Here is a 48,863-nt window from a genome sequence, read left to right on the forward strand (position 1 = left end):
CGCCCCGCCTCATCATCGCCGACGAACCGACCACCGCCCTGGACGTGATGATCCAGGCGCAGATCCTGCGGCTGATCGAGCAGCTGGTCGCCGAGCAGGACCTGGGCCTGATCATGATCAGTCACGATCTGACAGTGCTCTCCGACACCTGCGACCGGCTCGCGGTGATGTACGCGGGCCGGGTCGTCGAGGAGGGCCCGGCCACGCAGGTCCACGAGGACGCCCGGCACCCGTACGCGAAGGCCCTGTCGGCCGCCTTCCCCCGCATCGGCGACCCATCCTCCCGGTTCGCCCCGCGCGGCCTGCCCGGCGACCCGCCCGACCCGGCCGCCCTGCCCGCCGGCTGCACCTTCCACCCGCGCTGCCCGGTCGCGCTGGACTCCTGCGCGGTGGACGACCAGGAGCTGAGGGACGCGGGCACGGGGCGGAGAGCGGCGTGTGTGCACGTGGCGGCGGCGCCGCCGGGGACCGCGGTCACTGCCGAGGACGCGAGGAGCGGCACATGACGTTGATCAGCGCTGAAGGACTCCACGTCACCTACCCCGGACGGCACCGCGACCCACCGGCCCGCGCGGTGGACGGCGTCGAACTCGACATCCGGCCCGGCGAGATCGTCGCCCTGGTCGGCGAGTCCGGCTGCGGCAAGACGACCCTGGCCCGGGCCCTGCTGGGCCTGGTCCGGCCGACGGAGGGCCGGGTCCGCTTCGGCGGGCAGCCGCTGGAGTACTCCTCCCGGTCCCTGAAGGCGTACCGCAAACGCGTCCAGCTGGTCCTCCAGGACCCGACCGGATCACTGAACCCACGGCACACGGTCTACGACGCGGTGGCCGAGGGCCTGCGGATCCACGGGTACGGCGGCGACGAGCGGGCAGCGGTCGCCGATGCCCTGTCCCGGGCGGGCCTGCGTCCCCCCGAGCGCTTCTTCCTGCGTTACCCGCACGAACTCTCCGGCGGCCAGCGCCAACGGGTCGTCATCGCGGGCGCGCTGGTCCTCGAACCCGAACTCCTCGTCGCCGACGAGCCGGTGGCCTCCCTTGACGCCTCGGTGCGCGGCGAGATCCTCGCCCTCCTGCTGCGGCTGCGCGCCGAACTCGGCCTGTCCGCGCTGGTGGTGACCCACGACCTGGGCCTGGCGTGGAACATCGCCGACCGGGTCGCGGTGATGTACCTGGGCCGGATCGTGGAGACGGGAGACGTCGAGCAGGTCCTGACGGCTCCCCGCCACCCGTACACCCAGGCCCTGTTGTCGGTCCTGCCGGACGCACCCGGAAACCCCGTCGTCCTCACGGGCGAGCCCCCCGACCCGTCCCGCATCCCCTCCGGCTGCCGTTTCCACGCCCGCTGCCAGATCCTGGCGAACGGGGAGGCGGACCGCGCGGGCGTCGCGGGGGCGTGCCGGGGGGAGGATCCCGGGGTGCTGGGCGGGGGCGGGGAGGGGCAGGTGGCGTGTCACTGGGCGCGGGCGGCGATCAGGGCGTGAGGCCGCCCCGGACGGAGGCTCGTCGGCGGCGCTTTGGCTCAGCGTAGTACGAGGGCGAACGGGACCGACGCGTGAGCCGTCCACATGCTCAGCCCGCACCGCAGCCTCACGGGTACGCTGTCGGCCAGCGGGCAGACCGCCGTACCGCTCCAAGGAGACCGCCCATGAGCACCGCCGCACACCCCGGCTCCGGCGACTCTGTCACGCCCCAGCCGGCCAGCACCCCCGAAGACCTGCGCGCCGCCCTCGCGCAGCTGGCGCCCGACGCCCTGCCCACGTTCGACGCCGAACGCTCCGCAGCACTCCAGCAGGCACGCGAGCTGGTCAGCGCCGCTCCGATGCGTCGCTTCGTGGGGCAGTGGGCGGTCTACGTGGCACTGGAGCGGCATCCTGAGCGCGCAGCCAGGCTGCGTTCCCTCGAAGCCCGTGCCGCCACCACCGAGAGTCTTGACGACGCCCGGGCCATCGCGGCCGAGATCGGCCGAATCCTCGACGAGGCGTGCGTGGAAGCCGGGGTCGAGCGGGCCGGGAGTATGTGACGACATGGGGGACGAAGAAACCTGGCGCTGGGAGTACGACCCTGACGCCGAACATGTCGCAGCCGGATTTCCACCGCACATCGTCAACGAGGTCGAGCGTCTGGCCGCGGAACTGGTCGCGCTGGCCGAAGTCGGCGTCGATGTGACGGACATCGGTGAGGGGCCCCGGCGCGGAGTTCCAGGCGGCGTCCGCCGCATTCCGCTCCTGTCCGACGGCTGGTTCTACGCGCTGCCGCTGCCCCGACTCCGTCTCATCGCTGTCACGCGGATCATTCCGCCGTTCGACTCTCTCTGAGTACGGACGGCATTCTCCTGTCCGGCTGAGGGGCAGAACGGCATGCGGGGCGCCAGGAGCCCTCGGCTCTCGGCACCCCGCACAGCGTGTGGCTCTACGTCCTCAGGCCGCGTGCACGACGTCCTTCTCCTCGGCGAAGTGGCACGCCGACTCGTGGGCCGCCGGGGTGTCCGCGCCCTTGAAGCGCTCCGGGATCGCCAGCAGCGGCTCCTGCTCGGCGCACTTGTCCTGGGCCTTCCAGCAACGGGTGCGGAAACGGCACCCGGAGGGCGGGTTGGCCGGGGACGGCACGTCGCCGGTCAGGATGATCCGGTCACGACCCTCACGGGCCTCCGGGTCCGGAACCGGGACCGCCGACAGCAGCGCCTGGGTGTAGGGGTGCGTCGGGTGGTCGTAGATCTGCTCGTCGCTGCCGATCTCCGCCATCTTGCCGAGGTACATGACGCCGACCCGGTCGGAGATGTGCCGGACGATCGACAGGTCGTGCGCGATGAAGATGTAGGACAGGTTGAACTCGTCCTGCAGTCGCTCCATCAGGTTGATGACCTGCGCCTGCACCGACACGTCGAGCGCCGACACCGGCTCGTCGCAGATGATGACCTCCGGGTTGAGCGCCAGGCCGCGCGCGATGCCGATGCGCTGGCGCTGGCCGCCGGAGAACTGGTGCGGGTACCGGTTGATGTACTCCGGGTTGAGACCGACGACGTCGAGGAGTTCCTGCACCTTGCGGCGCCGGTCGCCCTTGGGAGCCACCTCGGGGTGGATGTCGTACGGCTCCCCGATGATGTCGCCGACCGTCATCCTCGGGTTGAGCGAGGTGTACGGGTCCTGGAACACCATCTGGATGTTGCGCCGCACGGCCTTCAGCGCCCGCCCGGACAGCCGGGTGATGTCCTGGCCCTTGTAGAAGACCTCGCCGGCGGTCGCCCGCTCCAGGTTCATCAGGAGCTTGGCCACCGTGGACTTGCCGCAGCCGGACTCGCCCACGATGCCCAGGGTCTCGCCCTGGTACAGGTCGAAGGAGACACCGTCGACGGCCTTGACGGCGCCGATCTGCTTCTTGAACAGGATGCCCTGGGTGAGCGGGAAGTGCTTCACCAGGTTGCGCACCTGCAGGATCGGCTCGCCCCGCTCGACGGGCGCCTCGATCGCGGCGACCGCCTCCGACTCGGAGGTGACGTCCACGACCTCGACGTCGGAGACGTTCGGCGTGGCGTCCTGCGGCTCGTCGTTCTTGCTGAGCTCAGCCATGGATCGTCTCCTTCCAGAAGTGGCATGCCGAGGCACGGCCGGGCAGTTCGGCGCCGTCCTGCTCGGTGACCGGGAACAGGTCCGGGACGTCCGTACGGCAGATGTCCTGGGCCTTGGGGCAGCGCGGGTTGAAGGCGCAACCGGTCGGGACGTGCAGCAGGTTGGGCGGCAGGCCCTTGATCGCGTACAGCTCCTGGCCCTTCTGGTCCAGGCGCGGGATCGAGTCCAGCAGACCCCGCGTGTACGGGTGCGCCGGACGCTTGTACAGCTCGTGGATCGGGGCGCGCTCCACGATCCGGCCCGCGTACATCACCGCGATCTTGTCCGCGACGTCGGCGACCACACCGAGGTCGTGGGTGATCAGGATGAGGCCCATGTTGTACTCGCGCTGCAACTCCGCGAGCAGGTCCATGACCTGAGCCTGGACCGTCACGTCGAGGGCCGTGGTGGGCTCGTCGGCGATGATCAGGTCCGGCTCAAGGGCCAGCGCCATGGCGATCATGATGCGCTGGCGCATACCGCCGGAGAACTGGTGCGGGTAGTCGCCCACCCGCGCCGCGGCGGCCGGGATCTTCACCCGGTCCATCAGCTCGATCGCCTTGGCCTTGGCGTCCTTCTTGGACAGGCCCTGGTGGACGCGGAACATCTCGCCGAGCTGGTAGCCCACGCTGAGCACCGGGTTGAGCGAGCTGAGCGCGTCCTGGAAGATCATGGCGATCCGACGGCCACGGATCTTGCGGCGGTCCTCGCCGGACATCGTCAGCATGTCCTGGCCCCGGAAGAGGATCTCCCCCTGCGGGATCTTCGCCGGCGGCATGTCGAGGATGCCCATGATCGCCTGCGCGGTGACGGACTTGCCGGAGCCGGACTCACCGAGCACGGCGAGCGTCTCGCCCGCGTCCACGCTGTAGTTGACGCCGTTGACGGCCTTGATCACACCCTCGCGGGTGTGGAACTCGACGTGCAGGTCGCGCACTTCGAGCAGCGGTCCGCCGTCGCCCTCACGCGGCGAGGGCACGGATACTTCTTCGATGACGGTCACGTACGCCTCCCTCAGCGCATCTTCGGGTCGAGGGCGTTGCGTACGGCCTCACCGAGCATGATGAACGCCAGCACCGTGATGCTGAGCATGATCGACGGGTAGAGCATGATCCACTTGGCCACGCGGATCGAGTTGCCGCCGCCGGAGATATCGTTGCCCCACGACACGCCACTGAGGCCGAGGCCCAGATAGGACAGCGTCGCCTCGGCGGCGATGTAGACGCCGAGCGAGATGGTGGCCACGACGATCACCGGGGCGAGGGTGTTCGGCAGGATGTGCCGGAACATGATCCGCGGGGTGCTGGCGCCGAGAGCCTTGGCGGCCTGCACGTAGTCGGACTGCTTGGTGGTGATGACCGCGCCGCGCATCACGCGGGAGATCTGGGTCCAGCCGAAGAAGCCCAGCGCGCCGATGACGATCCAGGCCGTGCGCTCCGGGAAGGAGTTGAGCACGACCATGGTGCCGAGCAGGAACGGGATGCCGAAGAACACGTCCGTCAGCCGGGACAGGATCGAGTCGACGATGCCGCCGAAGTACCCGGAGATCATGCCGACCAGGCTGCCCACGAGCGTGACCAGGACGGTGGTGCCGAAGCCGACCGCGATGGAGGCCCGGGTGCCGTAGATGACACGGGCGTACACGCTGCGGCCCTGCTGGTCGTAGCCGAGCCAGTCGGCCGAGCCGACGTCACCCAGCTTGGGCTTCTGCAGGTAGTGCTTGGACAGGTCGCCGAGGATCGGATCCGCGCTGGTGAACCAGCCCGGGAAGAAGGTGATCAGCAGCAGGAAGAAGATCAGCACGCTGGAGATGATGAAGATCCAGCTGCGGCGCAGATCGGCCCACGCGTCGCCCCACAGGCTGCGCGTTTTCTCGGACTTGGACTCGGCGGGCGTCACCGCGGCCGGCGCGCCGCCCACCGGGTCCACCGCGCCGGTCTTGACATCGGTCTTGGTCACATCAGGCATAGCGAATCCTCGGGTCAAGGACCGCGTAAAGCAGGTCGACGAGGAGGTTGGCGAGGAGGTAGATGAGGACGAGGATCGTCACCAGACCGACCAGGGTGGTGCCCTCGCGGCGGGCAAGGGACTGGTAGATCAGGCCTCCCACACCCTGGATGTTGAACAGGCCCTCGGTGACGACGGCGCCGCCCATCAACGCACCGATGTCGGTGCCCAGGTAGGTGATCACGGGGATCATCGAGTTGCGCATGAGGTGGACGCCCACGACACGCTTCCTGGGCAGACCCTTGGCGATCGCGGTACGGATGTAGTCCGCGCGCCGGTTCTCGGCGATCGAGGTGCGGGTCAGCCGGGTCACATAGGCCAGTGACGCGGTCGCCAGGACGATGGCCGGCATCAGCAACTGACCGTAGTCCGTCGCGTCGTTGACATTCGGGTCCAGCCAGTGGAGCTGCTCGGCGAAGACCAGCTTGGCGATGAAGCCGAGGACGAAGACCGGGACCGAGATGAACAGCAGCGTCATCACGAGGACCACGTTGTCGGTGAGCCGGCCGGCGCGCAGGCCCGCCACCACGCCGAGCGCGATGCCCAGGACTACCTCGATGGCGAAGGCAAGCGAGGCGAGACGCAGGGTCACCGGGAAGGCGTCGCCCAACACAGCCGTGACGGGACGGCCGCTTGCGATCTGCGTGCCGAAGTCGCCATGGAGGATCATGTCCTTCATGTAGTTGTAGTACTGCACAAAGATGTTCTGATCCAGGCCGTACTCATGTCTCAGCGCCGCGATGACCTGCGGGCTGCCGGCCTTGTCGCCGAAGAGCCCGCGCACGGGGTCGCCGGGCAGGGCATAGACCATGAGAAAGATCAGCAAAGTCGTCCCGAAGAACACCGGGATCATCTGGAGCAGTCGCCGTGCGACGTAGCGCCCCATCGTGCCTCCATGTCAGTCACAGCGGCAGCCGACGGGCCCTTTCCCCGCGCATCACCTGAAGATGCGGGTGGAAAGGGCCCCCCGGCCGCTGCCGCCCCCGGACGCGGACTCACCGCGCCCGGCTCAACGGGCTGTTGCGGTTACTTCTTCTTGACCTGAACGCCGGTCAGGATCGGGTCGCCGTCCTGGGCGTACTTGACGCCGCTGACCTTCTCCGAGAAGCCCGCGTTGACCTTGTAGTACCAGAGCGGAATGCTCGGCATGTACTCAGGCAGCTTCTTCTCCATCGCCTGGTACGACTTCTCCGACTCCTCCAGCGTCTTGGCGCTGTCGGCCTGCTTGATCAGGGCGTCGATCTCCTTGTTGGAGAAGCCGCTCTGGTTGCCGTCCGAGTGCGTACCGAACAGGTCGCGGAGGAAGTTCGCGTTGAACGGGTAGTCGAGCACCCAGCCGGAGCGGTACATCGACTTGACCTCCTTGGCGTCACGCGCCTGAAGGTCGGCCTGGAAGTCGGCCTTGGAGTCGCCGGTGCAGGCGACGCCGACCGTCTTGGTGATGGAGTTGCAGACCGCCTCCACCCACTCCTTGTGACCGCCGTCCGCGTTGTACTGGATGGAGATCTTGTTGCCCGGGACGCCGCCGCCGTCCTTGATGAGCTGCTTGGCCTTGGCCGGGTCGTACTTGAAGATGTCGGTGCCCAGGCTCGGCTGGTAGCCGAGGACGCCCTTGGCGACCCAGCCGGTGGCCGGCTCACGGGTGCCCTGGAGGACGGTCTTGGTGATGGTGGGCCGGTCGATCGCCATGGACAGGCCCTGCAGGACCTTCGGGTCGATGCCCTTCCACTGCTTGGTGTAGAAGGCCGGAGCGATCGTCTGGACCGCGGAGTAGGACTGGTCCACCGCGCGGTCGCCGAGGTCCTGCTTGTAGACGGGCAGGTCACGCGGGGCGAGCTGGCGCAGGACGTCGACGTTGCCGGACTTCAGGTCCTCGTAGGCCGTCTCCAGGTTGGTGTAGTTCTTGAAGATCACACCACCGTTCTTGGCCTTGTTCGGACCCTGGTAGTCGTCGTTGCGGGCGACCTCGATCGACTTCTTGTGGTTCCAGCTGACGAACTTGTAGGGGCCGTTGCCGACCGGCTTCTCGCCCGCGGCCTTCGGGTCCTTGTAGAAGGACTCCGGCAGCGGCGAGAACACCTCGTAGCCCAGCTTGTACACGAAGTACGGGATCGGGCTGCTGAGCGTGATCGTGAAGGTGTTGTCGTCGACGACCTTCAGGCCGGACATCTCGGTGGCCTTCGGCTTGCCCTTCTCGGGGGCGACGTCGGCGTAGCCCTTGATGTCCGAGAACCAGAAGCTGTTGGTCTGCTTGTTCGCCGGGGCGGCGGCCCAGTTCCACGCCTTGACGTAGGACTCGGCCGTGACCGGGGTGCCGTCGTGGAACTTCCAGCCCGGCTTCAGCTTGACCGTGAAGGTCTTGTTGTCCGTGCTGTCGACCGACTGCGCGTTCATCATGACGATCTTGCCGCTGGAGTCATAGTCGACGAGCCCGGTGAACAGGGCCTTCGTCACGATGCTGCCGTTGGACTCCATGGTGTTCGCCGGCTGCAGCGGGTTCTGCGGCTCGCCGACCTCGATCGAGAACTTTCCGTTCGGGTCGATCGCGGCCTTGCTGTCGTCGCCGCTGTCACTGCCACCACCACAGGCGGTCGCGCCCAGGGCCACAGCCGCGGCTATCGCGACCCACTTGGCGCTCTTGGCACCGCGCATGGGTTCCTCCTCATGAGTCCATTGGTTCACCGCAAAGGGGTGCACATGACACGCATCCGCCACCTCGCCGGTGCCAGAAAAAGTCAGATGCCCCCGCGCTCGTGAGTCGGCGCAGTGTGCAGCGCGTGACCCGTTGATCCGAGCTCTACGCGCCTAACTATCTGCCATGCGCCATGACCGAACCACATCCCTAAGGTCTCGGTTCGATCACACCTGCCACCTACTTCTTCCAAAATCCGGACAAACGGTTTGCCGAAAGATCCCTGCGAAACGGACTTGTTACACATCTATCGGGGGCAGGTGTCCGTATTCCGGACGTGCGGCAGCGAAAAATGAGTTGCGTCTACCGAGGTGGCCGTGCCGGCTTCCCCTCCGGGTGCCCCGCGAACCGGGGCGCGAACGGGACGCTGTGTGACGCACTGTCAACACGCCGCCGTGCCAGAGTAGTTCCGCGTCGTCCCGTACGGGAGAGCACGCGTGCCGACGACGGCACAGCGCGTCCAGAGGCTCATGCCCCGCGGACGGCGGACGGGTCACTCCATATCAGCAGAGTAGTGGGGACGGCCTGCCCATGAGGTCCTCCCTGTGCAAATCGAGGGTTTTCCCTATGGGCCCCCGGGACGAGGCCGGGCACCCCCGCTGTGAAGCGAGGGTGCCCGGCGGGGTCGTGCAGACCGTGCGTCAGCCGTGCTTGGCACGGCTCGCGGAGCGACCACGCTCCTTCTGGTCGAGGACGACCTTGCGGATACGAACGGCCTCCGGGGTCACCTCGACGCACTCGTCGTCGCGGCAGAACTCCAGGGACTGCTCCAGGGAGAGCTTGCGCGGCGGGACGATCGCCTCGAACGAGTCGGCGGCGGCCGAGCGCATGTTGGTGAGCTTCTTCTCCTTGGTGATGTTCACGTCCATGTCGTCGGCGCGGGAGTTCTCGCCGACGATCATGCCCTCGTACACCTCGGTGCCGGGCTCGGTGAACAGCACACCGCGCTCCTGGAGGTTCGTCATGGCGAAGGCGGTGACTGCACCGGCCCGGTCGGCGACCAGCGAACCGTTGTTACGGGTCGTCAGGGTGCCGAACCACGGCTCGTGGCCCTCGTGGATGGAGTGGGCGATGCCCGTGCCGCGGGTACCGGTGAGGAACTCGGTCCGGAACCCGATGAGGCCGCGGGAGGGAACGACGAACTCCAGGCGGACCCAGCCCGAGCCGTGGTTCGACATGTTGTCCATCCGGCCCTTGCGGACGCCCATGAGCTGTGTGACCGCGCCCATGTGCTCCTCGGGCACGTCGATCGTCATGCGCTCGACCGGCTCGTACGTCTTGCCGTCGACCTGCTGGGTGACCACCTGGGGCTTGCCGATGGTCAGCTCGAAGCCCTCGCGGCGCATCTGCTCGACCAGGATGGCGAGCGCCAGCTCACCACGGCCCTGGACCTCCCACGCGTCCGGACGCTCGGTGTCGAGCACCCGGAGCGAGACGTTACCGATCAGCTCGCGGTCCAGACGGTCCTTGACCTGACGGGCGGTGACCTTGCGGTCCTTGACCGCGGCCTTCGCGGAGGCGCCCTTGCCGGTGCCGCCGCGGCCGACCAGCGGCGAGGTGTTGGTACCGATCGTCATCGAGATCGCGGGCTCGTCGACCGTGATCAGCGGGAGCGGGATCGGGTTCTCGGGGTCGGCGAGGGTCTCGCCGATCATGATGTCCGGGATACCGGCGACGGCGCAGATGTCACCGGGGCCGGCCTTCTCGGCGGGCTTGCGGGTGAGCGCCTCGGTCATCAGCAGCTCGGTGATGCGCACGTTGGACATCGTGCCGTCGCGCTTGATCCAGGTGACGGTCTGGCCCTTGCGCAGCTCGCCCTGCTCGACGCGGAGCAGCGCGATACGGCCGAGGAAGTTGTCGGCGTCCAGGTTCGTGACGTGCGCCTGGAGCGGGGCGGCCTCGTCGTACTCCGGAGCCGGGACGTGCGACAGGATCGTGGAGAAGAACGGCTCCAGGCTGTCGCTGTCGGCCGGGACGGTGCCGTCCTCCGGCTTGGTCAGCGAGGCCACGCCGTCACGCGCACAGGCGTAGACGATGGGGAACTCGATCTGGTCCTCGTCGGCGTCCAGGTCGAGGAAGAGGTCGTAGGTCTCGTTGACGACCTCGTCGATGCGCGAGTCCGCGCGGTCCGTCTTGTTGATGCACAGGATGACGGGCAGGCGCTGCTGGAGCGCCTTGCGCAGCACGAAACGGGTCTGCGGCAGCGGGCCCTCGGACGCGTCGACGAGCAGGACCACCGCGTCGACCATCGACAGACCACGCTCGACCTCGCCGCCGAAGTCGGCGTGGCCGGGGGTGTCGATGATGTTGATGGTGATGACGTCGCCGCCATCCTTCGGGTGGTACTTGACGGCCGTGTTCTTGGCCAGGATCGTGATGCCCTTCTCACGCTCCAGGTCGTTCGAGTCCATCATGCGGTCGTCGAGCGATTCGGCGGCGTGCGCGGCGAAGGCACCGGCCTGCTTCAGCATGGCGTCGACGAGGGTCGTCTTGCCGTGGTCGACGTGGGCGACGATGGCGACGTTGCGGATGTCGTGGCGCGTGGCCATATTGCGGCGTACTCCCGGAATTGAGGATGGCCCTGCTGCGTACACCTGTGTTACGCGGGCCCTGCCGGGCGGAACATGCCACGGCCTCACCCCATGGTACGGGCCCGCGGCCACTGAGAGCGGCCGGGCCGTTTCGATGCGTCGGGGATCACGTCGCCGCCTTCGCCGCGAGGGATCCGTCGGGGCATGTTTCGCGGGCGGCGGCGCGCGCTGCCTCGCCCTCCGGGGGACTCGTGCAGGACATGAAGCCCGAGCCGGTTCCTTCCCAGGTCAGCACATGCCCTGTCGTCGGCTTCACGCTCCCGCAGGGGTTCTGGGAGCGGTTCAGGCGCTCTTGGCCTGGAGTGCCAGCTCCACTCTCAGCTCGAGTCCCAGGGCTCGGGCGAGGCGGTCGAGGACGGGGATCGTCGGTACGGTGCCGCCGGCCTCGAGGCGCGCCACGGCCGACTGGGTCATGCCGGCCCGGCGGCCGAGTTCACGCTGCGACAGCGAGAGGTCCAGCCGCCGCCCGCGCACGGCCTCACCGAGGGCGAAGCGCAGGTGGGCGGCCGCGTACTCCTCCTCGATCTCGGGAGTCAGGGGCCGGGCCCGACGGGCCTCGGCAAGGCTGGTTCGACCGGTCTCCGTCACAGCTCCTCCTCGTCCGCGGTGTGACCTTCGGCCTGACACCGCTTCATGGCTTGGCGCGCCCGCTCCACCTCGGCGAACTCACGCATCCGCGTCTTGGCGAACACGGTGAGCATGATGATGCGGCGCCCCGTCGCGGTCCAGTACGTGATCCGTACTCGTTCGGCGCCGCAGTAGAACCGCAGTTCCCTGAGTTTGCCGTCGAGCTGGCGCGTGTACGGCTCACCGAGATGGACTCCCCGCTGCTCCAACAGGTCAAGGTGCATGAGCGCCTGCGCCCAGCGTTTGTCGTCCAGTCCGGCCAGCCACTCCGCGACCTCCGGCTCCAGTTCGACGGTACCCCATGTCATAGCATCAACGCTATGACCGCAGGTGGTCAGCGCGCAGCTGACCGATCCTGTGTTCACCCGATCGTGCGGCCGGCCGCCGCCCCACGTCATCGCGGGGCGGCGGCCGGCCTTCGTGAACCTGCGGGCCCTACTTCTTCGACGGGCTCGCCGCCCCCTTCGCCCCCTTCGCCAGGAACCCCATGTCCTCGTAGACCGGGGTCTGGAAGCCGAAGGCGCCGGCGTTGGCGACGGTCTTGCGGGCGGCCGTCAGTTGGGGGCGCTGGTAGAGGGGGATGGAGCCGGCGGCCGCCCAGATGCGGGAGTCCGCCTTGCGGATCAGGCCCCGGCTCTCGTCCTCGTCCAGCGTGCCGACGGCCTGGTCGAAGAGCTGGTCGACCTGGTCGGTGCCGACGCGAGTGTAGTTCTGCTCGACGTTCAGGGAGCCGTCGGCGGCCGGGACCGGCTTGGCGAAGATGGGGCGTGCGTCGGTGGCGGGGAAGGCGGACGCGGGCCAGGAGTAGAGGGCGAGGTCGTACTGGCCGGACGCGATGTGGTCCTTGAAGTAGCTCTCGTCCGTGACCTTGGAGATCTCGGTGCGGATGCCGACCTCCTCCAGCATGTCGGTGATGCGGTCGGCGACCGTGCGCAGGACCTCCGAGCCGGGTCCCGTGGGGAGGACGAAGCGGAGGGTGAGCGGCTTGCCGTCCTTGGCGAGGGGTCGGCCCGCGGCGTCCGCGGGGGCGGCGGTGCCCTTGGGGGCGTAGGCGCCGGGCGCGCCGCCCTGCTCCGGCTTGTCGGCGTACTGCTTGCCGTCCTGGTGCGGCGAGCCTTCCCCGCCCCGGTCGTTCCGCTGGTGGTCCTTCTCCCGGTCCGCCTCGCCCCGAGTCCGGTCGTCCGCGCTGTGGCCCCCGTCGGACTCGTTGCCCTCTTCGACGACGTACGTGCCGCCGTCCGCGCCCTTCGTCCCCTTCTCGGTCTTCTCGGTCTTCTCGCTCTTCTCGGTGTTGCCGGAGTTTCCGGAGTTACCAGTGTTGTCGGAGGTGTCGCTCGACTTCTTCTCCGACTTGTCCGACTTCTCGGCCTTCTCTCCCGCGTGTCCCTCCGCCCCGGCCGCCTTGTCGCCCTTCTTCTTCTCCTCGATCGGGCCGCCGGGCACCCACCCGGCGTCCGCGAGCAGCGCCTGCGCCCGCTCCTTGTCCTGGCCGCCGAGCGCGCCGCTGTTGTCGGCGTACGCGGCCTGCCCGGCGAGCGCGAGGTGGCTGCCGACGGGTACCGCGGGCAGACCGAGCGGCTTGAGGACGGCCTTCGCGATGTCCGTCCGGTCGAGGGCGCGGGCCACTGCCCGGCGGACCCGCTCGTCGGCGAGCGGACCACCGGCACCGTTGAGGGCGAGCTGGGTGTAGGCGGGCTCCAGGGACTTGCGGACCTCGTAGCCCTTCAGGGCCTTCTGCTGCCGCTGGTACTTCACGCTCGGCTCGCTCCGGGCGTTGCCGCCCGGCCCCTGGAGCGGAGCGGCCGTGCTCTTGCCCAGGGCGCGGGCGGCGAGGGTGATGCGTCCGGCCTCGGCGGGGTCGATGTCGGCCAGGTCGAGTCTTCCGTCGGCCAGTGCGGCGGCCCGCTCGGAGCGCGGTACGGCCGACAGCACGATCTCGGACAGCTTGGCGCGGTTCCCCCACCACCGTGCGTTACGGGTGAGGGTGACCTCGCCCTCCTTGCGGTTCACGCTCTTGAGGTCGAACGGACCGGCGGTGACCTTCAGCTTCCGCCGGGCCCCGTCGTTGAAGGAGTCCGGGGTGCCCATGACGTCCTTCGGGTACAGCGGCGAGAACAGCGACTGCCAGTCGGCGTAGGTCCGCGCGAAGGTGACCTTGACCTCCAGGTCGTTCGCCCCGCGTTCGATCTTCTCGATGCGGTCGTAGCCGGCGTTGCGGGCGGTCCAGTACGCGGAGTCCTTGCCGGACAGGGCACGCCACTGGGCGGCGAAGTCGGCGGCGCCGATCTCCCGTCCGTCGCTCCAGACGGCCTGCTGGTTGAGCTTGTAGACCACGACCTGCTTCGGCTCGGTGTCGACGACCTTCGCGGACTCCAGGAAGTCGGCGTCCCGCTGCGGCCGGCCGTTGACGTCCATCCGGTACATCGACGGCAGCACGGCCTGCGCGACCCGGGTGGTGGCCGCGTCCGCGTCCGACTGGTACGTGTTCAGCGTCTCCGGTACGGCGTCCACCGCCCAGCGCAGGGTGCCCCCCTCGGCGATCTGGGCGCGGGCGGCCGGCGCGATGTCCTGGCCTGCGAGGGGTTTGCCCGCCGGGTCCTCGGAGCTGCAGCCGGTGAGCACGGAGACCGCGAGGGCGCCCGCGGTGAGGAAGGCGGCCGAGCGCATCACCGCGCGCAGACCGACGCCGTCGTGGGACATCTCTGTGTACCTCCGGGAGCCGCGGGCGTTATGATCACTTTTGCCGGGATATATGGATCTGATCACATGTATGCGGCTACTGAAGAGGAAAGGGTTCAGCAACGGAGAGCGACACGGCGACGACAACCGGGAAACCCACCCGGGCGGCGCAGCGCACCACGGGATGCACCCGTACGCCTCGGCCAATCGGTGCACGTCCCTTCCCACCGACCGGTGTGACGCGCAACACTCGCAGGCGCATGAACGTTGCCGCTCAGGGCACACCCGCCCACGGAAGTGAGGTCACGTCATGTCCGTGAACGACGAACTGACGTCAGTCCAGCGCAGCCTCGACGAGCTGTCCCGGTCCGTGAAACGCCTGGAACAGCAGCTCGGCAGCGGCGGTCTGGAGATGCGCCGCGTCCGGGCCGACGCGGACCGCCTGCGCGAGAGTGTCGCGCTGCTGCGGGACGCCTCCCCCGGGCCGGCCAAAAACCGGCGCCCGGAACTCGTCCCGATGTCCGACGCCCCCTACGACAACAGCCTGTGGACGGACACGGACGACGAGGGACTCGGCGCCCGCGACCGCCGCGCCCCCTGAGACCTGTCCCGCCCGCAGGCAAGAACAGACCTCGACCGTCCGACTCCCGACCCGACCGGAGTCCTGAATTGGCCACTGGCACGGAACCCCCGGTAACCGAAGGCTCCCCCCGCCCAGGCGGCGGCGTACGCACCGGTACGCGCGCCTCGATCGACGCCCCGCACCTGCGTACCGACCGCTGGTGGCTGGCGCCTGCCATCACGGCCGCGGGTCTGCTCGCGTTCATCGCGTACTCGACCTGGCGGGCGTTCGCGAACGCCGACTACTACGCGGCGCCGTATGTCTCGCCCTTCTACTCCCCCTGTCTGGCGGAGAACTGCGAAACGATGCGGCACGGCCCCAACGCCGACCTCTTCGGCAGCTGGTGGGGCATCTCCCCCGCGATCCTCATCCTGATCTTCCCGCTCGGCTTCCGCCTGACCTGCTACTACTACCGCAAGGCCTACTACCGGGGTTTCTGGGCGTCCCCGCCGGCCTGCGCGGTGGCCGAGCCGCACAAGAAGTACACCGGCGAGACCCGCTTCCCGCTGGTGCTGCAGAACATCCACCGGTACTTCTTCTACGCCGCGATCATCGTCGCCGGGATCCTGACCTACGACACCGTGCTCTCTTTCCGCGACGAGCACTACGCGTGGGGCCACATGGGCCTCGGCACCCTGGTCTTCCTGGCCAACATCGCGCTGATCTGGGCGTACACCATCTCCTGCCACTCCTGCCGGCACATCGTCGGCGGCAAGCTCAAGCACTTCTCCAAACATCCGGTGCGCTACAAGGCGTGGCAGGTCGTGGGGAAGCTGAACGCCCGCCACATGCAGCTGGCGTGGGCGTCCCTGGTGAGTGTGGCACTCGCCGACTTCTACGTGTACCTGGTCGCGTCCGGCGTCTTCGACGATCCGCGCTTCTTCTAGATGGGTGAGGACTTCTGATGTCCGTGGTCGACCGGCAGGAGTGGGACGTCGTCGTGGTCGGCGCCGGCGGCGCGGGACTGCGCGCCGCCATCGAGGCACGTGAGCGGGGCGCCCGTACCGCCGTGATCTGCAAGTCACTGTTCGGCAAGGCGCACACGGTGATGGCCGAGGGCGGCATCGCGGCGGCGATGGGCAACGTCAACTCCGGTGACAACTGGCAGGTCCACTTCCGCGACACCATGCGCGGCGGCAAGTTCCTCAACCAGTGGCGGATGGCCGAGCTGCACGCGCAGGAGGCGCCGCAGCGGGTGTGGGAGCTGGAGACCTGGGGCGCGCTCTTCGACCGTACGAAGGACGGGCGGATCTCCCAGCGCAACTTCGGCGGCCACGAGTACCCGCGCCTCGCGCACGTCGGGGACCGGACCGGCCTGGAACTGATCCGCACCCTCCAGCAGAAGATCGTCGCCCTCCAGCAGGAGGACTACCGGGAGACCGGGGACTACGAGTCCCGGCTGAAGGTGTTCCAAGAGTGCACGGTCACCCGGGTCCTGAAAGAGGGCTCGAACGTGAGCGGCGTCTTCGGCTACGAGCGCGAGACGGGCCGTTTCTTCGTCCTGGAAGCCCCGGCCGTGGTGATCGCGACCGGCGGCATCGGCAAGTCCTTCAAGGTCACGTCGAACTCGTGGGAGTACACGGGGGACGGCCACGCGCTGGCGCTGCTCGCGGGGGCGCCCCTGCTGAACATGGAGTTCGTGCAGTTCCACCCGACGGGCATGGTCTGGCCGCCGTCGGTGAAGGGCATCCTCGTCACCGAGTCGGTGCGCGGCGACGGCGGGGTGCTGCGGAACTCCGAGGGCAAGCGGTTCATGTTCGACTACATCCCCGACGTGTTCAAGGAGAAGTACGCCCAGTCGGAGGAGGAGGGCGACCGCTGGTACGAGGACCCGGACCACAACCGGCGCCCACCGGAGCTGCTGCCCCGCGACGAGGTGGCCCGCGCGATCAACTCCGAGGTGAAGGCGGGCCGCGGCTCCCCGCACGGCGGAGTGTTCCTGGACGTGTCGACGCGGATGCCCGCCGAAGTGATCCGGCGCCGGCTGCCGTCCATGTACCACCAGTTCAAGGAGCTGGCGGACGTCGACATCACGGCGGAGCCGATGGAGGTCGGGCCCACCTGTCACTACGTGATGGGCGGTATCGCGGTCGACTCCGACACGGCCGCCGCGCGCGGGGTGCCGGGGCTGTTCGCGGCCGGTGAGGTGGCCGGCGGTATGCACGGCTCGAACCGGCTCGGCGGCAACTCGCTGTCCGACCTGCTGGTGTTCGGTCGGCGGGCGGGTCTGCACGCGGCCGAGTACGCGGCCGGGCGGGGCCCGGAGCGCCCGCCCGTGGACGAGACCCAGATCGACACGGCCGCGGCCGAGGCCCTGCGCCCCTTCTCCGCCGAGGGACCCGCACAGGGCGAGGAGGCCGGACGGCCACCGGAGAACCCGTACACCCTTCACCAGGAACTCCAGCAGACCATGAACGACCTGGTGGGGATCATCCGCCGCGAGGAGGAGATGGAGCAGGCGCTGGAGAAACTGGGGGAGCTGCGGGTACGGGCCCGCCGGGCCGGTGTCGAGGGCCACCGGCAGTTCAACCCCGGCTGGCACCTCGCCCTGGACCTGCGCAACATGCTGCTGGTCAGCGAGTGCGTGGCCCGGGCCGCGCTGGAGCGCACCGAGTCGCGCGGCGGCCACACCCGCGAGGACCACCCGACGATGGACCGCGCCTGGCGTCGCCTCAACCTGTTGTGCCGGCTCACGGATCCGACCGGCGGGCTCGCGGCCACCGACCCGGTGCACGGCCAGATCGACCTCACCCGGGAGACCACCGAACCCGTCCGCGCCGACCTGCTCGCCCTCTTCGACAAGGAGGAGCTGGTCAAGTACCTCGCCGAAGAGGAGCTGTACGAATGAGCGGCTACGACGCCCACTTCAAGGTGTGGCGGGGGGATATCGAGGGCGGCGGCCTGGAGGACTTCGAGGTCGCGGTGAACGAGGGCGAGGTCATCCTCGACATCATCCACCGCCTCCAGGCCACCCAGGCCCCCGATCTCGCCGTCCGCTGGAACTGCAAGGCGGGCAAGTGCGGTTCGTGTTCCGCCGAGATCAACGGGCGGCCCCGTCTGATGTGCATGACCCGGATGTCGGTGTTCACCCCGGAGGAGACGATCACCGTCACTCCCCTGCGGGCCTTCCCCGTCGTCCGGGATCTGGTCACGGACGTCGGCTTCAACTACACGAAGGCACGCGAGGTCCCGTCCTTCGCGCCGCCCGCCGGACTCGCTCCCGGCGAGTACCGGATGATGCAGGAGGACGTGGACCGCTCCCAGGAGTTCCGCAAGTGCATCGAGTGCTTCCTGTGCCAGGACACCTGCCATGTGGTCCGTGACCACGAGGAGAACAAGCCGGCGTTCGCGGGCCCCCGTTTCCTGATGCGGGTCGCGGAACTGGACATGCACCCCCTGGACGCGGCCGCCGAGTCCGGCCTGGACCGCAAGCGCACCGCGCAGGAGGAGCACGGACTCGGCTACTGCAACATCACCAAGTGCTGCACGGAGGTCTGCCCCGAGGGCATCAAGATCACGGACAACGCGCTGATCCCGCTGAAGGAGCGGGCCGTCGACCGCAAGTACGACCCGCTCGTCTGGCTCGGGAACAAGATCCGCCGCAGGCCCTCGTCAAGCTGAGGGGTCCTCGTCAGGCTGAGGGGCCCTCGTCAGGCTGAGGGGCCCTCGTCAGGCTGAGGCCCGCAGATACCCCGAGTGGGCCACCTGGCCGAGGAAGGTGAACCGGGTGTCGGTGGTCATGTGCTTCTCGAAGGCCTCCTTGATACCCGGCCACTTGGGGTGTCCGAAGTCGTCCAGGACGACGATGCCGCCGGGCGCGACGATCTGCTCGGCCCACTCCAGGTCCGCCGCGACCCCGGCCGCGGAGTGGTCGCCGTCCACGATGATCACGCCGTAGGTGCGGTCGGAGACCAGGACACGCACCGCGGGGTCCTCGGAGAAGCCCTGCTGGATCCGGGTCGCGGCACCGGCCGCGCCCGCCAGCGCCAGGTTGACGCGCACCGCGGCTCCGTTCACCGGGGTGCCGGAGGCGTCGTCGCCGATGCTGGTGCCGGGCTGCAACTGCGTGCCCGCGAGCGGGTCCACGATCGTCAGCTTCGGCTCACGCCCGGCCCGCTCCATCATCCGGATCAGGGACGCGCCGAACATTCCGTACAGGGTGCCGATCTCCAGCATGTCGTCGTTCGGCGGGTCGAGCAGCGGTACGGCCGACAGCTTGCCGACGATGTTCATGGTGCCGCCGGCGATCCGGCCGACCCCGAGCGCCTCCATCGCGATGAGCAGCCTGAACGCCTGGGCGACGTTGCGCTCGGCGCCGTCCTTGTCCCCGGTGACCTGCGCCAGCTCGGCGATCGTGCGGTCGAGATGGGGCGCGGACGGCAGCCGGGACGCGCCGCGGCCGGTGCCGTCGAAGAACAGCTCCAGGGGGCGCTGCCGACTGCGCAGCTTCTTGAGTTCCTCCCGCAGCGCGGCGTCCGGTGGACTTCCGGCGGCCGCGGTGCTCCCGGCCGCCGGGGTGTTCCCGACGGCACGGCGGACATGGCGCTCGATGCGCTGATCGATGAGGTCGGCCACCGGGCGCAGAGCACGCCGGGCGGCCTTGCTGGTGAGAAACGCTCGCATCCGTGGACGGTAGGGCGCCCACAGTCCGCCCACAACTAACGGAAGGATCCGCGCGGGCGAAGCACACATGACGTCTGGGCCACGGGAGGTTTACACCGCCCGCGCACCCCCCCTACCCCCGCACCCAGTCGTCCCGGTACGCCGCCCAGTCCTGCTCCTCCGCGGCGAAGTCCACGTACAGCGCGACGCCGAAGTTGGCGCGGTCCGCGTCCGTGCGGGACAGGCCGAGGCGGACGCCACGGACCGCGCCCGGGACGGTCTCCGCGTGATTCCAGTGACCGAACCGGTTCTCGTGGTAGAAGGGCAGGCCCATGAGCAGGTCGGTGGAGTCCGGGGTGACCTCCAGGGCCAGCGAGGTCTGCTGGGCGACGTAGCCGCCGTAGGTGCTCTCCAGCGGCTGCATCGTGTCGTACGACATCACCGCGATCTGGTCGACCCGGCGCGCGACCTGCCCGAAGAAGTTCTGCGACCACCACTTGGGGTGCCCGGCGACCGTGCCCCAGAAGGAGTGGAAGCCGGGGACCGGGTCGATCTGGTGGGCGGCGACGGACAGCTGGGCGTTGTGGGCGCGGGTGACGCGGCGCAGGGAGTCGAGGAGGGTGAGGTAGTCGCCGTCGTCCGAGTGCAGCGGCTCCAGGTCGAAGTGGACGCCGTCGAAACCGGCGGTCAGGATCTGGCGGGTGGAGGCGACCACGGCCGCCCTGGTCGCCGGGCGCTCCAGTCGCATGCCGTCCGGGCTCTCGGTCGCGAGGACGTCACCGAGCCAGGCCTGGACACGGATGCCCGGCGCCGCCCGGTGCATGGCGTCGACGAACCAGCGTGCCTTGGGATACAGCGACGTCGGCAGCGTGCCGTCGTGCTCCAGAGGACCCGAGTGGACGTACAGGTCCCGGATGCCGGTGCTCTCCAGATCGCGGGCCAGCGCGGTGACGTCGGCGTCCTTCTTCCGCCCGTCGACCCAGGCGTGACCCAGCCAGATCGCGTCCTTGTTCCTGGTGTACGTCCCGTCGGCGGGGTCACCGGTGTAGTTCACGCGGAGGGCGATCTCGGCGCCGAGCAGCGGCAGGAGAAGCGCCAGCACGAGACCGAGGGCGGTACGACGGGCCCAGCGGACCCAGGGTCTGCGCCGTCTCTCCGGCTCGGGCCGCTTCTCGGGCTCGGGCCGCTCCTCGGCTTCTGTCCCTGTCCCTGTCCCTGTCCCTGTCCCCCCAGAACCTTCCGAAGAACTTTCCGATGAACCTTCCAGCATGCGTTCCCTCTCCCCTCGGCCGTCTCGGCGTACCCCACCCACCCCACCTCGGGTCGCGCTCCCGTATTCCTCCCCATACGCTCCGAAATGTGACGTCATCGTTCCGGGGCCGCCCACGGTGCGCCCGTTCCCACATATCCGCGCGGGTGGCCTATGCCGTGGTGGGCGGTGCGGTCGGCGTCGGGTGGCTGGTGTTGCCAGCCATGACGATCAACACGGACGGTCCGGTTGCGATCAGTGCCGACGCTCCGGCGGTCGCCGCCGCGCCCGAGGACGAGGAGAGCTCGGCCGTGGACCTGGTCGTGCCGCTGGTGGCGGCGGGCGCGGTGGGCGCGGTGGCCGGGTACGCGTACGTACGACGGACCCGACGGGCCCGCACCCGTACGACGCCCGGCGGCAACGGTGACCGCGGCGGCGCCCACATCGCGTTCCCCGCCCCGTCGCCCCTCACCGATCTGGACCAGCAGCCCCGGGCCATGCTCACCGAGGCCGACGACTGGGTCCGCACCAGCCGCGCGGAACTCGGTTTCGCCGAGGCGAGGTTCGGGTCCGAGGCCGTCGCCCCCTTCGCGCGGGCCGTGCGGGACGCGGAGGCCGAACTGTCCGCCGCTTTCCGGATACGCGGGCGGTACGACGACGGTGTCCCGGCGGACGAGGCCTCGCGGCGGCATGTGCTCGCGGGGATCATGGGCCGCTGCCAGGAGGCCGGGCGGCTGCTGGACGCGGAGGCGGCCGGGTTCGACCGACTCCGCGCGCTGGAAGGGGAGTTGGAAGAGGCCCTGACGGTCGCGGAGACCCGGTTCCGGGAACTCGCGGCACGCACCGGGACCACGGAGGCCGCCCTCAGGGATCTCGCCGAGCGGTACCCGCCCTCCGCGACCGCCCCGGTCACCGGGTACGTCGAACAGGCCAAGGACCGCCTGGTGTTCGCCACCACTCGCCTCAACCAGGCCCGTCAGGCGTCCGACTGGACCGACCCCGGGCCCGCGGCCCACCATCTGCGGGCCGCCGAGGGCGCCGTGGCTCAGGCCGACGTCCTGCTCACCGCCGTGGACCGACTCGCCGCCGAACTCGGCACGGCGACCGCCCTGCTACCGGCGGCGCTGACTGGAGCGGAGGCAGAGCTGTCAGGGATACGGGGACAAGCAACCGGCGTGGGCGCACCGGTGGGCGCGCTGTCCGCACAGCTCCGTCATGCCGACACCGTTCTGGCCCTCGTACGGAACCATGCCACTGGTGGGCCGTACGACCCCCTCGACGCCCTGCGGCAGATCGTGGAGGCGACCGAGCCGCTCACGTCGGGACGGACCACCGGGGTGCTGTCGGTGGCCGGGCTGCTGGTTGCCCGGAGTGCGACCGGACTGGCGGACGGCTTCATCGAGACGCACCGGGGTGCCGTGGGCAGCGGGGCCCGGCTCCGGCTCGCGGAGGCCCGCCGGGCACTCACCGTCGACCCGCCCGATCCCCTCACGGCCGACACTCTGGCCCGGGAGTCCCGCGAACTCGCCGAGCGGGACGTACGCCTGCACGGCAATCCGGTCGCCGGAGCACCGGAGCACATGAGCCGAGTCAGCGGGGCCGTCCTCGGCGGGATCCTGCTCACCGGCGCTCCCGGCGGCGACCCGCCCCCGAGCTTCGGCGGCCCACGCACCCGAGCGCGCCGCGCCTCCCCTTCACCGTAGAAAGGCAACGGCAGCAGGTCAGGCAGCCCCCCACGCCGACTGAGCCCGCCCGGCAGGGCCCGCGCTCGTGTGGGTGCGCTCCGCGATCCAGCCCGCCATCGCCCGCACACCGACGCCGATGGCACGCTCGTCCGGGGAGAAGTCGGGGTAGTGCGGATAGCTCGTCGTGATGGGGGCGCCCGGTGAACGGACACCGAGGAAGGTGTACGTGCCGGGGAGCCGGTTCAGGAAGAGGGCGAAGTCCTCGCCGCTGAAGGGCGGGAAGGCGGCACGGAGCTCGGTGACGTGGTCCTTGCCGAGGGTGCAGCGCAGGTGGCGGCCGAGCCGGCGCGCGTCGCGTTCCGGGCAGACCATGGCCGGGAACGGCTCAGCGGGAAAGCGCACCCCGGCCCCCGCGTACGGCATGGCCAGCCGACGGATGTTCTCGCGCACCTCGACGTACCGTTCCTGCGGCCAGCAGCGGTAGGACACAGTCACCTTGGCCTCCTGCGCTGTTGCCCGGAGGGCTACGAACCGGGTCAGCGGCCCGTCGGGAGTCTGCGCCTCGGCGACGATCCGCTCCAGGTCCGCGGGGGTCTGCGGCAGAGCCACGGTTGCGAGCGCGCCGATGTCGACGGCCAGGCGCCGCGCGGCATCTTGTGCGTCCGGTCCGGAGAAGGTCACCTCCGCCTTGTCCTGGCCCGGCATCCCATAGCCCCCAGTCACGGCGAACTGACCGACAGGGAAGGGCCCGCAGTGCAGCGCGTGGATTTCCTCCACGTGCTCACGCTCCAGCACGCCCGAGTCGATCAGTGCGCGGGCGCCGGACAGGCTCTCCTCGGCAGGCTGGAAAAGGAAGACCGCCGTTCCGCTCAACTGCTGCCGGAGCCGCGCCAGGACCCGCGCGACGCCGATGCTCACCGTGGTGTGGATGTCGTGTCCGCAGAGATGAGCCGGCGCGGGACCTCCGCCGACGATGTCCTTGGGCGGAACCGCGTCCATGTCCGCCCGGTAGGCGACGGTCCGGCCCGGACGCGAGCCCTTGAGGACCGCGACGACTCCATTGCCGCCCACCGCGGTGGTGACGGTCAGCCCCGCCGCCCGCAGCTCGCGGGCCACCACGGCGGCGGTGCGCTGTTCCTGCCCCGGGGCCTCGGGGTGCTGGTGGATGTCCCGCCGCAGCTGAATCAGCACGCGGTCCAGACGCTCCGCCTCGGCGTCCACCGCCGCCTGCTTCACCGGCCCTCTCCACCCACCCGCTGCGGCCGTTCCCCCGCCTCCCCACACCAGTCCCGCACCGACTGCCGCCGTACCGGCCAATAACGTGCGACGGTCGAGTGCACGCTCCGTGTGACGCTCCACTGGTTTCCCCTTTGATTCACGTCGTCTTCCTGGGCATACGATCGCCGTCCACCGATGTCATTGCCCATCCGGTGGGCCACCTCTCGACGGTGGGGACAGCCACACCATGGGACAGAAGCGGACTCACACCGCGGCCAACTCGCACCACACGAACTTCCCCCGATTCCCCTGCCTGGCCAGCGGATGCCACCCCCACAGATCGGAACAGGCCCGCACCAACGCCAGCCCCCGCCCCTCCTCCAGATCGACCCCCTGCTCCCATGCCCTCGGCGGCTCCGGCGGCTCCGGGTCGGCATCCCACGCCCCGATCCGCAGCACCCCTGCCGCCCACCGCACCCTGAGGGCGGCGGGCCCCTTCGTGTGACGTACGGCGTTGGACACCAACTCCGCCGCGAGCAGCTCCGCGACGTCCACCAGGCCGATCAGCCCATGCATCGTGAGGATCAGACGGAGAGTGCGCCGACTGACGGTGACGGCTCTGAGGTCGTTCGGGATGTAGAGGGAGTACTCCCAGGGTTCGGCTTCGTTTTCGGGCATGCGTGAACTCCGTTCGGTGGTGGGGGTTTGCGCGGTCGGCCGGCGGTGGCATTGCCGCGCCGTCATGGCAGGACGGGGCGGTGCGCTTCCGGTACCCCGGCGTTTCCGCAGCGTGTACGTCGCGTCACCGACGGTAGATCTAAATCTAGAGATTCAGCAAGCCGATCGCGTAATCTGGCGCCGAACGAGTCGTGCCTTCGGGCGCGTTGAGCCGAGGAGCGATCGAGAACCTTGAGGCGTGAACCAACGGCCCGCCAGATGCGCCTGGCGACCGAACTGCGCAGACTGCGCGAAGCGGCAGGCCTCAACGCTCGCCAGGCGGCCGCACTGCTCGGAGTGAGTCCCGCCCAGATCACTCATATCGAGTCCGGACTCGCGGGCGTGAGCGAGAAGCGGCTTCGCCGCCTCGCGTCCCATTACGCCTGCACGGACGACGAGTTGGTCGATGCCCTGGTCGCGATGGCCACCTACCGGACAAACGGCTGGTGGGAGGAGTACCGGGGGCTGCTGCCCACGTCGTTCCTGGATCTGTCGGAGCTCGATCACCACGCCTCGTTCCGGCGCGACGTAGGCATCCTGTACGTACCCGGACTGCTCCAGACTGAGCAGTACGCACGGGCAGTCTTCTCCTCCAGGGTGCCCGAACTCACGACCGAAGAGCTTGAGTTGCGCGTCGCTCACCGAATGGCACGCCAGGAGGTCACCTTCCCGTACGAGGCGGTGATCCACGAAGCGGCGCTACGTATCAGGGTCAGCGACCGCCCGGCCTCGCGGACTCAGCTCACCCGACTCCTGGAGCTTTCCGAAACGGACCGCATCACCCTGCGGGTCATCCCCTTCGACCTGGACGGCTTCTCCAGAGCCTCAAGCACCATGACGTATGTGGGCGGCCCTCTGCCCAAGCTGGACACGGTGGTGCGTGACGCGCCGCACGGCTCCGTGTTCATCGATTCCGAAGCCCAGCTCAACGCGTACCGAACACGCTTCCGTAAAGTGGAGGCTGTATCACTTGAGCCCGAACGGTCGCGCGACTTCATCCACGAGCTGGCCAAGGAGCTGTGAGGCACCCCATGAAGACTCCCGACAACTGGCGGAAGTCGTCCTACTCCGGCGAGGGCGATGGGAACGACTGCGTCGAGATCGCCAACTTCCCCACCCACGTCGCCATCCGCGACACCAAGACCCCGACAAGGGCAACCCTCACCGTCCCCGCCGAAGCGTTCACGACCTTCGTCGAAGCCCTGAAGACACCCCCGGCCGCCTAGAACAAACTCAACAACGCCTCCGCCGGATCCGCCAGCGTGTGCTCCCCGTCCGGCAGCGGGAGTTCGAACCACACCGTCTTGCCGCGGGGGGTACGTCGGGAACCCCACGCCGCGCTGAGGAGGCCGACGAGTTGGAGGCCCCGGCCGCCCTCGTCGGTGTCGCGGGCGCGGCGGCGGCGCGGCTGGACCAGGCCGGAGTCCCAGACCTCGCAGACCAAGGTGCGGTCCAGCAGGAGGCGCAAGCGGATCTCACCCTCGCCGTACCGCAGGGCGTTCGTCACCAGCTCGCTGACCAACAACTCCGTCGTGTCGACCAGGGGTTCCATGTCCCAGCTGATCAACTGGTTGCGGGCGTACTCACGGGCCTTGCCCACGCTGCGTGGCTCGCGCGGCAGGGTCCAGTCGCCGACCGAGTTGGCGGGCAGGCCCTGGACGCGGGCCATCAGCAGGGCGATGTCGTCCTCGCCATGGTGGGTGTCGAGGGTGTTGAGGACGTGGTCGCAGACATCCTCCAGCGGGGCGGAGGGATCGGTGAGCGTGCCGACGAACGCCTGGAGGCCCTCGTCGAGGGGATGGTCGCGGCTTTCGACCAGTCCGTCCGTGTAGAGCGCGAGGAGGGCGCCCTCGGGGAGATCGACCTCGACCTCCTCGAAGGGCTCGCCGCCGACGCCGAGCGGCATGCCCGGCGGCACGTCGAGCATGAGGGCCGCCTCGCCGGGCTCGACCAGTACGGGAGGCAGATGGCCCGCGTTGGCGAAGGTGCACCGACGGGTCACCGAGTCGTAGACCGCGTAGACGCAGGTCGCTAGGTACACCTCGGACAGGTCGGCCTCGCGGGGGCGGCGGGCGGCGCGGGTGGCCTGCTGGACGCCACCGGGCGCCCCGAGACCGCGCGCGATCTCGTCCAACGCGGAGAGCACCTCCGCCGGTTCCAGGTCCAGCAGGGCCAGCGTCCGGACGGCGGAGCGCAGTTCGCCCATCGCGACCGCCGCCCGCAGCCCGCGGCCCATCACGTCGCCCACCACCAGGGCCGTACGGTGGCCCGGCAGTTCGATGACGTCGAACCAGTCGCCGCCTACCTCGCTCGGCCGGTCGGAGGAGGAGTTGCCGGGCAGATAGCGGCAGGCGATGTCGAGACCGGAGGCGACCGGGTCGCCGGGAGGCAGCAACGACCGCTGCAGCATCAAAGCCCGTTCGTGCTCGCGCCGGTACAGGCGCGCGTTGTCGATGCAGACGGCCGCGCGGGCCGCCAGCTCCACCGCCAGGTCACGGTCCCGGTCGCCGAACGGTTCGCTGCCCTTGGTCCGCGAGAACTGCGCCAGGCCCACCACCGTGTCGTGGGCGACCATCGGCACGGCGAGCGTCGACTGGACCAGGCCGCCCTCCTCGGCGGGGATGTACTGCGGCTTGGCCGTGCGCAGGGCGTCCGCGCAGGGCGAGTTGAAGGGGTAGTGGTGGACCGCGCCGAGCGAGACGGGCTTGCCGGAGCCGACGAAGGGCGCGTCGGAGACGGCACTGGCGAAGGCGACCCGGCGCAGTTCGGCGCTGCCGTCGGCGAGACCGGGCGGGGTCTCGTCGCCGGCCAGCAGCCCTTGGTACAGGTCGACGGTGGCGAGGTCGCAGAACCCGGGGACGACGACGTCGAGGAGTTCGCGGGCGGTGGTCTCCAGGTCGAGGGAGTTCCCTATGCGGGCGCCCGCCTCGTTCAGCAGGGCGAGGTTGCGTCGGGCGGCGGCGGCCTCCCGGGCGGCGGCACGGCGGGCGGTGATGTCGAGTCCGAGCCAGGCGATGCCGATGGGCCGGCCGGAACCGCTGTGCACGCGGTACAGGTTGATGGACCAGTGGCGGCGCTCGTCGTGGCCCGGCACGAAGCCCGTGACGTGCATGTCCGTAATGGAGTTGCCGGTTTCCAGCACCCGGCGCAGGGTCGCGGCGACCCGCTCGGCCTCGGAGCGCTGGAGGTAGTCGTGGACTCCGCGGCCATGGTGGTCGTCGGGGCTGCCGCCGAAGGTGTTGGCGAACTGCTGGTTGGCGCGGCGTACCCGCAGGTCGGTGTCGATGAGCAGGAAACCGAAAGGAGATTGGCCGAATATTGACTGCGAGGCGGCAAGGTCGGTCTCGATGCTGCGCAACGTGCGCACGTCCACGACGATGCAGACGGCGGCCTTCTCACCGTCCTCGGTGCGCGTCGGCATGACGTAGACCTCGGCGAGGCCCTGCCGCCCGGGCTCCCCTGCGTCCGTGTCCGGCACCCGGAAGGGGACCACTCCGGTCCACTCCCGGCCGTCGAGGATCTCCGCCATCTTGCGCTGGCCCCGCTCACGCAGATCGGGGTCGATGAACGCCTCGATGGGATCCATGCCCACGGCCCGCTGGGCCGGGATGCCGAAAAGCTGCTCGGCGCGCAGGCTCCACTGGTCGACCAGCCCGCCGGGACCGATGGAGAACGAGGCGACCTTGATGTAGTCGTAGATCGAGCCGGGTGGGCTGCTCTGCCACATGGCGTCACCGGGCGGCACCTCGCCCGGCACGGTCTCCGCCGCGGCGTCAGCCGCAGCCCCGACCCCCGCGCGGTCCGCCGGGTCCTCGGACCCCGTGGCCTTCGCTGGTATCTCGCTCACGCGAACCGTCCCCTCCAGCTCACCGTGTCCGGCACCGGTCACCGGCAGCGGCTGCCCGCAGTATCCAGCACTACGTCGCCGCACAACACGGTGTTCACGATCACAGCACGGTCCCGATGGTTTTCGGTCCGGACCGCGCCAACACCAACAGTCTTCTAACCAGCGGACACCTCGTCGAATCACTCCTGCCGACAACCGCCACCGGCTGAACCCGTCCGTGGACAGCGCGGGCCCGGACGTACACCCCGGATCACCCCGGTACGGCGAGTTCGAACCACACCGTCTTACCCGATTCGCCGGGCCGGGTACCCCAGCGGCTGGAGGAGCGCGCGAGCAGGAGCAGCCCCCGGCCGCTCTCGTCATCGGGGCGGGCGATCCGCTCGCGGGGCGGGTCCGGGAGCGGGTCGGAGACCTCCACCAGCAGGACACCACCCAAGTGGGCGGGCCGCACCAGCCGTACCCCGATGGGGCCGGTGGCGTGCCGCAGGGAGTTGGTGACCAGTTCGCTGACGAGCAGGGCGGCCAGGTCGGTGAGGCTGTCGAGGTCCCACTCGCGCAGCAGGCCGCGGACGGCGTCGCGGGCCGCTCGCACGGCGTCCGGTCGCGCGGGGAAGGTCCACTCGGCACAGTCGCCTTCGGTGTCGATCACGCCGATCACATCCCAAGGCCGACCAGCTCACCCATGTCCGGTTTCATGGGGTTAATGGGCACATACCCGATATAGAGAGGGCAGTACCGCACTCGGCGGCGCACTGTGGCACGAACGGCGTACGGGCGATCAGCGCGCGCGGCTGTCGAGCAGCGCGACCGTCGCGCGTACGGCGGGTACGTCCTGCTCCAGCCAGTCCACGTCCCACAGTTCCTCGGGCGTGAGCCAGCGCAGTTCGTCGTGGTCCTGGAGGGGCCGGGGCCCGTCGGAGCCCGGGAGTAGCCGGGCGGTCCACACCTGGAGGACGTACGGCGCTCTCAGGGGCCACTCCCCCGGCACCCGTTCGCCATGCTCGGCGGCGATGCCGAGTTCCTCGCGCAGTTCGCGCACGAGGGCCGCCTCGGGCGTCTCGCCCCGTTCCACCTTGCCGCCGGGCAGCTCCCAGCGACCGGCCAGTTCGGGGGGCGCGCTGCGGCGCGCGGCGAGGAGGCGGCCGCCGTCGAAGAGGGCGGCCCCCACCACCACGATCCGTTCCGTCATGCGCCGGAGCCTACGGGAGGGCGGGCGGGCCGGCGCGGGGCGGGATCAGTCCGCCGAGCTCGTTCCGTTCGGGCCGATGCGCTCGACCCAGTAGAGCTGCTTGTGGCCGCGCCCGTCGAGACTGTCCGCGATCTTCTGGGCCTCGGCCCGGGTCGCGTACCGGCCCACGCGATAGCGATTGCCGCTGTCGTCCTGCCGTATGACGAGCCAGGGAAGAGTGATCGTGCTGTCGTTCATCGCGCCCCTCCGCTTCCCGTCCGCTGCCTGCGCCGCGCCCCACCCGATAAGGAAACCGCATTCCGCATATGCCCGAGCCTACGCCCAACCTTTACGCAGCGAACACGGCTTTTCACAAAGAGGTACGCAACCAGCCATGACGGACCGACCGCCCCCGGGGCGCACTCCGCCGAACGCGCCCCTGGTCCCTCCCGCTGTCTCGGGGCGGCGGCATGACCGACGCGCACTCGCCGACCTGCGAGAACGGCTGGATACCAACCTCCCGCGCAGCGGCGTCGGTTGGGTACTCGCCCGAGGCAACTGCCCGGAGGGCGTGCGCCGTTCACACCGGAAACGTGCGCGACGTCACTTCCGGATGGCGTGCGGGGCGCGTTCGGTGCGCTGGGCGCGTTCGGTGCGCTGGGCGCTTTCGGTGTGCGGGGCGCGTTCGGTGTGCGGGGTGCGCTACTTCACCGGCAGGTGGTACGCGACCTGGTAGCGGTCGGCGGGGATGACCAGGTCGGCCGTCTCCACCGGGCGGCCCGAGGCGTAGTACGTGCGCTGGACGACCAGGACGACATGGCCGGGGACGCCGCCGAGGGCGAGCAGTTCCTCCGCGAGGCCGGGGCGGGCGCCGACCTCCTCGGTGACGTTGTCCACGACGACGTCGATGGCGGCCATGCGTTCGACCACGCCCATGCCGCCGACGGGCCCCTCCTCGGGCAGCATTACGGGTGTGCGGCCGGTGAGGGCGAGGGGCTCCCAGGAGGTGGAGAGCATCATCGCCTCGCCGGCCTCCCGGAAGACGTAGTGCGTGCGCATCACGCGGTCGCCGGGCGCGAGGGCGAGCCGCTCGGCGACGGCGTCGCTCGCTTCGGCCTGCTCACTGCTGGACTCCCAGGTGCCGTGCGCCTCACCGTCGGCCTGCTCCTGGCGGAAGGGGGTGGCGCTGTCGGCCGGGCGGTATCCGGAGCGGACGATACGGCGGGGAACGAGGTGCTCGCGCACATACGTCCCGGAGCCCGAGCGGCCCTCGACCAGCCCCTCGGCCATCAGCACCTTGCGCGCTTCGAGCGCGACGGTGTCCGAGACGCCGTACTCCTCGCGGATTCTGGCCTGGGACGGGAGGCGGGTGTGCGGTGGCAGCGAACCGTCGACGATCTTCTGGCGGAGATCCCCCGCGACGCGCAGATACGCCGGCTGCTCACCGATTGTCACTGGCCGCTCCCATCAGGTTGTACAGACAGCAACAGCGTGGCAACCGTAGGTTCCCCGACGCAAGCAAAGGCCAGAGAATCACTCGATGTGATGACATGCGCCCGTGACAGGCTTTACGCAGGCACTTTCTCCCCGCTATGGGCACCGTCACACATCGAGACCGGAGTCACCTCCGCCGTCGCCCTTGCCGTCCCCGTCGCCGTTCCCCTTGCCGCCGCCGTCTCCGTCGGACGAGGGCGGGGTGGTGGCGAGTCCGAGGGCCTTGCGCGTGCTGACGGACCTGTCGGGGTCGTCGAGGCGGATCGCGTCGTCGTAGTGCTGGTAGAACGCGTCCACGTCCTGGGCGTCGGCCGCCTCGGCCCACGGCTTCTCCAGGGCCTCCAGGTCCCTCACCAGGGTGTCGACCGGCTCCCGCACGTCGGCGGGCCACGTGTGGTCACGCAGCAGTCCGACCTCCTCGGTGAGCGCGTCCGACACCTCGCCGGCCCACTCGGTGTGGGCGGCCAGGTCGTCCTCAGGGGCATCCACGGGCGCCGAATCCAGGGCGGCGTCCAGGAGGTTGGCCGCCTTCAGGTAGGCGATCTGGTCGGCGTCGAAGGCCGCTTGGTCCTTGTGCAGCGAGCCGCCGGGCAGGCTGCCCCGCTCGTCGGTGTTGCCGAACGCGCAGGTGATGTCGCGGTCGCCGGTATGCCAGCTGTCGGCGGACGGGACGATGAAGTACACGTCCACGTCGGCCGGCAGGGCCCAGGTGTCCATGGCGTACGACGACCGGAGCGGGTAGCACTTCTCCCCGGCCATGTCGCTGACCTCGTCGTCGCCGGGGAACCGGCCGCCCGGCACCTTGACGACGGCGAACACCTCCCCGTCGTGACGGTCGGCGCAGGGCACCTCGTCGAGGTCGTAGAACGCGCCCTGCAATCCGTCGGGCGCGTCGAAGCACTCGCCGCGCGAGAGCGAACCGTTGCCCCGCGCCCCCTCCTTGAAGCCCTCCCAGGCGTCGGAGAGCGCTCCGGTGGCCAGCGCCACGATCCACAGCGCGAGCCCGAGGGAGGACAGCACGGATCCGGTGATGGCCATGCTCCGCCCGCGCTCCCCCTTCCGCCGGATCTGACCGAGCGCCACCAGCCCCAGCACCAGCCCGACCGCCGGCACACAGCACAGGATGCCGAGCACCAGCGAGGCGACGGCGAGGGCGTTGACGGGCGCCGGCCGCGCGTACGGGCTGTAACCCTGGCCCCAGGTCTGGTACGGCGGCGGCCCATAGGGTCCGTACGGCCCCGGACCCGGCCCCGGCGGGTACTGGCCCTGGGGGTACGGCCCTTGGGGTTCCTGTGGCTGCGGGGCCCCAGGGGGCGGGGGTATGGACACGGGTACCGTGCTCCTGGTCCGGGCGGAGTGCCGGGACGGCGACCGTACGGGTCGGGCGTCCCGGATCGACGAACAACAGAGCGCATCGTAAGGGCGAGCGCAGACGAGTGGCCGGCCGGGCCCGGACTGAGGTTGCCGAGCGTATCGACGTGCGGATGTCACGGGTTTACCGGACATGCTCTCGACGGGGGGCGCGGACCTTGATCTGCGCCCCTGTTGGTTCAGCCGTAGGTCGGGGCCAGGTCGGGGTTCTTCGTGATCTGCTGGGCCAGCTTGGGGCGTTCCAGGATCAGGTCATGGGCGATGGGATCGTGGAAGTACTTCCTGTAGAGCTTGATGTAGGTGCCGTCTTCGATCATCGCGTCGATCTGGGCGTCGATGTCCTTCAGCAGATTCGGGTCGCCGTCCTTCGGGAGCGGGAACGCGCTGCCCTGCAGGCTGTCGAACTCCACGGCGATGCGTACCGGTTGCTTCCGGGCGTACTCGTCGGCGTCGGCGCCGCCGAGTACGACGCCCTTGACGCCGCCTGAGAGGAGTTGGGTGATGAGCGCTGTCTGGTCCTTGAACTTGACCAGGTGGGCTCCGGGCATCTCGCGGGTGACGAACGTCTCCTGTACGGATCCGCTGACCGCGCCGACCCGCTGGCCGTCGAAGTCGGGCACCTTGTTCTGCTTGCCGCTCTTGAGGGTGACGATGTCGGTGAAGCCCCAGTAGTAGGGCGTCGTGAAAGCGACTTGCCTCTTGCGTTCGGGGGTGGCGCCGACGCCTGCGACGCCGATGTCGTACTGCCCGGCAGAGAGGCCGGCGAGGATGCCCTGCAAGTTGGTGCTCTTGTACTGGACCTTCACGCCGAGGCGCTTCGCGGCCTGGTTCATCAGGTCGACGGCGAAGCCGCTCGGCTTGCCGGAGGCGTCTACGACTGCGAAGGGCGGCTGTTCGGCCTGGGTGGCGGCGGTGATCACTCCGGGCTGGACCAACTTGTACTTGGCGGACGCGGAGTCCGCGACCTCGCTGCCTCCGCCACAGGCGGTGAGCGCGGGCAGCAAGGCGGCGGCCGCGGTGGCGGCGAGCAGGGATCTGCGAGTACACGAGATGTGCATGGTCTGGGCTTTCTGCTGAGGAGGGGCGTTCACAGGACCTGGTTGAGGAACTGGCGCAACCTGGGGTGCTGGGCGCCTTCGAAGATCCGGTCGGGGGTGTCGATCTCGGCGAGGCGGCCGTCGCACATGAAGGCGACGCGGTCGGCGGCCTCCTGCGCGAAGCCCATTTCGTGGGTGACGACGGCCATGGTCATGCCGCCCTGAGCGAGGTCACGCATCACGGCGAGCACGTCCTTGACCAGTTCGGGGTCGAGCGCGGAGGTGGCCTCGTCGAAGAGCATGAGCTCCGGTTCCATGGCGAGGGCGCGAGCGATGGCAACGCGCTGCTGCTGCCCGCCGGAGAGCCGACTGGGCCGCTGTTGGGCGAATGCCGCGAGACCCACCTCGTCCAGATGACGTCGCGCGGTGGTGCGTGCCTGTTCACGCGTCATGCCTTTGACGGAGGTCAGCGCGAGGGTGACGTTGCGTTCGACGCTCATGTGCGGGAAGAGGTTGAAGTGCTGGAAGACCATGCCGACGCGGGCGCGGGCGGCGTCGACGTCGGCGCCCGGCGCCGTCAGGCAGGTCTCGCCGAGCCAGATCTCACCCGCGTCGGGCCGCTCCAGCAGGTTGAGACACTTGAGGAGCGTGGACTTGCCGGAGCCGGACGGCCCGATCAGGCAGAGGGTCTCTCCCCGCTGGATGTCCAGGGTGATGTCCCGCAGGACGGTGGTGTGGCCATAGCTCTTACGGAGGGCGGTGACCCGCAGGGCGGCGGAGGCGGCGGGTGCCTTGGCTGCGGAGGGCATCGGTTCCTCACCGGTGGTCGTGGGGCTCATCAGCTCTCTCCTCCCGCGGCCTGGACCGGGGTCTTGGGCAGGTCGGGTTCGGCGGGTGCGGGAGCGCTGCCGGAGTGCGGGCCTTCGCGCAGTCGCCTGTCGAGGTAGTTCACGAAGTACGTCAGGGGGATGGTGAGGGCGAGATAGCAGATGCCGGCCGCGATCAGGGGCGAGGAGTTGTACGTCCGCGCGACCTCTTCCTGGGCGATGAAGTACAGCTCGCGCTGCCCGACGGCCAGACCGAGGAGATAGACCAGAGAGCTTTCCTTGATGTCCTTGACGAACTGACCGGCCATGGCGGGCAGCACCCGTCGGATGCCCTGGGGCACGACGACCAGGCGCATGGCCTTGAGGTAACCCATGCCCAGGCTGCGGGCGGCCTGCAGCTGACCGGGGTCGACGCTCTGGATACCGGAGCGGAAGATCTCTGCGGTGTAGGCACCGGAGATGATCCCGATCGCGAGGATCGCGTACCCGAACGGGTCGGTGCCGAAGGGACGGATGCCTGCGGCGGGCAGACCCACGCCCACCAGCATCACCGTGATGATCACGGGCAGGCCCCGGAAGACGTCGACGTAGATCCGTGCGGGCAGGCGTACCCACCAGCGTTTCGACAACAGCAGCATGGCGGCCAGCAGTGCGACGGCGACGCCCAGGACGATGGCTCCAGCGGCGATGGTCAGGGTGTTGAGAAGCCCCTCGGTGATCAGCCGGGGAAAAGTCTGGGCGATCAGGTCCCACTTGAAGAACGTGTTGATCAGGGCGTCGGACGCAAGGGGTACAGGGGACGAGGAGGTCATCGCGGTTCCTGACCATGAGCGGGGACGGAGGTGGATGCCTGGAACTCGGCGCGGACCTCGTCAAGAAGGCGTGGATCCTCGAGTAGGTCCAGGACCAGTGCGGCCAGCGCGGCGGACATGGTCTCGACCGCGTCGTGGGCGCGTTGGCTGCGGGCGGCCTCGCGCATCCGGACGGAGTGCCCGGGGGTCTCGCGCGGGCAGATCTGGACGTAGGGATGGATCACCGGCAGCGCCAGCGAGACATTGCCGATGTCGGAGGAACCGGCCGGATGCTGCGGAGACGGCGGCTCCAGTTCGAGACCGAGGCCGACAGTGTAGGCAGCGAGCCGGTCGGCCATCACCATGTTGTTGTTGCGTTCGGTGTACCGGGGCGCGGTCTCGACGTGGTCGACGGTGGTGCCGGTGGCCAGCGCGGCTCCGTCCGCTGCGGCGAGCACCCGGGGCAACAGGGCGTCCAGGGCCGTGGAGGTGGCCTCACGGACGAAGATGTCCACCTCCGTGTGGTCGGGGACCACGTTGGGGGCGGCACCTCCACGAGCGATGATGCCGTGCACCCGGGCGGTCGGAGGCATGAACTGCCGCAGGGAGTCGACCGCCGCGAGGAACAGCTGTGCTCCGGCGGCGGCCGAGCGGCCGTCCCAGGGCGCCTTCGCGGCGTGCGCCGCGACCCCGTGGAAGTTGATCCGGAGGTGACTGGCGGCGAGCGCATGCCGGGCGCGAAGGCTGCGGTCCGCCGGATGGAACATGACCGCCGCGTCGACTCCCCGGAACACACCGCGCTCCAGCATCAGGATCTTGCCACCGCCGCCTTCCTCACCTGGCGTGCCGATCACCTTGAGGGTGCCGCGGTGGCCGGGACGCACGGCGGCCGCGGCGACGGCGGCGGTCAGCCCGCCTGCCGCGATGAGGTTGTGGCCGCAACCGTGGCCTATGCCCGGCAGCGCGTCGTACTCCAGGAGAACCGCGATCGTGGGGCCGTCCGAGGACCCCTGGTGCGTCGCGGTGAACGCTGTCGGCAGATCCGCCACTCCCTTGTCCACCTCGAAGCCCGCCACGGACAGCCGGGCGGCGAGCTGCTCGACCGCGTAGTGCTCCTCGAACCGGGTCTCCGGTGTGCCGTGGAGGTCGAGACTTAGCTGATCGAGCGCGGTCCGGCGCTCGTGCACTGCGGCACGAAGGTCGGCGGGGACATGAGGGGTCATGGCAACTCCGGGCTGGTCCGTCGGGGTTGCCGGAACCGTAGGCGGAGTGGAAGGCCGTACCTACAATGGTTGACGAGGGTGCGGTAACCAACGTGCTCGACGGGTCGGAGGTGGCCATGAGCGTCGTCCTCTCACTCGCCGGAGCAGGCCCCGCACACGTCCTGGCGGGCGCGTCGCAGCTCGCGGAGCTGACCGCCGCGCTGCACGCCTACACGGAGGCCGAGCACCACCCCTGGGCGATGCGCTGGGCTCGCGGCCTCGAGGCAGACCCGGACCGCGGTGACACATCGGTGCAGGGCACGGCATCCGCCTCCACGCTCACTCCGAAACTGCGCCGTCGCATCAGGGAATGGGCGCCCCTGTGGGCCTCGTACCGGGCCCGCTATCTCCTCCCGCTGAATGCGGCAGGAGACCGTGTGCTCACCGAGGAGCTCGCGGACATCGAGAGCCTGCCGCTCCCGCTCTTCGCGGAGCTGACCGGCTACGCGATCCGAGGCGGCAACTCCGGCGCCCCGCTGAACCGGGTTCTCCGCGATGAAGGGCAGCGTGCGGGGTTGCTGGCGGCGACGGAGCGCCGTTCCACCGCCAGAGCCGAGCTCGCGCGCAGGCTTCTGGACGCCCCGGACGCGCTGCGCGCGGATCTGCTCGACCTTCTGACCGGAGCTGCCCTGGCCCTGGAGCCGGACCTGACCCGGGCCGAGCGTGCGATCGCCGCCCAGCTGACGAGACTGCGCATGTCGATCGAGCATGACGGGCCGGGCAGGACTCTGGCCGGTCTGGATCCCTCGGCGTCGTACCGCGACGAACCGCCACGTGTCGTCTTCGACAAGTTCCACCACGGAATCGTGAACGTCGCCACCACCCCGGTGCTTGTGGTGCCGTCGGCCTTCGGTCGCCCGCACCTGCTGGTGAAGCACGAGCCGGGTTTCGCGGCAGTGGTCCAGTACCCCGTGCTCGTGGAGGGCGACGACCAGCCCGGCTACGCGGTCGTGCACCGTCGCCTTGAGGTGCTGTGCGATCCGGGCCGCCAACGCATCGTGCGTGCCATCGCGCGGGAACCACTCACCCCGTCCGATCTGGCCGACCGCGGCGGCATGTCCCTGCCCCAGGTGTCCCGCCACCTGGCGCGGTTGCGTGAGGCCGGCCTCGTCACGGTCGAACGCGACGGACGCCGCGCCTACTACCAGCTGAATCTCGAACGGGTGCGCCGCATGGGCGACGACCTCCTGACCGCTTTGTTCCACTGACCGCGCAGCGGTCATCGCGCGGTGATCGCGGGGTCATGGAGAAGAGAGGCCGAGACTTGCCTGCACCGCGGCAAGTCTCGCCGTAGTCGTCGGCAGGATTCGTAGCGTGGCTGTCCCCGGGGGCTGTCCGCCTCCCGGACCAGCGAAGGAGCCCGAGCGCCGTGAACGCCGAGTACCGCAGGACCCGGTCCATCCAGGTTCCCGTCCATGCCGACGAAGTCCCTCTCGTCCGCGGATCCGTCCTCGTCATCCTCCGGGAATGGGGGATACCGGACGCCGACGATGCCGCCCAGGCCGTACGCCTGATCGTCTCGGAGCTGCTGACGAACGTCGTACTCCACGCGTCCGCGGCCACGGTCGAAGCCCGCGTCACCGTAGAACTGCTCAACGGTGACCGGATACGTCTGGGAGTGCACGACAGTCATCCCGCCTGGCCGTCGCTCAGGCGGAGCGACGCCAACACGCCTCACGGCCGTGGCCTGTTGATCGTGCACGCGCTGCTCGAGGAGCTGAGCGGGGTCATGTTCGTCGAGCGAACAAGCGACGGAGGCAAGACCGTATGGGCAGTCCTGCCCCACAGCGGCCACGCACGGATCGCGGAGCCCGGGTCTGGCGGGGCGGCGGGGATGCCGCTGCCCGTGTTTCAGGCCGAGTCGTCAGCGGCGTAGCGGTGTCGGGCTCATGGTGCTGGACAGACCCTCACCTGGTGAACAGTCGAGGCCGCCGCACTGGACGATGCGCCTGGCGACGTCCGGCGCGGCGGCATTGGCCCCCCGTTGAGAGGCGCAGGTGCGTCGCACGACACGGCGACGGACATCGGTCCGCGCCGGCTCCGCCTACTCGGGTTCCGGGAGACGGACCTTCGTACGGCGCCGCAGCAGCACGGGTCCCACCAGCGCGACCAGAGCCAGCGACAGGATCGCTGCCGAGGCGGGTCGGGTGAGGAAGACCGCCGGGTCCCCTTCGCTGAAGGCCAGGGCCCGTCGGAACTGAGCCTCCATGAGCGGTCCCAGCACCGCACCGAGGATGAGCGGTGCGATGGGGTAGCCGGCGCGGCGCATGCACAGACCGAGGACCGCCACCCCGATGGCGATCATCATCTCGAACGTGCTCTGCGAGAGCGCGTATACGCCGAGGAGGGCGAAGCACAGGATGCCCGCGCTGAGGACCGGTGCCGGGAGGCGCAGGAGCCTGACCCAGATCCGGACCATGGGGAGGTTGAGTACCAACAGCATGACGTTGCCGATGTAGAGGCTGGCTATGAGCGTCCACACGAGTGTGGACTGCTGCTCGAACAGCTGGGGCCCGGGCTGGAGGTTGTAGATCTGGAAGGCGATGAGCAGGACCCCCGCCGTGGCTGAGGTGGGGATGCCGAGCGTGAGGAGTGGCATGAGCACGCCGGAGAAGGCGGCGTTATTGGCTGCCTCGGGGCCCGCTACGCCCTCGATGGCGCCCCTGCCGAACTCGTCCTCGCCCTTGCCACGCTCCTTCCGGCGCTTCGCGAGACGACGCTCGATGTTGTAGCTGAGAAACGTGGGGATCTCCGCGCCGCCGGCCGGCATCGCGCCGAAGGGCACGCCGAGGACGGTGCCGCGCAGCCAGGGGCGCCAGGAGCGGCGCCAGTCGTCACGAGTCATACCGACCCTGCCGTGCAGGGAGGCGACCTGCTCCGACTGGTTCGGGGTACAGGTGGTGAACAGCACCTCGGCGACGGCGAAGAGACCGACGGCGAGGGCCACGACAGGCGAGCGGGATGCCGTCGTACAGCTGTGGCAGACCGAACGTGTAGCGGGCTTGGCCGGTGAGGGCGTCGATGCCGACGAGCCCGAAGGTGAGGCCGAGGAAGAGGCTCGAGAGGCCGCGGATCACCGAGTCGCCGATGAGCGCGGCGACCGTGACGAAGGCGAGCACGATGATGGCGAAGTACTCGGCGGGCTGGACCTGTTTCGCCACAGCGGACATGCCGGGCGCGAGGAAGGTGATCACCACCGTCGAGATGGTGCCCGCGACGAAGGAACCGACCGCTGCGGTCGCCAGAGCGGCTCCGGCCCGACCCCTTCTGGCCATGGGATGGCCTTCGAGGGTGGTGGGTACGGAGGCCGTCTCGCCGGGAACGTTGAGAAGGATCGCGGTGGTGGATCCGCCGTACATGCCGCCGTAGTAGATGCCGGCGAAGAGCACGAGGGCGCCGACCGGGTCGAAGACGAAGGTGACGGGCAGCAACAGGGCGACCGTCGTGGCGGGGCCGAGTCCGGGCAGCACGCCGACCAGCGTGCCCAGGGTCACTCCGGCCAGCGCGAGCAGCAGGTTCTGCAGGCTGAGGGCGTGGGCGAAGCCGCCGCCGAGATTGCCGAGAACTTCCATTTCAGAAAGCCAATCGCAGGTAGCCGGGCGGCAGGTCGATGCCGAACAGCCGATCGAAAACGAAATGGGTCGCACATGCGAGGACGAGTCCGACCACTGCGTCACGCAACAAGTTGCGACTTCCCTGGATGCGGGCTGAAGCGGCGTAGAAGACAGCTGTCGCCTGCCAGTAGCCGGCGAAAGGCATGATCAGTGCGTACGCGACCAGAGTCCCCAGAAGAACTGACGTCGGACGCCACCGTGCGGGGGGCGCCGGGGCCCGGTCGGAGCGCTCCTCCGGCTCGGCAAGCTCCCTGGTTCCGGCCGGCCGCCGCAACCGGGTGCCGAGCATTGCTCCGAGCCGAGGGCCCAGGAATTCCTGTAGGACGCCGACGGCGCCGACGAGGGTGCCGGCCGCACCGACGAGAATCGGGAACGGACGCGGGCCCACCGCCTGGAAGCCGCCGCCCTGCGGAATGCGGAATGCGCCGATCAGCACCGTGAGGCCAACGGCGAGGATGAAGAGCGCCATCACCCGGGTCCCGAGTGGCGGCCGGTCGGCGGCCGGCCGCTGCTCGGGGCCCCCGGGTATGGAGGCCTGCGGGAGCTGCGGATGCTGCTCGGCCGACCGGTTCGGCCCGGACGGCTGCTGAGAGGCGGTCACTTCACGAGCCCCAGTTCCTTGAGGACCTCATTGACCTGACCCTCCTGCTTCTCGATCAGGCCGCCGAACTCGTCGCCAGGGGTCCAGGCATCCGCCCAGTCGTTCCGCTTCAGCACACTCTTCCAGCAGCTCGTATCACGCATCTTGCGCATCATCTTCACGATGGCCTGCTGCTGGGCGTCGGACAGGGCGGACGGGGCAAGAACACCGCCGACGCTCCCGAGGGCAGCCTCCTCCAGCCCCAGTTCAGCCAGCGACGGGGCGTCGATGCCCTTGATCTCCTGCCCTTCGGACTTTTCGGCGAGGGCGAGGACCTTCAGGTCTCCGGCCTCGATCTGGCCGCGGAGTTCGGTGACAGTGGAGATGCCCACGGTCGCGGCGCCGCTGAGCAGCAGACTGACCGTCTCGCCGCCACCGCCGGTGGGCACGTAGTTGAATTTGGAGGGTGTGACGCCTTGGCTCTTGGCGAGCAGCGCCGCCTGGATGTGGTCGGCGCCGCCGAGTGAGCCACCGGTCCACTTGACCGACTTCGGCTTCTTCTTCAGTTGGGCGAGCAGACTCTCCAGATCGTCGTACGGAGAGTTCTTCGGTACGACGATGGCGCTCGGGGACTTGGTGAGGCCGGCCACGGGAGTGAGCGACCTCAGGTCGACCGGGGACTTGTTGACGGCGATGCCGCCCAGCACCGTCACCGTGTCCATCACCACGAGCTGGTGCGGGTCGCCCTTGTGTTGGACGAAGTCGGCCAGGCCGATCGTGCCGCCGGCCCCGGTTTGTTGCTCACGGTGACCTTCTGGTCGATCACCTTGCACTGGGTGAGAGCCAGGGCCATGCCTCGTGCGCGGGTGTCCCAGCCGCCGCCGGGGCTGCCGGGGGCGAGCAGCGAGATGCCCTTGGTGGGATACGCGACCGCCTTCCCACTGTCCCTTCCGCTGTCCGCGGCCCCCACGGCGCAGCTGCTGATCAGGCTCGCGGCCATGAGGACGGCGGCGGCACGGACGGCCGGTCTGACGTACGGATTCCTCATCGGGCTCTCTCTTCTCTCAGAATCGACGTGAAGAATTCCTTGACGGGTTCGAGGATGTGCATCGCCGCGTGGGCCACACCCGGCACGACGTCGAAGCGCACCGGGATGCCGTGCCGCTCGAAGTCCGCGCTCAGTGCGCGCAGCCGCTCCAGCCGCGTCCGGCCGTGGGCGTCCGCGCCGTCCATCCAGTTCGAGTCGCCGACGTTGTTGATCTCCCAGGTCTGGGTGCCACGGTGTGGGCTCCCCTGTGGGGCGCGTTCCGGGCGCGCTATCTGCTGCCACTGGCCACGGGGCCCGAGCGTTCACTGGACACCGAGCTCGCCGAGGTGTCGCGACTGCCCGTCGAAGCCTTCACAGCGCTGACCCTGGAGGCGCTGATCAGCAAGAACCGAACCTCCGGCGAGCCGCCGCAGGACCCGGCGGGGGCTCTACGGCGGTTGCGGCTGATCTCGTTGCGCCGCTACGACCTGGGACTTCGGCTGATCGACGACGCGGCCCGGTTCCGGGACGAGTTGTTGGGCTTCCTCGCTGCCTTCGACGCGGCGCTCTTCGACAAGGAGTGGCGCCGGGTGCGGGCCGAGGTCAACGCCGATGCCCGGGCCCGGCAGCGGCAGCTGCGTCTGCACGGCGTCGCGGCGGCCTTCGACGGCATCGGCACCGCGTCGGACGACCCGCCCCGCGTGATCGTCGACAAGCTGGACCACGCGACAGCGCGGCTGGACGAGTGCACGCCCTGCATCCTCGTGCCGAGTGTGCACGGAGATCCGCACATGGTCGTCAAGCACGTCCCCGGCTATCCGGTCGTCGTGCAGTACCCGGCGATGCAGAACGCGGCGACGGTCTCCGTGGGACAGGTCCAACGGCGAATGGCGGTGCTGGCGGACCCGACCCGACTGCTGATCTGCCGGAACATCCTGCGTCGCCCCGCGGCCACGGCGGAGCTCGCGGCCCGACTGGGGATGACATCGCCTCAGGTCTCGCGGCATCTGCGGCAGTTGCGCGAGGCGGGGCTCGTCCTGACGCACCGGGAGGGGACCGCTGTGTACTACCGGCTCAACACCGAAGCCATCGGACGGCTCGGCCCTGATCTGCTGGTCGGCCTGCACCACTGAACGAACCACCATCGACAACGGTGAAATGGTCGTCCGGGTCGTCCAGGTCGGACGCCGCTCCAGGTCCACGAGTCGGACTCGTCAGAGCCCGACCCCTTCTGACCTGCATTTTGACGGATCTATCTCACGTCCATCAACGGGGAAGCTACACGTTGAACCGGAATGTTTAGTGCAGCGCTCCCACCTGCGGAAACGTCCGTCGCACTGATCATATCCAGCACCGATCCAGCACCGTCGGGCCTCATCCACCACATCCAGCACCACACGCAACATGGCCAGGTGCCGGGGCGCACTGAGGCCCCGGCCGCATGGCGTTCTGAAGGATCTCCCGGCACCGGCTCCACGCCCGCGGCACGAGGTGTCCGTAGGTGTCGACAGTGACCTTGATGGACCGATGCCCAAGCCAGCGAGAGACCTCATGGATGGGAATGCCATGGGCAAGCGCCGTCGAGGCGAAGAAGTCCCTCAGGATGCGCGGCGTGTACTTCGGCCTCCCCCGGCTGCCCACAAGCCCTGCAGCGACACACCCTTTCCTGAAGTGATAGCCGTACGTCGACGCAGTGGGCATTACGCCCTTGCCGCGGTCGCGGGGTGCGAAGAACACGGACAGCTGCCGGTGCTCGCCAGACGGACCGGTGAAGTCAACCGGCACGGGAGCCCACTGCGAGAGGTGCGCGTCAATCTCCTTGTCGAGAAACGGCGCGACCGGAATATCGCGGTACTCGCCCTCAACCCGGGCCTTGAGCGGAACGAACGTCGCGCGGCAATCACGACTGCGGGCTCTCGAGCTGACCTGCCAGCGCACCCGAACGGAGCCGGACCGTCTGCACTCGGCCGACAGCGCGAGGGCCTCGCTGACCCGCAGACCAGCTGCTGCTTGCAGATAGACGGTGAGCCGGTACTGCGGGGCGATGCATCGAGCGAGCAGATCGACCTCATCGAGAGAGGGGATCTCATCAGCATCTACCGGACGCAGCCGGGAGCGGCCGATCCGGACGCCCTTTGCCGGGTTGCACGGGATGCGGCTATCAACGACGGCAGCCTCCAGCATGGCTGACACCAGGACCAAGCGATCGTTGATCGTGGCAGCCGCCATCCCTTGTCCACGGTTGTAGACGGCTGCGGCGAACCTCTCGATGTCGGAGCGCCTCAGTCCTACCAACGTCTTGCGCCCGAGATGCGGAACCAGGTGGTTGCGCACGAACCCTTCGTAGTTTCGGCGCGTCCCTTCGCCGATGCTCTTGCGCTCCAACCAGCCGTACGCCCATTCACGCACTGGCGTGGCCTCCGGCTCGGGGTTGAGGCGCACGCCAGTCCGCTTGCCGTCTTCCATCTTGACGGCGAACGCATCAGCACCATCAGGCCCTGCCCGTCGGGGGAACGACTTCTCCCTCTGGCGCCCCCTTCTCCCGCCCGGCTCGCGATATCGCACCGTCCACCCATGACCACACCCTGCCTTCCGACACGGGTAGGCCCGATGCCTCACGTCCTTCTTGCACCGCTGGAAGACGCTGGCCACGGCAGCCTGCCTACCCGCAGCGGAAGCGAAGTACAGCCAACATATTCCACCCCAAAAGGATCACGATGCGACAAGCCTTCTGCCCGGAGCCCGCTTCTCGTACTGCACCGTCACCTCGCTTACAGAGTCCTGCTCGCCTCCTACCTGGCACTCGAACGATGCGGCACCGGCTGCCAATCGAGAAAGGGATGGGGGGCTAATCCCCCCTTTCCAGCGAACTGCGCGGCCTGATCTTCCATCGGCTCTCGCTTCCGCGGCTAAAAACGCGGGACGGAACGGCCGTCTCTGTCAAGCATGATCCGCAGCGCTCTCAGCGGGTGATGCAGGTCTGGGCAGCAGCCTCCTGTCGAGGGCCGTACGATGCTTTTGCAGGTGTCCACCGGCTCCTGGGTAGACCTCCCTTACGGGACGCGGGCATCGGAAGGGTGACGGGCGATGGCGGCGAACGCCGAGCACCTGAAAGCTCTGGTGCGCGCGCACGCCGAGGCCAACGACGACCTCTTCTACAGCGTTGCCCTGCAGGTGGCAGCCAAGTCGGCTCGCCAGGGGCAAGGAAAGTTCGCAGTAGAGCTGCGTGATCTGGTTGAGGCAGCCCAGCAGAAACCGGGCAGGGCCAGCAACCAAAATGCCGCCACTCCAGTAGTACAGCCGCGCGGCGAGCTGACCAGTCTCCTGACAGCGGGCTACCCGGACACCCAACTCGATGACATGACCCTCGACACGGGGCTGCGAGCGTCACTGGATCGGGTACTGCACGAGCAGCGCCAGCGCGCTCGGCTGGAGCGTTTCGGCTTCACACCAGTGCACCGAGTCCTGCTGTCTGGACCTCCAGGCACGGGAAAGAGCATGACCGCCGCAGCGTTGGCCGGCGAGCTGAAACTACCGTTGTTCACCATCCGCCTCGACGGTCTGATCAGCCGGTTTATGGGTGAGACCGCTGCAAAGCTGCGTCTGGTCTTCGATGCCGTAGCCCAGACCCGGGCTGTCTATCTGTTCGACGAGTTCGATGCTCTTGGCGCCGAGCGTGCGGCGGGCAATGACGTCGGCGAAGCACGGAGAATCCTGAACTCGTTTCTGCTGTTCCTGGACGAGGCTCCCTCTGAGAGCCTCGTCGTAGCCGGCACCAACCACCACCAGCTCCTGGACCGGGCGCTCTTCCGCCGCTTCGACATGATCGCGACCTACGGTCCGCCCACGCCCGATCAAGCGGTGCAGGTCATGCTCCGACGGCTAGCCGGAATGGATACCAGCACAGTACGGTGGTGCGCCGTGACAGACAGTGCATCCGGCCTGAGCCACGCAGAGCTGGTCAAAGCGGCGGAGGCGGCGGCCAAGCGGGCTATTCTGGGCGACAGTAACGTGGTGGACGAACGGCTGCTACTGGAGGCGCTGAGCGAGCGGCATGCGTCCCACCATGCCTGAGCCCGCCGCTCCTGCGAGGTCCACCCCGCATCTGATGGTTCCTTGGCAAGCCGCCACGCTTACACCGCGGCCGGAGACTTCTGGCGGAGGCGGGCCGGACCTGGTCCAGCGAGAGGACCGGCAAGGACACGCCGCTGCGCTGGTGGGTGGCCTGGAGACGGCAGAACACGAGTCGGCTCAGATCGCGCGACACATCTCCGATGCCTTTCAGCCGGACGGTTTCGCCGTGCGGATCGAGGCGGCGCCAGACCACCCTCTGATGCTGGAGCGTCTGGACGGCGCGGGCCTGACCCTCTTGAGCAGCCATCCGCAGTCCGCCGACGCGCCGCAGGACGCGCTGGTATGGATCCCGTTCGACAAGGTCGCCTCGTTCACGCAGCGGATCAACGACTTCACGGAAGACACCGACGGCGGCAACCCGAAGCAGGCCCCGCTGGTGGCCAATATGGAGCAGATCCAGCGGGCGCTGTTGGAGCACCTCTGGCAGGAACGGCAGGACCTGCCGCCCTTGCACGAGGAGCGGTGGTGGGAGCTGTGGTTCGATCCGCGGATCACGCCGACCGATCCGGTCGTCACCCTGCGAGCCCTGGCTGGCGAGCGGCAGTGGCGTATCAGCGACCGGGCGATCCGAGTAGGTGAGCGCCTCGTCGCGCATGTCGCGACGACCGGCGAGGAGCTGACGGTCCTGCTGGCCACGAACGCCTGTCCCGCCGAAATTCGCACGCCGACCTTTGCCGAGGGTCTGTACGCCGTCGATCGCGCCTTCCGCGTGGAACTCGTCGAAGATCTCGCTGGACGCATCGAGCCGGCTGGCCCGCAGGCCCCTGCAGTGTGTGTATTGGACACGGGCATAGCCCAGGAACACGCCCTCCTCAAGCCTGCGCTGCACGAGCGTGCCTACACCGTGCTGCCTGGCAGCACGCCGGCCGACCGGCACGGGCACGGCACGCAGATGGCTGGGCTCGCCTTGTTCGGTGATGTCTCTGCTGCTCTGCAGTCGAAAGACCCTGTAGTGCTGAGCCACGGTCTGGAGTCGGTAAAGATCCTCAACGATGGCCATGCGCCGGCAACGTCTCCGCGCACCTGCGCCGAGACGACCGCCAACGCGGTGGCGACCGCCGAGATCGGTAACGGCGGTCCCTCACCGTCGGCCCGGATTTTCTCGATGGCCATCACTCGGCAGTCGGGCGTCGGCGAGAACGGCGTTGACGGCACAGCGACCTTGTGGTCAGCCACTTTGGACGCCCTGGCCGCGGGTACGGACGTGACCGTTCGGGACGACCGTATCGACCTGATCGGCGCGCCCGACCCGGATGCATCACGATTGATCATCGTCAGCGCCGGCAACATCCGCGGCGCCAAGCCTCAACAGATGCGCACCGAAGAAGGCACGCTGGACCCGCTGCTGCTCGCCGATCTGTCGCGCATCGAGGAACCTGCCCACGCGCACAACGTGCTCACCGTCGGCGCTTGCACGCACCTGGATGCCATCCCCGATATCCCTTTGTTCCGCGATTACCGGCCGTTGGTCGCTCCGGGCGGCCTGTCGCCGTTCAGCCGGACCTCGGTGGCACTGGCCAATGCGGCCGTCACGAAGCCTGACATCGTGCTGGAGGGCGGCAACATGCTCGTCGCCCCGGACGACAGCATTCTGGACGAGCATGAGCTGCTCAGCGTGGCGACCACTCACCACGACCCAGCCCGTCAGCTGACCTGGACGAACGCTACAAGCGCTGCCACCGCCCAGGCGGCTGCACTGGCCGCCACAGCTATGAGCACCTACCCCGGGTTGCGACCGGAAACGGTCCGCGCCCTGCTCGTCCACGAAGCCCAGTGGACCCCGGCCATGGTCGATCAGGGACTGTTCAAGAAGACCGGGACTCCCAAGCTGGCCAAAGGCGAGGTCATGCGGCAGGTGATCCGCCGCTATGGCTGGGGTATGCCCACCGCCGAACGCATCCGCAACAGTGCCTCCAACGCCGTCACAATGATCGTCCAGAACACCTTGGTGCCGTTCAAGCGGGTCAAGGGCGGGCAGGTCCGGCTCGCCGAGCTGAAGCTGCACAACCTGCCGTGGCCCCTGGAACAGCTCCGCGAGCTGGCCGAAACCACCGTGGACCTGCGCGTGACGCTCGCCTACATGATCGAACCCAATCCAGGCCGGCGCGGCATGCTCGGCCGCTACAGCTACGCCTCACATGGTCTGCGCTTCGCCATCAAAGGCTCCACCGAATCCGGCGAGGCATTCCAGAGGCGGTTGGCCGAGCAGGCAGAACACGAAAGCGATGGGGTCGGCAATCCAAAAGCGTTCGAGTCCAACAGCCGCTGGCTGGTCGGCCCGCGGTTCCGCAACCTCGGCTCCCTGCATGCGGACATCTGGCGTGGATCAGCGGCCGAACTCGCCGACTGCGGCACACTCGCGGTCTACCCGGTCGGCGGCTGGTGGAAGGCAAACAAGCGCAATGACCGAATCGGTCTCCCCGTCAGCTATGCCCTCCTGATTTCCCTGCGCACCCCCGAGGTCTCCACCGACCTATACACGCCCATCGCCACCCAGCTTGGCGTGCCGGTCGATATCACTCCGAATGCCCAGACCGAGATCGTGGACGGCATCCCCATCCAGATGGAATTCGGCTGGTAGATGACCAGTCGGGACCGACTCAGCCGCACGAACGAGCAGCTCCAGGGCGTTGACTTCTGGCGCACTGACGAGTACCGCTCCTTCGTCCCGCCATTGCGCGCCGATGTGGGGCGCACCCTGGCGGGCAGCCTGGGACGCCTACTGCGCCTCGAGCGCGCACTGGCCATGGCCCGCACCGGAACCCCCATGGCCGAGACCGCCACCCGCACCGGCTACGCCGACCAGGCCCATCTGACCCGAGACGTCCGGGAGTTCGCGGGCATACCTCTCCCCCCGCCTTGCTGAACCACCCACCGGGCGCGCTCTGAGGAGGTTACACAGCCGAGTATGAGCACACGCGTTGGCCACTGCTCGGTTCCGGCCAGCCTCTGGCCAGAAGCCCTTCGAGATCGGTCCAGAGGAAGCATGCGATGTCCGGACCGTGGCCGATAAGGAATCCTGCGGGGATGGCCGCTACACAGAGACCGGTGTCAGGGAGTTGAGTGCTCCACATCTTCCGCCCGGTTGCCGGGTCCCACACGATCACGGTCTTGTCGTGGCCGGTTGTCACAGCTACGGGCGTCCCGTCCGGTAGCGCAGCGTTGCCGACGGCAGAGAGCCACTCCCTGTGGCCGGTGAGGGTGTGGCGGGGGGTGCCGGTTTCCAGGTCCCACACGATTGCCGTCTTGTCGTAGCTGGCCGTGACGGCGACGGGCGTCCCGTCCGGCAGGACGGCACCGGTCACTCCATTCACCTCACCGCTGTGGCCGGTGAGGGTGTGGCGGGGGGTGCCGGTTTCCAGGTCCCACACGATTGCCGTCTTGTCGTAGCTGGCCGTGACGGCGACGGGCGTCCCGT

Annotated in this window: 47 protein-coding genes and 1 pseudogene (1 of these 48 cut by a window edge); 17 read left to right on the plus strand and 31 right to left on the minus strand. The window is 69.1% G+C overall.

The annotated features are described in order from the left end of the window. The 4 genes from ABZ027_RS16905 to ABZ027_RS16920 all read left to right on the plus strand — a co-directional run. Nucleotides 1–506: the 3' portion of an ABC transporter ATP-binding protein gene (locus ABZ027_RS16905; RefSeq protein ID WP_356768876.1), read on the plus strand. Its footprint begins 493 nt before the window's first position; only the last 506 of its 999 coding nucleotides appear in the window; its start codon lies off the left edge, out of view; its stop codon occupies nt 504–506. Next, a complete protein-coding gene (locus ABZ027_RS16910; RefSeq protein WP_356768878.1) occupies nt 503–1,480 on the plus strand; it encodes an ABC transporter ATP-binding protein in 978 nt (325 codons plus the stop codon). The genes ABZ027_RS16905 and ABZ027_RS16910 overlap by 4 nt, the downstream gene beginning before the upstream one ends. A 164-nt stretch (nt 1,481–1,644) precedes the next feature. Next, complete coding sequence (locus tag ABZ027_RS16915; RefSeq protein WP_356768880.1) at nt 1,645–2,019, plus strand: DUF6247 family protein; 375 nt, start codon at nt 1,645–1,647, stop codon at nt 2,017–2,019. Nucleotides 2,020–2,023: 4 nt separating this feature from the next. Beyond that, the gene (locus ABZ027_RS16920; protein ID WP_356768881.1) at nt 2,024–2,314 is read left to right on the plus strand and encodes a hypothetical protein; all 291 of its coding nucleotides are present in this window, start codon (nt 2,024–2,026) and stop codon (nt 2,312–2,314) included. A 102-nt stretch (nt 2,315–2,416) separates the two neighbouring features. On the opposite strand, the gene ABZ027_RS16925 is transcribed toward ABZ027_RS16920, so the two are convergent. The 9 genes from ABZ027_RS16925 to ABZ027_RS16965 form a co-directional block, all read right to left on the minus strand. Beyond that, the gene (locus tag ABZ027_RS16925; RefSeq protein ID WP_356768883.1) at nt 2,417–3,565 is read right to left on the minus strand and encodes a dipeptide ABC transporter ATP-binding protein; all 1,149 of its coding nucleotides are present in this window, start codon (nt 3,563–3,565) and stop codon (nt 2,417–2,419) included. Then, on the minus strand, nt 3,558–4,607 hold the full coding sequence (locus ABZ027_RS16930; protein WP_356768885.1) for an ABC transporter ATP-binding protein: 1,050 nt from the start codon (nt 4,605–4,607) through the stop codon (nt 3,558–3,560). The genes ABZ027_RS16925 and ABZ027_RS16930 overlap by 8 nt, the downstream gene beginning before the upstream one ends. Before the next feature lie 11 nt (nt 4,608–4,618). Further along, nucleotides 4,619–5,572 carry an ABC transporter permease gene (locus ABZ027_RS16935; protein WP_356768887.1) on the minus strand — a complete coding sequence of 318 codons (954 nt, stop codon included), beginning with the start codon at nt 5,570–5,572 and terminating at the stop codon, nt 4,619–4,621. Beyond that, nucleotides 5,565–6,497, minus strand: a complete 933-nt coding sequence (locus ABZ027_RS16940) for an ABC transporter permease (RefSeq protein WP_356768889.1) — start codon at nt 6,495–6,497, stop codon at nt 5,565–5,567. The genes ABZ027_RS16935 and ABZ027_RS16940 overlap by 8 nt, the downstream gene beginning before the upstream one ends. A 140-nt stretch (nt 6,498–6,637) precedes the next feature. Beyond that, nucleotides 6,638–8,263: an ABC transporter substrate-binding protein gene (locus ABZ027_RS16945; protein WP_356768891.1), complete on the minus strand. Its 1,626-nt coding sequence runs from the start codon at nt 8,261–8,263 to the stop codon at nt 6,638–6,640. Between the two features lie 681 nt (nt 8,264–8,944). Beyond that, nucleotides 8,945–10,852: a translational GTPase TypA gene (gene typA, locus ABZ027_RS16950; protein ID WP_356768893.1), complete on the minus strand. Its 1,908-nt coding sequence runs from the start codon at nt 10,850–10,852 to the stop codon at nt 8,945–8,947. A 324-nt stretch (nt 10,853–11,176) separates the two neighbouring features. Then, nucleotides 11,177–11,482: a helix-turn-helix transcriptional regulator gene (locus ABZ027_RS16955; protein ID WP_356768895.1), complete on the minus strand. Its 306-nt coding sequence runs from the start codon at nt 11,480–11,482 to the stop codon at nt 11,177–11,179. After that, complete coding sequence (locus ABZ027_RS16960; RefSeq protein WP_356768897.1) at nt 11,479–11,829, minus strand: type II toxin-antitoxin system RelE/ParE family toxin; 351 nt, start codon at nt 11,827–11,829, stop codon at nt 11,479–11,481. Before ABZ027_RS16960 ends, ABZ027_RS16955 begins: the two co-directional genes overlap by 4 nt. Before the next feature lie 127 nt (nt 11,830–11,956). Further along, nucleotides 11,957–14,221, minus strand: coding sequence for an ABC transporter family substrate-binding protein (locus ABZ027_RS16965; protein WP_356768899.1), 2,265 nt, complete (start codon nt 14,219–14,221; stop codon nt 11,957–11,959). A 289-nt stretch (nt 14,222–14,510) separates the two neighbouring features. Here ABZ027_RS16965 and ABZ027_RS16970 point away from each other — a divergent pair, with 289 nt between their 5' ends. The 4 genes from ABZ027_RS16970 to ABZ027_RS16985 all read left to right on the plus strand — a co-directional run bounded on the left by ABZ027_RS16970 (nt 14,511) and on the right by ABZ027_RS16985 (nt 18,443). Next, on the plus strand, nt 14,511–14,801 hold the full coding sequence (locus tag ABZ027_RS16970; RefSeq protein WP_356768901.1) for a hypothetical protein: 291 nt from the start codon (nt 14,511–14,513) through the stop codon (nt 14,799–14,801). Nucleotides 14,802–14,869: 68 nt separating this feature from the next. Next, entirely contained in the window at nt 14,870–15,709 is an 840-nt protein-coding gene (locus ABZ027_RS16975) for a hypothetical protein (protein WP_356768903.1), read from the plus strand. A 17-nt stretch (nt 15,710–15,726) separates the two neighbouring features. Next, complete coding sequence (locus ABZ027_RS16980; protein ID WP_356768905.1) at nt 15,727–17,670, plus strand: fumarate reductase/succinate dehydrogenase flavoprotein subunit; 1,944 nt, start codon at nt 15,727–15,729, stop codon at nt 17,668–17,670. Then, nucleotides 17,667–18,443: a succinate dehydrogenase/fumarate reductase iron-sulfur subunit gene (locus ABZ027_RS16985; RefSeq protein ID WP_356768907.1), complete on the plus strand. Its 777-nt coding sequence runs from the start codon at nt 17,667–17,669 to the stop codon at nt 18,441–18,443. Before ABZ027_RS16980 ends, ABZ027_RS16985 begins: the two co-directional genes overlap by 4 nt. Nucleotides 18,444–18,491: 48 nt before the next feature. Here ABZ027_RS16985 and ABZ027_RS16990 read toward each other — a convergent pair whose 3' ends face one another. Further along, the gene (locus ABZ027_RS16990; RefSeq protein ID WP_356768909.1) at nt 18,492–19,445 is read right to left on the minus strand and encodes a class I SAM-dependent methyltransferase; all 954 of its coding nucleotides are present in this window, start codon (nt 19,443–19,445) and stop codon (nt 18,492–18,494) included. 112 nt (nt 19,446–19,557) lie between these two features. Continuing rightward, complete coding sequence (locus ABZ027_RS16995) at nt 19,558–20,694, minus strand: glycosyl hydrolase family 18 protein (RefSeq protein WP_356768911.1); 1,137 nt, start codon at nt 20,692–20,694, stop codon at nt 19,558–19,560. A 203-nt stretch (nt 20,695–20,897) separates the two neighbouring features. Between ABZ027_RS16995 and ABZ027_RS17000 the strand changes: the two genes are divergently transcribed. Further along, nucleotides 20,898–22,376: a hypothetical protein gene (locus tag ABZ027_RS17000; RefSeq protein WP_356768913.1), complete on the plus strand. Its 1,479-nt coding sequence runs from the start codon at nt 20,898–20,900 to the stop codon at nt 22,374–22,376. A gap of 18 nt (nt 22,377–22,394) precedes the next feature. On the opposite strand, the gene ABZ027_RS17005 is transcribed toward ABZ027_RS17000, so the two are convergent. Both ABZ027_RS17005 and ABZ027_RS17010 read right to left on the minus strand, forming a co-directional pair. Next, nucleotides 22,395–23,594 carry an amidohydrolase gene (locus ABZ027_RS17005; protein WP_356768915.1) on the minus strand — a complete coding sequence of 400 codons (1,200 nt, stop codon included), beginning with the start codon at nt 23,592–23,594 and terminating at the stop codon, nt 22,395–22,397. 246 nt (nt 23,595–23,840) lie between these two features. Beyond that, on the minus strand, nt 23,841–24,254 hold the full coding sequence (locus ABZ027_RS17010) for an ATP-binding protein (RefSeq protein ID WP_356768916.1): 414 nt from the start codon (nt 24,252–24,254) through the stop codon (nt 23,841–23,843). 258 nt (nt 24,255–24,512) lie between these two features. On the opposite strand from ABZ027_RS17010, the gene ABZ027_RS17015 reads away from it, so the two are divergent. Together ABZ027_RS17015 and ABZ027_RS17020 are read left to right on the plus strand one after the other, a co-directional pair. Continuing rightward, complete coding sequence (locus ABZ027_RS17015) at nt 24,513–25,316, plus strand: helix-turn-helix transcriptional regulator (RefSeq protein WP_356769077.1); 804 nt, start codon at nt 24,513–24,515, stop codon at nt 25,314–25,316. 8 nt (nt 25,317–25,324) lie between these two features. Then, nucleotides 25,325–25,519, plus strand: a complete 195-nt coding sequence (locus ABZ027_RS17020) for a DUF397 domain-containing protein (protein ID WP_356768918.1) — start codon at nt 25,325–25,327, stop codon at nt 25,517–25,519. Here the strand turns inward: ABZ027_RS17020 and ABZ027_RS17025 are convergent. From ABZ027_RS17025 to ABZ027_RS17070, 10 genes are all read right to left on the minus strand, one after another. After that, entirely contained in the window at nt 25,516–28,140 is a 2,625-nt protein-coding gene (locus ABZ027_RS17025; RefSeq protein ID WP_356768920.1) for a SpoIIE family protein phosphatase, read from the minus strand. The two genes, ABZ027_RS17020 and ABZ027_RS17025, sit on opposite strands and share 4 nt — an antisense overlap. Before the next feature lie 250 nt (nt 28,141–28,390). After that, the gene (locus ABZ027_RS17030; protein ID WP_356768922.1) at nt 28,391–28,798 is read right to left on the minus strand and encodes an ATP-binding protein; all 408 of its coding nucleotides are present in this window, start codon (nt 28,796–28,798) and stop codon (nt 28,391–28,393) included. A 120-nt stretch (nt 28,799–28,918) separates the two neighbouring features. Continuing rightward, the gene (locus ABZ027_RS17035; protein ID WP_356768923.1) at nt 28,919–29,329 is read right to left on the minus strand and encodes a (deoxy)nucleoside triphosphate pyrophosphohydrolase; all 411 of its coding nucleotides are present in this window, start codon (nt 29,327–29,329) and stop codon (nt 28,919–28,921) included. 45 nt (nt 29,330–29,374) lie between these two features. Continuing rightward, nucleotides 29,375–29,566, minus strand: a complete 192-nt coding sequence (locus tag ABZ027_RS17040) for an SPOR domain-containing protein (RefSeq protein ID WP_356768925.1) — start codon at nt 29,564–29,566, stop codon at nt 29,375–29,377. Between the two features lie 444 nt (nt 29,567–30,010). Next, the gene (locus ABZ027_RS17045; protein ID WP_356768927.1) at nt 30,011–30,763 is read right to left on the minus strand and encodes a GntR family transcriptional regulator; all 753 of its coding nucleotides are present in this window, start codon (nt 30,761–30,763) and stop codon (nt 30,011–30,013) included. A gap of 147 nt (nt 30,764–30,910) precedes the next feature. Continuing rightward, complete coding sequence (locus ABZ027_RS17050; RefSeq protein WP_356768929.1) at nt 30,911–32,131, minus strand: DUF4190 domain-containing protein; 1,221 nt, start codon at nt 32,129–32,131, stop codon at nt 30,911–30,913. 221 nt (nt 32,132–32,352) lie between these two features. After that, entirely contained in the window at nt 32,353–33,264 is a 912-nt protein-coding gene (locus ABZ027_RS17055; protein WP_356768931.1) for a transporter substrate-binding domain-containing protein, read from the minus strand. After that, a complete protein-coding gene (locus ABZ027_RS17060) occupies nt 33,261–34,049 on the minus strand; it encodes an amino acid ABC transporter ATP-binding protein (RefSeq protein ID WP_356768933.1) in 789 nt (262 codons plus the stop codon). Before ABZ027_RS17060 ends, ABZ027_RS17055 begins: the two co-directional genes overlap by 4 nt. Continuing rightward, on the minus strand, nt 34,049–34,849 hold the full coding sequence (locus ABZ027_RS17065) for an amino acid ABC transporter permease (RefSeq protein WP_356768935.1): 801 nt from the start codon (nt 34,847–34,849) through the stop codon (nt 34,049–34,051). The genes ABZ027_RS17060 and ABZ027_RS17065 overlap by 1 nt, the downstream gene beginning before the upstream one ends. Next, the gene (locus tag ABZ027_RS17070) at nt 34,846–36,051 is read right to left on the minus strand and encodes an amidohydrolase (protein WP_356768937.1); all 1,206 of its coding nucleotides are present in this window, start codon (nt 36,049–36,051) and stop codon (nt 34,846–34,848) included. The genes ABZ027_RS17065 and ABZ027_RS17070 overlap by 4 nt, the downstream gene beginning before the upstream one ends. Before the next feature lie 116 nt (nt 36,052–36,167). Here ABZ027_RS17070 and ABZ027_RS17075 point away from each other — a divergent pair, with 116 nt between their 5' ends. After that, entirely contained in the window at nt 36,168–37,298 is a 1,131-nt protein-coding gene (locus tag ABZ027_RS17075) for a DUF5937 family protein (RefSeq protein ID WP_356768939.1), read from the plus strand. 161 nt (nt 37,299–37,459) lie between these two features. Further along, complete coding sequence (locus ABZ027_RS17080; protein ID WP_356768941.1) at nt 37,460–37,966, plus strand: ATP-binding protein; 507 nt, start codon at nt 37,460–37,462, stop codon at nt 37,964–37,966. A 168-nt stretch (nt 37,967–38,134) separates the two neighbouring features. Here the strand turns inward: ABZ027_RS17080 and ABZ027_RS17085 are convergent, their stop codons facing one another. The 6 genes from ABZ027_RS17085 to ABZ027_RS17110 form a co-directional block, all read right to left on the minus strand. Beyond that, nucleotides 38,135–39,037 carry a tripartite tricarboxylate transporter permease gene (locus tag ABZ027_RS17085; protein ID WP_356768943.1) on the minus strand — a complete coding sequence of 301 codons (903 nt, stop codon included), beginning with the start codon at nt 39,035–39,037 and terminating at the stop codon, nt 38,135–38,137. After that, on the minus strand, nt 38,925–39,662 hold the full coding sequence (locus tag ABZ027_RS17090) for a tripartite tricarboxylate transporter permease (protein WP_356768945.1): 738 nt from the start codon (nt 39,660–39,662) through the stop codon (nt 38,925–38,927). The genes ABZ027_RS17085 and ABZ027_RS17090 overlap by 113 nt, the downstream gene beginning before the upstream one ends. 1 nt (nt 39,663) lies before the next feature. Continuing rightward, nucleotides 39,664–40,173, minus strand: a complete 510-nt coding sequence (locus ABZ027_RS17095) for a tripartite tricarboxylate transporter TctB family protein (protein WP_356768947.1) — start codon at nt 40,171–40,173, stop codon at nt 39,664–39,666. Between the two features lie 128 nt (nt 40,174–40,301). After that, a complete protein-coding gene (locus ABZ027_RS17100; RefSeq protein WP_356768949.1) occupies nt 40,302–41,117 on the minus strand; it encodes a tripartite tricarboxylate transporter substrate-binding protein in 816 nt (271 codons plus the stop codon). Further along, a complete protein-coding gene (locus ABZ027_RS17105; RefSeq protein WP_356768951.1) occupies nt 41,006–41,332 on the minus strand; it encodes a hypothetical protein in 327 nt (108 codons plus the stop codon). The genes ABZ027_RS17100 and ABZ027_RS17105 overlap by 112 nt, the downstream gene beginning before the upstream one ends. Continuing rightward, entirely contained in the window at nt 41,329–41,517 is a 189-nt protein-coding gene (locus tag ABZ027_RS17110; protein ID WP_356768953.1) for a hypothetical protein, read from the minus strand. The genes ABZ027_RS17105 and ABZ027_RS17110 overlap by 4 nt, the downstream gene beginning before the upstream one ends. Before the next feature lie 48 nt (nt 41,518–41,565). Between ABZ027_RS17110 and ABZ027_RS17115 the strand changes: the two genes are divergently transcribed. Then, a complete protein-coding gene (locus ABZ027_RS17115; protein ID WP_356768955.1) occupies nt 41,566–42,444 on the plus strand; it encodes a DUF5937 family protein in 879 nt (292 codons plus the stop codon). Nucleotides 42,445–42,685: 241 nt separating this feature from the next. On the opposite strand, the gene ABZ027_RS17120 is transcribed toward ABZ027_RS17115, so the two are convergent. Continuing rightward, nucleotides 42,686–43,777, minus strand: a complete 1,092-nt coding sequence (locus tag ABZ027_RS17120; RefSeq protein ID WP_356768957.1) for a tyrosine-type recombinase/integrase — start codon at nt 43,775–43,777, stop codon at nt 42,686–42,688. 621 nt (nt 43,778–44,398) lie between these two features. Between ABZ027_RS17120 and ABZ027_RS17125 the strand changes: the two genes are divergently transcribed. The 3 genes and pseudogenes from ABZ027_RS17125 to ABZ027_RS17135 all read left to right on the plus strand — a co-directional run. Then, nucleotides 44,399–45,385 carry an AAA family ATPase gene (locus tag ABZ027_RS17125; protein WP_356768959.1) on the plus strand — a complete coding sequence of 329 codons (987 nt, stop codon included), beginning with the start codon at nt 44,399–44,401 and terminating at the stop codon, nt 45,383–45,385. A 142-nt stretch (nt 45,386–45,527) separates the two neighbouring features. Beyond that, a complete protein-coding gene (locus ABZ027_RS17130) occupies nt 45,528–48,026 on the plus strand; it encodes a S8 family peptidase (RefSeq protein ID WP_356768960.1) in 2,499 nt (832 codons plus the stop codon). Between the two features lie 126 nt (nt 48,027–48,152). Next, nucleotides 48,153–48,311: pseudogene (locus ABZ027_RS17135) on the plus strand (helix-turn-helix domain-containing protein); the annotation flags it as partial. 28 nt (nt 48,312–48,339) lie between these two features. Here ABZ027_RS17135 and ABZ027_RS17140 read toward each other — a convergent pair. Continuing rightward, a partial coding sequence (locus ABZ027_RS17140) for a PQQ-binding-like beta-propeller repeat protein (RefSeq protein ID WP_356768962.1) occupies nt 48,340–48,863 on the minus strand: 524 nt, incomplete at its 5' end.

Source organism: Streptomyces sp. NPDC006332, assembly GCF_040612855.1.
Classification (GTDB): domain Bacteria; phylum Actinomycetota; class Actinomycetes; order Streptomycetales; family Streptomycetaceae; genus Streptomyces.

Coding starts and splice junctions, on each gene's coding strand:
- ABZ027_RS16910 (WP_356768878.1), top strand. CDS start 503: ATGACGTTGATCAGCGCTGAAGGACTCCACGTCACCTACCCCGGACGG.
- ABZ027_RS16915 (WP_356768880.1), top strand. CDS start 1,645: ATGAGCACCGCCGCACACCCCGGCTCCGGCGACTCTGTCACGCCCCAG.
- ABZ027_RS16920 (WP_356768881.1), top strand. CDS start 2,024: ATGGGGGACGAAGAAACCTGGCGCTGGGAGTACGACCCTGACGCCGAA.
- ABZ027_RS16925 (WP_356768883.1), bottom strand. CDS start 3,565: ATGGCTGAGCTCAGCAAGAACGACGAGCCGCAGGACGCCACGCCGAAC.
- ABZ027_RS16935 (WP_356768887.1), bottom strand. CDS start 5,572: ATGCCTGATGTGACCAAGACCGATGTCAAGACCGGCGCGGTGGACCCG.
- ABZ027_RS16940 (WP_356768889.1), bottom strand. CDS start 6,497: ATGGGGCGCTACGTCGCACGGCGACTGCTCCAGATGATCCCGGTGTTC.
- ABZ027_RS16945 (WP_356768891.1), bottom strand. CDS start 8,263: ATGCGCGGTGCCAAGAGCGCCAAGTGGGTCGCGATAGCCGCGGCTGTG.
- typA (WP_356768893.1), bottom strand. CDS start 10,852: ATGGCCACGCGCCACGACATCCGCAACGTCGCCATCGTCGCCCACGTC.
- ABZ027_RS16960 (WP_356768897.1), bottom strand. CDS start 11,829: ATGACATGGGGTACCGTCGAACTGGAGCCGGAGGTCGCGGAGTGGCTG.
- ABZ027_RS16965 (WP_356768899.1), bottom strand. CDS start 14,221: ATGTCCCACGACGGCGTCGGTCTGCGCGCGGTGATGCGCTCGGCCGCC.
- ABZ027_RS16970 (WP_356768901.1), top strand. CDS start 14,511: ATGTCCGTGAACGACGAACTGACGTCAGTCCAGCGCAGCCTCGACGAG.
- ABZ027_RS16980 (WP_356768905.1), top strand. CDS start 15,727: ATGTCCGTGGTCGACCGGCAGGAGTGGGACGTCGTCGTGGTCGGCGCC.
- ABZ027_RS16985 (WP_356768907.1), top strand. CDS start 17,667: ATGAGCGGCTACGACGCCCACTTCAAGGTGTGGCGGGGGGATATCGAG.
- ABZ027_RS16990 (WP_356768909.1), bottom strand. CDS start 19,445: ATGCGAGCGTTTCTCACCAGCAAGGCCGCCCGGCGTGCTCTGCGCCCG.
- ABZ027_RS16995 (WP_356768911.1), bottom strand. CDS start 20,694: ATGCTGGAAGGTTCATCGGAAAGTTCTTCGGAAGGTTCTGGGGGGACA.
- ABZ027_RS17000 (WP_356768913.1), top strand. CDS start 20,898: ATGACGATCAACACGGACGGTCCGGTTGCGATCAGTGCCGACGCTCCG.
- ABZ027_RS17010 (WP_356768916.1), bottom strand. CDS start 24,254: ATGCCCGAAAACGAAGCCGAACCCTGGGAGTACTCCCTCTACATCCCG.
- ABZ027_RS17015 (WP_356769077.1), top strand. CDS start 24,513: ATGCGCCTGGCGACCGAACTGCGCAGACTGCGCGAAGCGGCAGGCCTC.
- ABZ027_RS17020 (WP_356768918.1), top strand. CDS start 25,325: ATGAAGACTCCCGACAACTGGCGGAAGTCGTCCTACTCCGGCGAGGGC.
- ABZ027_RS17035 (WP_356768923.1), bottom strand. CDS start 29,329: ATGACGGAACGGATCGTGGTGGTGGGGGCCGCCCTCTTCGACGGCGGC.
- ABZ027_RS17040 (WP_356768925.1), bottom strand. CDS start 29,566: ATGAACGACAGCACGATCACTCTTCCCTGGCTCGTCATACGGCAGGAC.
- ABZ027_RS17060 (WP_356768933.1), bottom strand. CDS start 34,049: ATGAGCCCCACGACCACCGGTGAGGAACCGATGCCCTCCGCAGCCAAG.
- ABZ027_RS17065 (WP_356768935.1), bottom strand. CDS start 34,849: ATGACCTCCTCGTCCCCTGTACCCCTTGCGTCCGACGCCCTGATCAAC.
- ABZ027_RS17070 (WP_356768937.1), bottom strand. CDS start 36,051: ATGACCCCTCATGTCCCCGCCGACCTTCGTGCCGCAGTGCACGAGCGC.
- ABZ027_RS17075 (WP_356768939.1), top strand. CDS start 36,168: ATGAGCGTCGTCCTCTCACTCGCCGGAGCAGGCCCCGCACACGTCCTG.
- ABZ027_RS17090 (WP_356768945.1), bottom strand. CDS start 39,662: ATGGAAGTTCTCGGCAATCTCGGCGGCGGCTTCGCCCACGCCCTCAGC.
- ABZ027_RS17095 (WP_356768947.1), bottom strand. CDS start 40,173: ATGGCGCTCTTCATCCTCGCCGTTGGCCTCACGGTGCTGATCGGCGCA.
- ABZ027_RS17105 (WP_356768951.1), bottom strand. CDS start 41,332: ATGAGGAATCCGTACGTCAGACCGGCCGTCCGTGCCGCCGCCGTCCTC.
- ABZ027_RS17110 (WP_356768953.1), bottom strand. CDS start 41,517: ATGGACGGCGCGGACGCCCACGGCCGGACGCGGCTGGAGCGGCTGCGC.
- ABZ027_RS17120 (WP_356768957.1), bottom strand. CDS start 43,777: ATGGAAGACGGCAAGCGGACTGGCGTGCGCCTCAACCCCGAGCCGGAG.
- ABZ027_RS17125 (WP_356768959.1), top strand. CDS start 44,399: ATGGCGGCGAACGCCGAGCACCTGAAAGCTCTGGTGCGCGCGCACGCC.